Annotated in this window: 52 protein-coding genes, 1 tRNA gene, 1 other RNA gene, 4 pseudogenes and 1 other annotated feature (1 of these 59 running past the window's edge); of the genes and pseudogenes, 21 read left to right on the top strand and 37 right to left on the bottom strand. The window is 28.0% G+C overall.

Going from position 1 to position 57,671, the window contains the following annotated elements:
* Window positions 1-50: 50 nt before the first annotated feature.
* The 8 genes from whiA to ABGF48_RS04415 all read right to left on the bottom strand — a co-directional run bounded on the left by whiA (window position 51) and on the right by ABGF48_RS04415 (window position 7,053).
* The gene (whiA, locus tag ABGF48_RS04380; RefSeq protein WP_408105127.1) at window positions 51-1,025 is read right to left on the bottom strand and encodes a DNA-binding protein WhiA; all 975 of its coding nucleotides are present in this window, start codon (window positions 1,023-1,025) and stop codon (window positions 51-53) included.
* Complete coding sequence (locus ABGF48_RS04385) at window positions 1,025-1,438, bottom strand: NUDIX hydrolase (RefSeq protein WP_408105128.1); 414 nt, start codon at window positions 1,436-1,438, stop codon at window positions 1,025-1,027. The genes whiA and ABGF48_RS04385 overlap by 1 nt, the downstream gene beginning before the upstream one ends.
* 13 nt (window positions 1,439-1,451) lie before the next feature.
* Window positions 1,452-2,294, bottom strand: a complete 843-nt coding sequence (gene rapZ / locus ABGF48_RS04390) for an RNase adapter RapZ (protein ID WP_408105129.1) — start codon at window positions 2,292-2,294, stop codon at window positions 1,452-1,454.
* A gap of 15 nt (window positions 2,295-2,309) precedes the next feature.
* The gene (gene murB / locus ABGF48_RS04395; protein WP_408105130.1) at window positions 2,310-3,218 is read right to left on the bottom strand and encodes a UDP-N-acetylmuramate dehydrogenase; all 909 of its coding nucleotides are present in this window, start codon (window positions 3,216-3,218) and stop codon (window positions 2,310-2,312) included.
* A 14-nt stretch (window positions 3,219-3,232) separates the two neighbouring features.
* Window positions 3,233-4,132 carry a D-alanyl-D-alanine carboxypeptidase family protein gene (locus ABGF48_RS04400; protein ID WP_408105131.1) on the bottom strand — a complete coding sequence of 300 codons (900 nt, stop codon included), beginning with the start codon at window positions 4,130-4,132 and terminating at the stop codon, window positions 3,233-3,235.
* A 100-nt stretch (window positions 4,133-4,232) separates the two neighbouring features.
* Window positions 4,233-5,030, bottom strand: a complete 798-nt coding sequence (murI, locus tag ABGF48_RS04405; protein WP_408105132.1) for a glutamate racemase — start codon at window positions 5,028-5,030, stop codon at window positions 4,233-4,235.
* 63 nt (window positions 5,031-5,093) lie between these two features.
* Window positions 5,094-5,336 (bottom strand): Veg family protein, encoded by a 243-nt coding sequence (locus tag ABGF48_RS04410; RefSeq protein WP_134711221.1) that lies wholly within the window; start codon window positions 5,334-5,336, stop codon window positions 5,094-5,096.
* Window positions 5,337-5,454: 118 nt separating this feature from the next.
* A complete protein-coding gene (locus tag ABGF48_RS04415) occupies window positions 5,455-7,053 on the bottom strand; it encodes an alpha-amylase family glycosyl hydrolase (RefSeq protein WP_408105133.1) in 1,599 nt (532 codons plus the stop codon).
* Window positions 7,054-7,156: 103 nt separating this feature from the next.
* Here ABGF48_RS04415 and ABGF48_RS04420 point away from each other — a divergent pair, with 103 nt between their 5' ends.
* Window positions 7,157-7,360, top strand: a complete 204-nt coding sequence (locus ABGF48_RS04420; RefSeq protein ID WP_408105134.1) for a DUF1858 domain-containing protein — start codon at window positions 7,157-7,159, stop codon at window positions 7,358-7,360.
* Window positions 7,361-7,402: 42 nt separating this feature from the next.
* Window positions 7,403-8,752 carry a sulfatase-like hydrolase/transferase gene (locus ABGF48_RS04425; RefSeq protein ID WP_408105135.1) on the top strand — a complete coding sequence of 450 codons (1,350 nt, stop codon included), beginning with the start codon at window positions 7,403-7,405 and terminating at the stop codon, window positions 8,750-8,752.
* A gap of 71 nt (window positions 8,753-8,823) precedes the next feature.
* Here ABGF48_RS04425 and ABGF48_RS04430 read toward each other — a convergent pair whose 3' ends face one another.
* From ABGF48_RS04430 to tnpA, 8 genes are all read right to left on the bottom strand, one after another.
* A complete protein-coding gene (locus tag ABGF48_RS04430; protein ID WP_408105136.1) occupies window positions 8,824-9,093 on the bottom strand; it encodes a PTS sugar transporter subunit IIC in 270 nt (89 codons plus the stop codon).
* A complete protein-coding gene (locus ABGF48_RS04435) occupies window positions 9,093-9,398 on the bottom strand; it encodes a PTS sugar transporter subunit IIC (protein WP_408105137.1) in 306 nt (101 codons plus the stop codon). The genes ABGF48_RS04430 and ABGF48_RS04435 overlap by 1 nt, the downstream gene beginning before the upstream one ends.
* A gap of 163 nt (window positions 9,399-9,561) precedes the next feature.
* Window positions 9,562-9,792: a glutaredoxin family protein gene (locus ABGF48_RS04440; protein WP_408105138.1), complete on the bottom strand. Its 231-nt coding sequence runs from the start codon at window positions 9,790-9,792 to the stop codon at window positions 9,562-9,564.
* A gap of 92 nt (window positions 9,793-9,884) precedes the next feature.
* Window positions 9,885-10,748, bottom strand: a complete 864-nt coding sequence (rsmA, locus tag ABGF48_RS04445) for a 16S rRNA (adenine(1518)-N(6)/adenine(1519)-N(6))-dimethyltransferase RsmA (protein ID WP_408105139.1) — start codon at window positions 10,746-10,748, stop codon at window positions 9,885-9,887.
* Window positions 10,749-11,297 (bottom strand): ribonuclease M5, encoded by a 549-nt coding sequence (gene rnmV / locus ABGF48_RS04450; protein ID WP_408105140.1) that lies wholly within the window; start codon window positions 11,295-11,297, stop codon window positions 10,749-10,751.
* Window positions 11,284-12,087 (bottom strand): TatD family hydrolase, encoded by an 804-nt coding sequence (locus ABGF48_RS04455; RefSeq protein WP_408105141.1) that lies wholly within the window; start codon window positions 12,085-12,087, stop codon window positions 11,284-11,286. Before ABGF48_RS04455 ends, rnmV begins: the two co-directional genes overlap by 14 nt.
* Complete coding sequence (metG, locus tag ABGF48_RS04460) at window positions 12,087-14,039, bottom strand: methionine--tRNA ligase (protein WP_408105142.1); 1,953 nt, start codon at window positions 14,037-14,039, stop codon at window positions 12,087-12,089. The genes ABGF48_RS04455 and metG overlap by 1 nt, the downstream gene beginning before the upstream one ends.
* Window positions 14,040-14,285: 246 nt before the next feature.
* Entirely contained in the window at window positions 14,286-14,735 is a 450-nt protein-coding gene (tnpA, locus tag ABGF48_RS04465) for an IS200/IS605 family transposase (RefSeq protein WP_456264604.1), read from the bottom strand.
* Window positions 14,736-14,819: 84 nt separating this feature from the next.
* On the opposite strand from tnpA, the gene istA reads away from it, so the two are divergent.
* A complete protein-coding gene (gene istA, locus ABGF48_RS04470) occupies window positions 14,820-16,109 on the top strand; it encodes an IS21 family transposase (RefSeq protein ID WP_408105143.1) in 1,290 nt (429 codons plus the stop codon).
* 52 nt (window positions 16,110-16,161) lie between these two features.
* Window positions 16,162-16,842: pseudogene (gene istB / locus ABGF48_RS04475) on the top strand (IS21-like element helper ATPase IstB).
* A gap of 280 nt (window positions 16,843-17,122) precedes the next feature.
* On the opposite strand, the gene adhP reads toward istB, so the two are convergent.
* Window positions 17,123-17,887, bottom strand: a complete 765-nt coding sequence (gene adhP, locus ABGF48_RS04480) for an alcohol dehydrogenase AdhP (RefSeq protein WP_408105144.1) — start codon at window positions 17,885-17,887, stop codon at window positions 17,123-17,125.
* Entirely contained in the window at window positions 17,818-18,147 is a 330-nt protein-coding gene (locus ABGF48_RS04485; RefSeq protein WP_408105145.1) for an alcohol dehydrogenase catalytic domain-containing protein, read from the bottom strand. Before ABGF48_RS04485 ends, adhP begins: the two co-directional genes overlap by 70 nt.
* A 211-nt stretch (window positions 18,148-18,358) precedes the next feature.
* Here ABGF48_RS04485 and ABGF48_RS04490 point away from each other — a divergent pair, with 211 nt between their 5' ends.
* Window positions 18,359-19,099: an SDR family NAD(P)-dependent oxidoreductase gene (locus tag ABGF48_RS04490; protein WP_408105146.1), complete on the top strand. Its 741-nt coding sequence runs from the start codon at window positions 18,359-18,361 to the stop codon at window positions 19,097-19,099.
* A 122-nt stretch (window positions 19,100-19,221) separates the two neighbouring features.
* Here ABGF48_RS04490 and ABGF48_RS04495 read toward each other — a convergent pair whose 3' ends face one another.
* The 4 genes and pseudogenes from ABGF48_RS04495 to ABGF48_RS04510 form a co-directional block, all read right to left on the bottom strand.
* A complete protein-coding gene (locus ABGF48_RS04495) occupies window positions 19,222-20,097 on the bottom strand; it encodes a 2-keto-3-deoxygluconate permease (RefSeq protein ID WP_408105147.1) in 876 nt (291 codons plus the stop codon).
* 88 nt (window positions 20,098-20,185) lie between these two features.
* Window positions 20,186-21,148, bottom strand: a pseudogene (locus ABGF48_RS04500) (YeiH family protein).
* A gap of 55 nt (window positions 21,149-21,203) precedes the next feature.
* Window positions 21,204-22,598: an argininosuccinate lyase gene (gene argH, locus ABGF48_RS04505; protein ID WP_408105148.1), complete on the bottom strand. Its 1,395-nt coding sequence runs from the start codon at window positions 22,596-22,598 to the stop codon at window positions 21,204-21,206.
* A complete protein-coding gene (locus ABGF48_RS04510) occupies window positions 22,595-23,821 on the bottom strand; it encodes an argininosuccinate synthase (protein WP_408105149.1) in 1,227 nt (408 codons plus the stop codon). The genes argH and ABGF48_RS04510 overlap by 4 nt, the downstream gene beginning before the upstream one ends.
* 91 nt (window positions 23,822-23,912) lie before the next feature.
* Window positions 23,913-24,141 (bottom strand) — a binding site (T-box leader).
* A gap of 140 nt (window positions 24,142-24,281) precedes the next feature.
* Between ABGF48_RS04510 and ABGF48_RS04515 the strand changes: the two are divergent.
* Window positions 24,282-25,777: pseudogene (locus ABGF48_RS04515) on the top strand (carbon starvation CstA family protein).
* A gap of 201 nt (window positions 25,778-25,978) precedes the next feature.
* Here the strand turns inward: ABGF48_RS04515 and ABGF48_RS04520 are convergent.
* From ABGF48_RS04520 to ABGF48_RS04535, 4 genes are read right to left on the bottom strand one after another with little or no spacing between them, the layout of a single operon-like run.
* Window positions 25,979-28,192 carry a hypothetical protein gene (locus tag ABGF48_RS04520; protein ID WP_408105150.1) on the bottom strand — a complete coding sequence of 738 codons (2,214 nt, stop codon included), beginning with the start codon at window positions 28,190-28,192 and terminating at the stop codon, window positions 25,979-25,981.
* Between the two features lie 2 nt (window positions 28,193-28,194).
* The gene (locus tag ABGF48_RS04525) at window positions 28,195-28,995 is read right to left on the bottom strand and encodes a metal ABC transporter permease (RefSeq protein WP_408105151.1); all 801 of its coding nucleotides are present in this window, start codon (window positions 28,993-28,995) and stop codon (window positions 28,195-28,197) included.
* Window positions 28,989-29,660, bottom strand: a complete 672-nt coding sequence (locus ABGF48_RS04530; RefSeq protein WP_408105152.1) for a metal ABC transporter ATP-binding protein — start codon at window positions 29,658-29,660, stop codon at window positions 28,989-28,991. The genes ABGF48_RS04525 and ABGF48_RS04530 overlap by 7 nt, the downstream gene beginning before the upstream one ends.
* Entirely contained in the window at window positions 29,653-30,615 is a 963-nt protein-coding gene (locus ABGF48_RS04535; RefSeq protein ID WP_408105180.1) for a metal ABC transporter solute-binding protein, Zn/Mn family, read from the bottom strand. The genes ABGF48_RS04530 and ABGF48_RS04535 overlap by 8 nt, the downstream gene beginning before the upstream one ends.
* Window positions 30,616-30,997: 382 nt before the next feature.
* Here ABGF48_RS04535 and tyrS point away from each other — a divergent pair, with 382 nt between their 5' ends.
* On the top strand, window positions 30,998-32,239 hold the full coding sequence (gene tyrS / locus ABGF48_RS04540) for a tyrosine--tRNA ligase (RefSeq protein ID WP_408105153.1): 1,242 nt from the start codon (window positions 30,998-31,000) through the stop codon (window positions 32,237-32,239).
* Window positions 32,240-32,249: 10 nt separating this feature from the next.
* Entirely contained in the window at window positions 32,250-33,473 is a 1,224-nt protein-coding gene (locus ABGF48_RS04545) for an AI-2E family transporter (RefSeq protein WP_408105154.1), read from the top strand.
* Between the two features lie 115 nt (window positions 33,474-33,588).
* Here the strand turns inward: ABGF48_RS04545 and ABGF48_RS04550 are convergent, their stop codons facing one another.
* The 4 genes and pseudogenes from ABGF48_RS04550 to ABGF48_RS04565 form a co-directional block, all read right to left on the bottom strand.
* Window positions 33,589-34,194 (bottom strand): superoxide dismutase, encoded by a 606-nt coding sequence (locus tag ABGF48_RS04550; protein ID WP_408105155.1) that lies wholly within the window; start codon window positions 34,192-34,194, stop codon window positions 33,589-33,591.
* Window positions 34,195-34,452: 258 nt separating this feature from the next.
* Window positions 34,453-34,989: pseudogene (locus tag ABGF48_RS04555) on the bottom strand (S8 family serine peptidase); the annotation flags it as partial.
* A 42-nt stretch (window positions 34,990-35,031) separates the two neighbouring features.
* On the bottom strand, window positions 35,032-35,466 hold the full coding sequence (locus tag ABGF48_RS04560; protein ID WP_408105156.1) for a hypothetical protein: 435 nt from the start codon (window positions 35,464-35,466) through the stop codon (window positions 35,032-35,034).
* Window positions 35,378-35,716, bottom strand: coding sequence for a hypothetical protein (locus ABGF48_RS04565; RefSeq protein WP_408105157.1), 339 nt, complete (start codon window positions 35,714-35,716; stop codon window positions 35,378-35,380). The genes ABGF48_RS04560 and ABGF48_RS04565 overlap by 89 nt, the downstream gene beginning before the upstream one ends.
* A 230-nt stretch (window positions 35,717-35,946) precedes the next feature.
* Here ABGF48_RS04565 and ABGF48_RS04570 point away from each other — a divergent pair.
* Together ABGF48_RS04570 and ffs are read left to right on the top strand one after the other, a co-directional pair.
* A tRNA-Ser gene (locus tag ABGF48_RS04570) sits at window positions 35,947-36,039 on the top strand.
* An RNA gene (gene ffs / locus ABGF48_RS04575) (signal recognition particle sRNA large type) lies at window positions 36,038-36,305 on the top strand. Before ABGF48_RS04570 ends, ffs begins: the two co-directional genes overlap by 2 nt.
* A 126-nt stretch (window positions 36,306-36,431) precedes the next feature.
* Here ffs and ABGF48_RS04580 read toward each other — a convergent pair.
* The gene (locus ABGF48_RS04580; RefSeq protein ID WP_408105158.1) at window positions 36,432-37,358 is read right to left on the bottom strand and encodes a DNA-methyltransferase; all 927 of its coding nucleotides are present in this window, start codon (window positions 37,356-37,358) and stop codon (window positions 36,432-36,434) included.
* A gap of 200 nt (window positions 37,359-37,558) precedes the next feature.
* Between ABGF48_RS04580 and ABGF48_RS04585 the strand changes: the two genes are divergently transcribed.
* The 8 genes from ABGF48_RS04585 to ABGF48_RS04620 all read left to right on the top strand — a co-directional run bounded on the left by ABGF48_RS04585 (window position 37,559) and on the right by ABGF48_RS04620 (window position 43,535).
* Window positions 37,559-38,605 carry a phosphate/phosphite/phosphonate ABC transporter substrate-binding protein gene (locus ABGF48_RS04585; protein WP_408105159.1) on the top strand — a complete coding sequence of 349 codons (1,047 nt, stop codon included), beginning with the start codon at window positions 37,559-37,561 and terminating at the stop codon, window positions 38,603-38,605.
* A 56-nt stretch (window positions 38,606-38,661) separates the two neighbouring features.
* Window positions 38,662-39,429 carry a phosphonate ABC transporter ATP-binding protein gene (gene phnC / locus ABGF48_RS04590; RefSeq protein WP_408105160.1) on the top strand — a complete coding sequence of 256 codons (768 nt, stop codon included), beginning with the start codon at window positions 38,662-38,664 and terminating at the stop codon, window positions 39,427-39,429.
* Entirely contained in the window at window positions 39,429-40,250 is an 822-nt protein-coding gene (phnE, locus tag ABGF48_RS04595) for a phosphonate ABC transporter, permease protein PhnE (protein ID WP_408105161.1), read from the top strand. Before phnC ends, phnE (ABGF48_RS04595) begins: the two co-directional genes overlap by 1 nt.
* Before the next feature lie 8 nt (window positions 40,251-40,258).
* A complete protein-coding gene (phnE, locus tag ABGF48_RS04600; RefSeq protein WP_408105162.1) occupies window positions 40,259-41,068 on the top strand; it encodes a phosphonate ABC transporter, permease protein PhnE in 810 nt (269 codons plus the stop codon).
* A gap of 202 nt (window positions 41,069-41,270) precedes the next feature.
* The gene (locus ABGF48_RS04605; protein WP_408105163.1) at window positions 41,271-41,465 is read left to right on the top strand and encodes a hypothetical protein; all 195 of its coding nucleotides are present in this window, start codon (window positions 41,271-41,273) and stop codon (window positions 41,463-41,465) included.
* Window positions 41,466-41,483: 18 nt separating this feature from the next.
* The gene (locus ABGF48_RS04610) at window positions 41,484-42,368 is read left to right on the top strand and encodes a DUF6895 family protein (protein ID WP_408105164.1); all 885 of its coding nucleotides are present in this window, start codon (window positions 41,484-41,486) and stop codon (window positions 42,366-42,368) included.
* Window positions 42,350-43,015 carry a hypothetical protein gene (locus tag ABGF48_RS04615; RefSeq protein ID WP_408105165.1) on the top strand — a complete coding sequence of 222 codons (666 nt, stop codon included), beginning with the start codon at window positions 42,350-42,352 and terminating at the stop codon, window positions 43,013-43,015. The genes ABGF48_RS04610 and ABGF48_RS04615 overlap by 19 nt, the downstream gene beginning before the upstream one ends.
* The gene (locus ABGF48_RS04620; RefSeq protein WP_408105166.1) at window positions 43,008-43,535 is read left to right on the top strand and encodes a hypothetical protein; all 528 of its coding nucleotides are present in this window, start codon (window positions 43,008-43,010) and stop codon (window positions 43,533-43,535) included. Before ABGF48_RS04615 ends, ABGF48_RS04620 begins: the two co-directional genes overlap by 8 nt.
* Before the next feature lie 429 nt (window positions 43,536-43,964).
* Here the strand turns inward: ABGF48_RS04620 and ABGF48_RS04625 are convergent, their stop codons facing one another.
* From ABGF48_RS04625 to ABGF48_RS04645, 5 genes are all read right to left on the bottom strand, one after another.
* The gene (locus tag ABGF48_RS04625) at window positions 43,965-44,087 is read right to left on the bottom strand and encodes a transposase (RefSeq protein ID WP_408105181.1); all 123 of its coding nucleotides are present in this window, start codon (window positions 44,085-44,087) and stop codon (window positions 43,965-43,967) included.
* Window positions 44,051-44,536, bottom strand: coding sequence for a transposase (locus ABGF48_RS04630; RefSeq protein WP_408105167.1), 486 nt, complete (start codon window positions 44,534-44,536; stop codon window positions 44,051-44,053). Before ABGF48_RS04630 ends, ABGF48_RS04625 begins: the two co-directional genes overlap by 37 nt.
* A gap of 622 nt (window positions 44,537-45,158) precedes the next feature.
* On the bottom strand, window positions 45,159-45,998 hold the full coding sequence (locus ABGF48_RS04635) for an aminoglycoside phosphotransferase family protein (protein ID WP_408105168.1): 840 nt from the start codon (window positions 45,996-45,998) through the stop codon (window positions 45,159-45,161).
* Between the two features lie 143 nt (window positions 45,999-46,141).
* A complete protein-coding gene (locus ABGF48_RS04640) occupies window positions 46,142-53,005 on the bottom strand; it encodes a Rib/alpha-like domain-containing protein (protein WP_408105169.1) in 6,864 nt (2,287 codons plus the stop codon).
* A 21-nt stretch (window positions 53,006-53,026) separates the two neighbouring features.
* Complete coding sequence (locus tag ABGF48_RS04645) at window positions 53,027-53,437, bottom strand: RrF2 family transcriptional regulator (protein WP_408105170.1); 411 nt, start codon at window positions 53,435-53,437, stop codon at window positions 53,027-53,029.
* Window positions 53,438-53,648: 211 nt separating this feature from the next.
* On the opposite strand from ABGF48_RS04645, the gene ABGF48_RS04650 reads away from it, so the two are divergent.
* A complete protein-coding gene (locus ABGF48_RS04650) occupies window positions 53,649-54,500 on the top strand; it encodes a GNAT family N-acetyltransferase (RefSeq protein WP_408105171.1) in 852 nt (283 codons plus the stop codon).
* 613 nt (window positions 54,501-55,113) lie between these two features.
* On the opposite strand, the gene ABGF48_RS04655 is transcribed toward ABGF48_RS04650, so the two are convergent.
* Complete coding sequence (locus ABGF48_RS04655) at window positions 55,114-55,641, bottom strand: MurR/RpiR family transcriptional regulator (RefSeq protein WP_408105172.1); 528 nt, start codon at window positions 55,639-55,641, stop codon at window positions 55,114-55,116.
* Between the two features lie 113 nt (window positions 55,642-55,754).
* Here ABGF48_RS04655 and ABGF48_RS04660 point away from each other — a divergent pair, with 113 nt between their 5' ends.
* Window positions 55,755-56,687: a 1-phosphofructokinase gene (locus ABGF48_RS04660; protein WP_408105173.1), complete on the top strand. Its 933-nt coding sequence runs from the start codon at window positions 55,755-55,757 to the stop codon at window positions 56,685-56,687.
* Window positions 56,684-57,671 carry the 5' portion of a PTS fructose transporter subunit IIC gene (locus ABGF48_RS04665; RefSeq protein ID WP_408105174.1) on the top strand. The gene runs 407 nt beyond the window's last position, so the window shows 988 of its 1,395 coding nt (coding positions 1-988); its start codon is at window positions 56,684-56,686; the stop codon falls past the right edge of the window. The genes ABGF48_RS04660 and ABGF48_RS04665 overlap by 4 nt, the downstream gene beginning before the upstream one ends.

Here is a 57,671-nt window from a genome sequence, read left to right on the forward strand (position 1 = left end):
CTTTTGCTTTCTTAGTTACTGTTTCAGTGAACTTTATTATATTAACAAGTTTATTTTATCTTGTCAAGTTTTTTTTTATTTTTTTTATTATCACTTGAATTTATCTTATTCACAAGCTTTTTTAAGGAATTCATCTTATACGATACTGTTGATTTTGATATTGGTGGTTCAAATTTTTCAGCAAGTTGTTTTAATGAATACGCCGGATATTTTTTTCTTAATTTTACAAGTTCTTTCAAATTTTCTGGTATTTGATTTTTAGTTTCTAATATTTCAATATATTTTAATTGTTTTTGCGCTGTATTAACAGTTTTGTTTATATTAGCCATATCAAAGTTAATTCTTCGATTTATATCATTTCTTATTTCTTTTTCTACTTTTATATTTTCTAATGATAATAACGCTTTATTAGCTTTAATAATATTCAAGAAATTAGATATCATTTCTGAATCTTTTATATATAATATATATTTTTCTTTTCTTTCCTTATATAAAGCATGAATATTTACATGTTCTAACACTTTTCGTGTTAATTTAACATCATCTTCTGTAGTTAAAATTAGTTCTAAATGATAATTTTTAGATGGATTCACCATGCTTCCAGATCCAATAAATAATCCCCTTAGATATGATGACTCTCCTTTTTCTTCTAAACTTTTTATTCTAGAAAATATAATATCTATTTTTGTTGTATAATTCCCATAAAAATCAAATCCTGCATCTGATAATATTTTATTTACTATTTCTTCATTCTCTACAGATATATTGAATAAACCTTTTTTCATTATTGAATTATTTTCAAACCTGCTTATCACAGCTTCGTAACCATATATATAATCAATTAATTTATAAATTCTTTTTACAACATATTCACTTTCTGTTGAAAAGTTAATATTAATAAAAGCATTTCTTATTGAAATGCTTGCGTTAGATTTTAATATTGAAGATAATTCTATTAATGCTTCTAGTTTATTATTAATTTTAACCGTAGATAATTCTTTTTTTATTTGATTTGAAAAAGACATTATTTACCTCTAATTTTCCTATAAATTTTTATTGCATTTATAACCATTTTCTTTTCAGAATCGTGTCTTAATATATCAATAGCTGTTTTATACTCGACAAAATCTGCGAAAGAAAAACCTTCTTCTTTTTGTGGAATTAATTTTCCTCCTGTTTGCATCATAAGATAATAATCAACTCTTTTTGATACATCTTCATTTTCCTGATTTAAATAATGATATCTAGCGTAACCTATTTTTTGAATTATTTCAGCTTTTATTCCAGTCTCTTCTTCAACCTCTCTAACAGCAGTAATATCTGTGGTCTCGTTATTTTCCATCTTACCTTTAGGTAGTACCCAGTCTCCATAATATTTTTTTAATATTAAAACTTTACCATCGTTTATTACCACACCGCCAGCACTATGTTCTCTCATAAAACCACCCCCTTTACCATTTATATTTTTCCCTATGATAAACATTTGAATCATATTTTTCTTTTAATATTTCATTTAATTTTTCAGAGATAGCTACCGATCTATGTTTTCCTCCAGTACATCCTATCCCTATAACCAAATTACTTTTTGATTGGTTAAGAAAATTAGGCACCAAAAAATCTACTAAATCTTCTATTTTATTTATAAATTCTTTAGACGCTTCAAAACCTAAAACAAAATCTCTTACTTCCTTTTCTTTACCATTTTTTTCTTTTAAATTTTTAATATAAAAAGGATTTGTTATAAATCGAACATCAAACAATAAATCAGCCTCTTTCAATATTCCATATTTAAACCCAAAACTTATTATATGAATTGTAGCTTTTTCTTTAACTTCTAAAATTTCTAATAACTTATTTTTCAACGAAGAACTATTAAAACCAGTAGTGTTTAGATAAAAATCTGATAACTCTCTGATTTTTAGCATTTCTTCTCGTTCTTTTTTTATAGCACTTCCTAAACTTAAATTTTTATATGGATGTGGTCTTCTCTTTTCCTGATATCTTCTTATTAATTCATCATTATCTGCATCTAAATAGATTATTTTAACTTCATGCCCTTGAGTTCTTAACTTATTAACCTCTTCTTCAAAGTCGTTCAGAAAATGTCCAGATCTTATATCAATAACGAAAACAAATTTATTATATTCCATATTTTCATTATCAATTAATTGGAAGTATTCCGAAATTAATTTTGGCGGAATGTTATCTATACCATAATAATCATTATCTTGGCAAATATTCAAAACGGATGTTTTCCCCGCACCACTCATGCCTGTTATTATAACTACTTCCATATAACTCTCCTAATTTTATTCTTCACCTATAAGTTTTACTTCTCTTTCTAATTTCACATTATATTTTTCATAAACTTTTTCTTGTACTTGTCGGATTAATTCCAACATATTTTCACATGTTGAATTTTCAATATTGATTAAAAATCCACAATGTTTTTCAGAAACTTGAGCATCACCAACAGTAAATCCTCTCAATCCAGTATCATCTATTAATTTAGAAGCAAAATGACCTTCAGGTCTCTTAAATGTTGACCCCGCTGAATTTTTTTCTAAAGGCTGTTTTGAACTTCTTTTATAATCATATTCATTAAACTTATCTTGAATATCTTGATTTTCTCCTTTTTGAAGTAAAAATGTAGCAGATAAAACTAATAAACCTTTTTCAGATGCTAAAGAATGTCTATACGAAAAATCCATCTCTTGATTTGTATATTCTTTTATATTACCTTCATCATCCATACATCTAACTGATTTCACAATATCAATCATTTCTGTTCCATACGCACCAGCGTTCATAACTATAGCACCACCAACACTTCCTGGTATCCCACTTACAGGTTCCATACCGGTTAAATTTTGAGAAAAAGATGCTATTGCCACATCTCTTAATAAAGCTCCTGATTGAGCAGTAACTTCTAAACCGTTAACTTCTATTTTAGAAAAATTATCTTTTAACGCTATTACAACTCCTCTAACACCTTTATCTCTTACAAGTAAATTAGAACCCTTACCTATTACAGTTAATGGAATAGAATTTTTTTTACAAAACTTAACAACTTCTGAAAGTTGACTTTCAGAATCAGGTTTTATTAAAATATCAGCTGGTCCGCCAATTTTAAAAGTAGTATAGTATTTAAGATTTTCATTTTCTGTTGCTAATCCAAATTTACCTGATAGCAGTTCATTTTTTATATTTTCTAACATTTATTCCTCCAAATCTATTTAAAATACTCTTCGATAGTTAAATCAGAATCATGCATTTCTTTAGCAACTTCGGACCCAACATATCTGTAAATATATTGATTAGAAATAAATCCCGTTATATCTTGTTTATTAGCAGGATATCTTAATATAAAACCAAACTTATACGCGTTTTCCGATAACCATTTACCTTCTTTAGTTTCATAAAAATCAACTCTAGTAGCTCCATTTGGAATATTAACTTCTATAGCTTTCCCAGTTCTTAATTCATTTTGTTCAATTAATGGAAGAACATATTTTTGCTCTTCTACAGTTGGTGTTTCTGCATCAGAGCTTATATATTTTCTTGATACTCCAATTTCTAAACCTTCCCTTTTCATAGCTTCAAACATTACAAGCATTGCATTCTCTGTTTCAACATCAAATGTCGTTTCAAAATCATTTGGAATTGTATAATCCTTAGTAACCACAAGTTGACCCTTTATAACTTTTAGTTCATTTTCTTTAGTAGATTCTAAATTTGAATTTTCAACATATCCTATTTGTCCCTTATGTTTAATTTTACTCCATCCATTTTCTTCACCTAAAAATTCAACATATTCTCCCTCATTCAATGTTAATAAATTTTTTGGATTGTCTTTTGTTGAACTAAACATAAATGATGTATTCAAAACCTTTTTATATGATAAGACTACATCTGAAAATTTATCTTCCAATCTTTTAGATACATCAGATGTTATTTTAGCTGTATCAGCATTAACATTATGATTTTTTGATAATGAAAAATAAGCAATTGATAAACTTACGGATACGACTAAAACTGTCCCTATTAATAAATTTCTCATTTGCTTTCTTTTTCTATCTTTCTTATTTTTTCTATTTTCTTGTCTCTTTTTTAATTTATCATCTAATCGCATTTTTCGTTCCTAATATAATTTAAATTATTACTATTCATATTCTTATATTATACAATATATAGTAATTTAATTAAAGGCTAAATATACCTTTTTTATTGGTTTAAATTTCAATTTCTTCAACTTTTTGGATAAAAGTTTTTCCAATAAATTTTTTGGATTTTTCAAAAAACATATCCTTATTTTTAGTTACATAGAACTTAGTTTTCGATTTTTTTTCATTGTTTAACATTCTGTTTATGTTTAAGTAATTATATACTTCTAGCGCTAATTTTTGTGCCGGATCAAATACTTCTACTTCTTTATAGACTGAATTATTAAAATATTTTTTCCATATTGGATAGTGTGTACATCCCAAAATCAATTTGTTAATTTTTTCTTCTGAATATTTTTTTATATATTTATCAACTATCGATTGAATTTCTTCATCATTTAAATTTTTATTTTCAATTGATGGCACTATATCTATACAAGCTTCTTTATATAAGTTTACATTTTCAAAATTCATTTTTAAAAGCTTATCAAAATAACCAGAATTACACGTTGCTTTAGTAGCAGCTAATAAAATATTTTTATCATTTTTATCTATTCCACTAATTGCGGATTCTAACACTGTTATTATAGGAACATTATAAATTTCTCTAATACTTTCAATATTATATGATGATGCAGTATTACATGCTACAACAACAAGTTTAACACCATTTTTCAAAAAAAATTCTATATTCTTTTTAGTAAAAGATGTTATTTCATCACCACTTTTATCTCCGTATGGACTATTTTTCAAATCACCTAAATAAATATAATTTTCGTTTGGTAAAATTTTTTTCAATTCTTTTAAGACAGTTAATCCACCAAGACCTGAATCAAAAACTCCTATTGGTTTATTACTAATATTCATAATTTCCCCTTTATATGTTATTTTAAAAATAAAAAAAGCACCGATTAAACGATGCTTGTAAAATTAACTTACAACTTTAATTTTAACCGTTGATGTTAATACGTCTGAATAAGTGTATGAAAGTGTTACACTTTCATCAAAATCATTATTTACTTTTACTGTGAATAAATTGGGAAAAGCATTCTCAATATATCCAACTCTGGTAACTATCTTCTTTCTGCCTCTATCAGCTTTTAATTGTACTTTTTTACCGATATTTTCTTCCACTTCACTTCTAATTGCTGCTAATGCTTCTGATCTTTTCATTCGATATCACATCCTTTTCTATTTTTGGATGATAATATATTAGCACAAAAATAGAAAAATGTCAAATTAATCAATTATTATATCTAAAAAATATTTAATTGTAAACAATAATTTATGATTATTTTTTCTTAGTTTTTATAGATGAAAATATTATAAGAGAAACTAATAAAACATTAAAAGTTACTGCAATATATATAATGAAACTATAATCTTTTTTTATTACAAAACCCTCAGGAACATATTTTTTATCAATTAAAACTAAAGTTCCTCCTAATTCATTTTTAGGAACTTTTACTTTTATTTTTTCTCCAGATTTAATTTCTTCACGAGAATATAAATCTACTATATTTGTAAAATTAAATTTATTATCTATTTCAATATTTTGATTTTCATTACTCTTATTTAATAATGTAATTATAGATTTATCTCCTAATTTTCTTTCAAACGCATATACATTTTTATCGGAATAAATCATTTCTCTGCTACCTTTAGAGAATACATCATTTTGCATTTTTCTAATTTGAATCATCTTTTTATAGTGCTCGGTAAGTTTATTACCCTTAACTTTATCCCACTTAAAAAATTCTCTATTTTCACTATAAACCCCATTTGCAAAATCATCTTTTTTCCCAGACATTCCTATTTCTTCACCATAATAAATTACAGGTTGTCCTTTGGTAGTTAATTGTAACGAAACAATCGGCTTAAATAAATTTTCATCACCATTTAATCTCATTTTTAAAAATCCATTTTCATCATGAGATGATAAAAATTGTCCAAGAGTAATGTCTTCATTTATTTTAGAATTTCTAAATTTTAATTTTTTATTTACTTCTTCAAATTTCCCTTTAGAAAAAGAATATGCTATATTTTTAAAATCAAAATCTAGAAGAGAATCCATCATAGTTTTATCTAAATATCCTCTTGTATTTGTAATACTTGCATCAAACACTTCCCCTATAAGCTTAAATTCGGGATTTTTTTCAATTAATTTAGATTTAAAATCTATCCAAGTATCTTTTTCGGCATGTTTTACCGTATCAACTCTAAAATACGCTATTTTATTTCCTTTAGGAGAAATCTTATTCGCCCAATAAGTTTGCCATTTTATCAATTTATCTCTAACTTCTTTTTCTTCAGTTTTAAAATCAGGCAATCCTGATAATTCTTGTTTTATCTCACTTTTATCAGGATTTTTTCTAATCATATCCCTAAATTGTTCAGCATTATTCATACCATATCCCGCATGATTTAAAACAACATCAACCATAAGTTTTATATTATTTTCAGCTAAAACATCTACTAATTCCATAAGTTTTTCTTCATTTCCAAGATGAGGATCTATCTTAGTAAAATCTTCAGCCCAATATCCATGATATCCATATTGCTTATCATTTATATCTTTTCTCATGTTTGTTTCAATATTTTTAACTATTGGAGTAATCCAAAGCGTTGTAACTCCTAGTTCTTTTAAATAAGAAACTTTGTCTATTATACCTTGAAAATCCCCTCCATGATAAGCTTCTAAATGTTTTAAATCATATGAATCTTTTCCATATACCTCATTATTTGATTTATCTCCATCAAAAAATCTATCTGTAAGTATAAAGTAAATAATTTCTTCATCCCATTTAGTTTTAGATTCAGCAAAAGAAATATTTGTAAATATTAAAATTGATACAAATGTTATAGCTATAATTTTTTTTAGTATATTCATTATTCCTCCTAATAATTATTTAATATAATTATAATATAAATTTGGATAAATATTTTAAATATAAAGATATTTATATTATAATATTCTCAAATGGGAGGCGTTTATGACAGATAAGAATGATATAGTTATAACTGGTGATATGATACTAAGTGATGTTATTAAATTAAAACCTAAAACTTTAGGAACTCTTATTATGTACGGATTAGGTTGTATAGGATGTCCTGTAAGTCAATTAGAAACAGTTGAGGAAGCAGCTATGGTACATGGAATTGAACCAGATTTATTAATAGAAGAATTAAATAAATAGTACAGTCATCGACAGATGACTTTTTTTATATGGAGAATTAAAATGAAACCAAATATTTTACTTTATTTTTCTGATCAACAAAGATCAGATACAATTGGCGCTTATGGTCAACCACTAGATATAACTCCTAATCTCGATAAATTAGCATATGATGGAGTTCTTTTTGAACAGGCATATACTGCTCAACCAGTCTGCGGACCTTGTAGAGCAATATTTCAATCTGGGCAATGGCCAACAACTACTGGCTGTTTCAGAAACAATATAATGTTACCTACAAATATAAAAACTCTTGCAAATTATATGGAAGAGGCAGGATATGAAAACGCATATGTTGGTAAATGGCATTTAGCGAGTTCTGGTGATTTAGCAGGAAATCATACTATAAATAATGAAACAACTGCTATACCTAAAAAATATCGTGGTGGATATAACGGTTTTTGGAGAGTTGCAGATACATTAGAAAAAACATCTCACGGATATGATGGATATGTTTTTGATGAAAATAATAACAAAATAGAATTTAAAGGATATCGTGTAGATAAAATTGTTGATTTTGGCCTTGAATTTTTAGATAAATACAACAAAGAAAAGCCCTTCTTTTTAACGATATCTATGATAGAACCACATCATCAAAATGATCATAATCATCATGAAGGTCCAAAAGGATCAAAAGAAAGATGGAAAAATTTTGAGCTTCCTCATGATTTGAAAGTTTTAGGTGGCAATTCAAAAAAAGAATATCCTGATTATTTAGGTGCTTGCAAAAGTATTGACGATAATCTAGGAAGAATTTTAGAAAAATTAAAAGAAATTGGAGAATTAGAAAATACAGTGATAATTTTCATTTCAGATCATGGTTCTCATTTTTATACTAGAAATCAAAATAATCCTTACGGCATTGATGATTACAAAAGATCAGCTCACGCTTCAGCATCTAAAGTACCTTTGATTTTCTATGGACCAGGATTTAAAGGAGGAAAAAGGATTAGACAAATAGTTTCAACTTCTTCCTTAACAAAAACAATAATCTCAATAGCAGGAAATAATGCTGATGAATTGATTGGCGAGGATTTAACTATATTCGGAAAAGAAGATGAAGAAAATATAAAAAGAGACAATTTAGCCTTCATTCAAATTAGCGAAAGTAAAGTTGGTCGTGCTATAAGAACTCCAGAATTTTTATATGCAGTAAAATCTCCCGATACTAATTTCCAAGATAATATGGATAGTGATATTTATGTAGATGATTTTTTATATGATTTAAAACTAGATCCTTTTGAATTAAATAACATAGTTTTTAATCCTAAATATGAAAAAGATAAATTAAATTTAAGAAAATTACTAATTAAAGAAATCGAGAAGGCTGAGAATAAAACTCCTAAAATCTATTAAAATTCTAATAACAAAAAGAGAAGCTGTTGCAAAATAATGTTTTTAATTACTTTGCAGCAGCTCTTTTTTATTTATTTACCATTACTCAATTTCATATCTCCCATTTTTATATATCCTTTTTTATACATAAATGATGAAACAAAATATGAAATTAATCCAGGTAATATGAAATGTAGGAGTAAAACTCCTAAGAATGCATTTTTAACCATTACTGAATATGTTGAAAATTCTCCAACTAAACCACTCGTTCCCATTCCTGAACCAGCAGTTGTTGCTTGCATTTTAAAAATAACGGTTGAAATCGGTCCTAAAATTATTGAACTAATTATCGCTGGTAGCATTATGATTGGCTTTTTTTTACTATATTTCCTATTTGCAACATTGAAGTCCCTAAGCCTTGTGAAATTAACCCGCCAAACCCATTTTCTCTATATAAAGCAATCGCAAATCCAACCATATGAGATGCACCTCCAACTATCGCCGATCCAGCAGCTAATCCATTTAAACCCAAACTTATACCTATAGCTGGCGCCATAAGTTTTTGGGCCATATCTCCAAATTGAATTAATAAATCAAGTTTCACAAGCATTCCTACTTGTTTAAGTATCAAACCTATTAAAAGTGATGAAAATAAACCTAAAGCCATACCATTAAAAACTTTTATAAAATAATTTTTAATAATTACCTCCAATCACTTTTAATATAGCATAAATCATGTCAATTTTTTCGTATTTTAGTTTTATATATAGCTTTTTTAAATAAAATAAAATAAAAACCAGCACATGTTAAATGCACTGGCTCTATTTGAATTATAATCCTAATAAGCTTGATAATCTATTTTTATCAAATCCTACGATTTCTTCTTCACCTACTACGATAACAGGAACTCCTCTATAACCTTTTTCAATTAATTCGTTTCTTGCTGTTTCGTCAGATGTAACGTTTTTTTCTGTATATTCTACGTTATTTTCTTTTAAGAATTCCTTTGCTGCTACACAGTAAGGACATGTTTCTGATGTGTATACTACTACTTTTTCCATTTTATTTTCTCCTTAAATTTTTATTGCTAATTTAATTATATAACAAAGTCATATAATTTCAACTATATCAGTCGCAATTCTTTAATACCCTGTTATAATTTTTCTAAACATCTAGTTATATTTAAATAATCTTCTAATGATAAATCTTCAGCTCTATAGTTTTCAGGAATATTTAATTCTGCTAATATTTCCTTCATCTTAGTCTTATCAACTCCTAAAGATACATCTGTAGTTAGTGAATTTAAGATATTTTTTCTTCTCTTAGTAAATCCGCCTCTCATCAATTTGAAAAATATTTTCTTATCAACATCTGGAAGTTTATCTTTTAATTCCAAATTAATAACAACGCTGTCAACCTTAGGTTGTGGCATAAATACAGATTTTGGAGCTTTTACAACCATTGATGCATTCGCATAAAAATTTGTAAATACAGTCAATGAGCCATATACCTTATTGCCTGGTTTAGCTAAAATCCTATCTCCTACCTCTTTTTGGACCATAAATGTCAATGATTTTACATTTAGATTACTTTCTAAAAACAACTCAATTATGGGCGTTGTAATGTAATAAGGTAAATTTGCAACAACCTTAAAAGGCTCATCTCCAAATTGATCTGAAACTAATTTATTTAAATCTGCTTTAAGAATGTCAGCATTCACAAGTATAAAATTATCAAATTCTCCTAATGTTTGCATTAAAACCGGATTTAGTCTTTCATCCAACTCAACAGATACTACTTTTTTAGCATTTAATAATAGTTCTTCAGTCAAAGTCCCAAATCCGGGCCCAACCTCTAAAACATTGTCTTCTTTTGTGATTTTAGCCCCTTCAGATATCGCTCTAACCACATTTCCGTCTGTTAGAAAATTTTGACCCAATCCTTTTGAAAAATTAAATCCAAAAAAGTTTTTAATTTCTTTTATAACTTTTGGCGAGTATAATCTATCTCTTCCCATTTAATCTCCTAATTGTTTAACTGCTTTTTCAAATTCTTCTCTGGTAATTCCAAAAGCATTTAATCTTGTTAATAATTGTTTTGCGTTGCAGTAAGTTATTCCTACTATTTTACAAAACTTAATTCTTCGTTCTTTTGAATTTTGTAATCCTGAAAATCCATTATCTATAATATCTTCCATAGAAAATATTTCTTTTGATTCTTCATAAATTGGTCTAGCCTTTTCTATAGCCTTGATAATCGCTTCATCAGATGCATTTTCAACTCCAATATTATCACCTTTTGTAGCATCATTTCTTGGTATACTTGCAAATTTAGCATTTGAAACATATTCTCTAATCATGTTAGATATTCTCTTTCCAGCATAATCAGGGTCTGTTAAAACAATTATCCCCTTAGTTTCATTTAATTTTTCTAATTCTTCTAAAAAGTTTTTCTTTATTCCAAGACCATGAGTTGCAACTACATCAATATTTCCTTTGAACGCCCTTTTAACCGCAATAATATCGTCTTTTCCTTCAACTACAATAATTTCTTTAATTTTTTCCATCTGTATTTAACCCATGATTAATTAAATCAAAAAATTCTATACTATTTTGATTTGTCTTTTCTTTGATATATGAAACCTCTTCAACTCTCATTTCCGCAATTCTTTTAGCTGTTACATGCGTATATAAAGGCTCATTTCTCTTTCCTCTATGTGGAACTGGAGTCAAATACGGAGAATCCGTCTCTAAAAGAAGTCTATCTATCGGTATATTTTCAACAACTTTAATTAAATTTTTAGAATTTTTGAATGTTAGCATTCCTCCTAGAGAAATGTAAAAACCTAAATCTAAATATTTTTTACAATCTTCCCAAGTTTCGTTGAATGAATGTAGCAAAACTTTCATTCCCATTGCGTACTCCTTAAGAATGTCATAAGTATCGTCCATCGCTTCTCTTGAATGAATAATAATAGGCAAATCCAGCTCTTTCGCCAATTTTATTTGGTCGATAAAAACCACTTTTTGTTTTTCAATCGGACTAAATTCATAGTGATAATCCAGTCCAATTTCTCCAATTCCCACAACTTTGTTATTTTCTAAAGCTAATTTTCTATATTTTTCTCTTAAATTTTCATCGTAAAATTTCGCATCATGAGGATGTGTGCCAACTAAAGCAAATACTCTTTCATGCTTATTAGCCAATTCAACAGCTTGAATGCTAGACTCTTCATCTACACCAGGATTTATCATCGCTAGCACTTTATCATTTTCAAAGTTTTCAATGATTAAATCTCTATCTTCAAATTTATCATCTGTCAAATGTGCATGAGAGTCAATAATATATTCACTCATTATGCTACTCCTGAGCCATCTTCGACATCATTTAATACTGAAAGTAATGAAAGATTTCCATCCTTTTCAGCAGATAAAAGCATGCCTTGAGATTGGATTCCTCTGATTTTTCTAGGTTTTAGATTCATCAACACTACAACTTTTTTACCGATAAGTTGTTCTGGTTCGTACCATTTTTTAATACCAGAAACTATTTGTCTAATTTCTCCCCCAATTTTAACTTTGAAAACAAGTAATTTATCAGCATCTGGATGTTTTTCACATTCTAAAATCTTCCCAACTTTCATATCGATTTTTTCAAAATCTTCAAATTCAATTGTTGGCTTTGCCTCTTCCTTTGTTTCTTCTTTTTTTACAGATCCAACTCTTTGTTGGAATAACTCATCATTTGCTTTTTGAATTTTTTCTAATTCCTTTTTAACGTCTAATCTTGGAAATAAATTTTCACCTTTTGTCACTTTATTTCCAACTGGATATAGGCCAAATTCTCTTGCAGAATCCCATCCCATACTTTCAATTCCTAATTGTTCAAAAATCAATTTTGATGTATGAGGTAAAAATGGTTCTATTAATTGAGCTATTATTCTTACACTTTCAATTAAGTTGTATAAAACTGTATCTAATCTATCTTTATCTTCTTTTATTAGTACCCAAGGACTTGTTTCATCAATATACTTGTTTGTACGTCTTATAAGTGTCCAAATATCTTCTAAAGCGTATGAAAATGCTAAATCTTCCATATGTTTTTCAACATTCACTATTGCAGTTTGTGCAATATTTTGTAAGTCTTCGTCAAATTCTCCACTTGTTTTAGATTCTACAACTATACCTTCATTATATTTTTCAACCATTGCAATACTTCTAGAAACTAAGTTTCCTAAGTCATTTACTAAATCTGAATTTACTCTTGTCAAAAATTTTTCGTTTGTAAATGATCCATCTTGTCCAAATGTAAACTCTCTTAATACAAAATATTTCAAAGCATCAATTCCATATAGGTCGATAAATGGTTCTGGATAAACGACATTCCCTAGTGATTTACTCATTTTAGTATCATCAAATAGTATCCATCCATGAGCAAATACTCTCTTTGGTAAATCATAACCTAAAGCCATCAATATAGCTGGCCAAATTATAGTATGGAATCTTACAATTTCCTTGCTCATTAGATGTATTCCTGCTGGCCAATAATGATTAAATTTTTCTTCGTCTTGACCATAACCTATTCCTGTTAAATAGCATGTTAGAGCATCAATCCAAACATAAATTACGTGTTTGTCATCAAATGGAACTTCTACACCCCATTTCAATGATTCTTTAGTTCTTGTAACTGACAAATCATCAAGCCCTTTATTTAAAAAATTATTAATCATTTCTTTTTTACTTCTTTCAGGAAGAATGAATTCTGGAACATCTTCATATAATTTGATTAATTTATCTGTATATTTTGAAAGTCTAAAGAAATATGATTCCTCCGTCTTTTTAATTACAGGACGATGACATTCCGGGCAGTGTCCATTTTCATCTAATTGAGATTCTGTCCAAAAAGATTCGTCAGGAGTACAGTAGTATCCTTCATAAACACCTTTGTATATTTCACCTTTTTCATATAATTTTTGGAATATATCTTGTGCATTTTTTTCATGTTCTGGATCTGTTGATCTAACAAATTGATCGTAATCTATTTCTAATTTTTCCCACAGTTCTTTTACAGTCTTTACTATTCCCGTTGTAAATTCTAAAGGTGTAACTCCTCTTTTATCTGCTTCTTCTTGAATTTTTTGTCCATGTTCATCTGTACCAGTTACTAAATAAGCATCATATCCTTGTATTTTTTTGTATCTTTTCAACGCATCTGCAGCTATTGTTGTATATGTATGACCTATGTGTAAGTTCCCACTAGGATAATATATGGGAGTTGTAATATAATATGACTCTTTATTTTTATCCATTGTCTCCTCCAAATTTTACTATTTACAATTAATTATATCAAAAAAATATTCAAAAATATATGCTGATTAAAGTTATAACCAAGAGATTACGTTAAATCATGACCACCCGTCTAACGGGTGGTTTGCACTAGGGCTATAAGCCCTTGTTACCGGCCAGCGCCTCAAGACGCTGGCTTTCACTTTTGTTCAAGCCTTATCGCCCTTGACTCGTAGCATTCCTCTAAAGAGGATACTTACTACTTCAACCTAACCCCTAAAGGGGTCTTCATACTCTTTTACACTCAATTTGTCCATCGCTATATCAGCTTTTTCTTGCTCTTGAATATATTTTTTTATTGTTGCTTCGTTCAGTCCTACTGTACTTACATAATATCCTTCGACCCAAAAATGTCTATTTCCAAATTTGTATTTTAAATTTGCATGCTTATCAAATATCATTAGTGCACTTTTGCCTTTCAAATACCCCATGAATGTTGATACACTTATCTTTGGTGGAATACTTACTAGCATATGAACATGATCATTCATTAAATGACCTTCTATTATTTCTACTCCTTTGTAGTTACACAATCTTCTTAGTATTTCACCAATACTTCTTTTATATTGATTAAATATTATTTTTCTTCTATACTTTGGGGTGAATACTATGTGATATTTACACATCCATTTTGTGTGTGCTAAACTATTCGTGTAAATGATAATATAATAATGTACAAAAATGACAAAATAAAAATGTACAATTTGATAAAATAAATAAATATTAAATATTAGGAGACATATATGAAATATTCATTAATTCTAAATAATATAAATTTTGAAATTAAAAATTTAGAAGACTTATCAACATTAAAAACAATTATGGATGCAAACAACTTAAAAGTTAATTACTCACAATTAGCTAATGAACTAAATGTGGATAGAAGAACAATAAAAAAATATTACGAAGGATATGAAAAGAAAAAAACTAGAAATAAATCTTCAAAAATAGACAATTTTAAGAATATAATCGAAGAACTTTTAGATGAAAATTCAATTCAAAGATTTTACTCTAAATCAATACTTTACAGATATTTGAAAGATAATCATAATTTAAATGTAAGCGAATCAAGTTTTAGAAGATATATATTAAACAATGATAAATTCCAAAAATATTTTTCTAAGAAAAAATATAAAGATGGTGCAAAAATTAGATTTGAAACTTCTCTAGGTGAACAAGCTCAAATTGATTGGAAAGAAGATATGACCTTTATCACTAGTGATGGTGAAATAATTAAATTAAATATTTTTGTATTTCAACTTTCATACTCTAGATATAGAATTTTTCATGTATCTTTAGATAAAAAGCAAGATGTGGTTTTAGACTTTTTAACAAGATCTTTTGAATTAATACAAGGGGTTCCAAAAACAATTTTATCAGATAATATGAAAACAATTATGGATGAACCAAGAACTAAGGATTCTGATGGAAAAATTAATAATAAATTTAATCAATTCTTAAATGATTTTAATATAAGCTTAAAAGCATGTATGGCTAGAAGACCTCAAACTAAAGGCAAAGTTGAATCAAGTATGAAAATACTTAAAGAAATTTATGCTTATCAAACAAAAATTAATTATGAACAATTATTAAAATTAGTAGAAAAAATTAATAATAGAGTAAACTTAAATATTCATCAAGGCACAAATAATATACCATTAAGTTTGTTAGAAATTGAAAAAGATTCCTTAATGCCATTACCAAATGAATCACTAAGAAATCTTTACAAAATATCTTCAACAATTCTTAAAGTTAACTCTAGTTGTATGATTTCATACAAAAGTAATCAATATTCTCTACCACCAGAATATAAAAATAAAAGAGTTAATTTAATAGTTAAAAATAATAAACTACACATATATGATAACACAAAAGTAATAACAGTTCACAATATTTCTAAAAATAAATTAAACTATCATAAAAGCCATTATCTAGAAATTTTCAAGAATAATTTACCTAGTTATGATGATAAAAAAGTTCAAATTTTAGTAAATGAAAATTTAAGTAAAATTAGAGGAAATTATGGAAAATAGTATCAATTATGAAAGATTAGTTTCAAATTTAGAATATTTGAATTTAAAACAAATGTTAATTCATTTAGAAAATGAATTAAATCAACCAAATATATCATTAATTGATGGATTGTTAAAGTTAACTGATTATGAAGTTGAAAATAAAAAATATGTTGCAGCAAATCAAATGATAAAAGTGGCTAGTTTTCCACATATAAAAACAATAAATGACTTTGATTTTAGTTTTAATCAAGAAATAAATGAAAATCAAATAAAAATGCTTTGTTCATTAAAATTTTTAGAAAATAATGAAAATATAATATTTCTTGGAAATAGTGGAGTTGGAAAAACTCATTTAGCAACATCAATAGGAATAGAAAGTGCTAAAAAACGAATAAGCACATATTTCATTAAATGTCATGATTTAATAGAAAACTTAAAACGAGCAAAGTTAGAAAATAAGCTAGAACAACGAATAAAACATTACACAGGGTATAGATTATTAATAATTGACGAAATGGGCTATTTACCACTAAATGATGGCGATGAAAGATTGTAATTTCAACTTATTGATAAAAGATATGAAAAGAAAAGTACGATAATAACTACAAATTTAAACTTTAATGAATGGTCAAAGCTATTTTATGATAAGAAAATAGCTTCAGCAATTATAGATAGACTGTTACACCACGCAACAGTCGTATCTATAACTGGAAATTCATACAGACTTAAAGAATATATGAAGGAGGAATAAGTGTACATTTTTATATAATCAATTTTGTACATTTTTATGTTGACATTAACACTATTCGCTTTATTCGCCATTAAATTCTCCTTGTTTAGATAAAAGCTTGAACACCTTTATTCTATTACTTGGAGAATTTTTTGGAAACAAATCGTATAACTTTTCGTTTCCGCACCCGCGTAGCGGGTGGTTTATTGTTTCGCACGCTTTGCGTGCTCAACCCTCTAAAGAGGAAAAATCAAAAATATCTGTTGGAGAAATCCCCAACAGATATTTTATATTACTATATTTATTTTCTAGTTAGATCTATAACCATTCTTCCTCTTATAGTACCTGCTTCCATTTCATCAAATATATCATTTATATCTTCCATTGGTCTCATTTCACATTTAGGTACAACTAAACCTTCTGCTCCAAATTGGAAAGATTCCTTCAAATCTTCCCTTGTTCCAACAAGAGAACCCACTACCTGAATACCATCTAAAACTAATCTTGGGATACTCAAGTCCATTGATTCTGAAGGTAACCCAACAGCTACTACTCTACCTCCAGATCTAACTGATGCTACTGCATCATTAAATGCAGATTTAGCTACAGCCGTAACAACCGCTGCATGAACTCCCCCTAATTTTTCTTGACAATATTCACCTAGATTTTCTTTAATAGGGTTTATGCATACATCTGCACCATATTTTTTAGCAAATTCTAATTGCCCATCATTAACATCTACTGCCACTACTTTTAAATTAAATACATTTTTAGCATATTGTAAAGCTAGATTTCCTAATCCACCAAGCCCAGATATTACTATCCACTGTCCAGCTTTAGCATTAGTTTCTTTAATAGCCTTATAAACTGTTACCCCTGCACATGTAATTGATGATGCTTCAGCAGAGCCAAGTCCATCTGGAAACTTAACTGCGTAATCAGCTGTAACTAATACTTTTTCTGACATTCCACCATCAGCTGTATATCCAGCATTCTTTACAGTTCTACATAATGTTTCTCTACCTGTTGTACAATATTCACAGTGTCCACAACCTTCAAAAAACATGCCACAGAAGCTCGATCGCCTATTTTTAATGATGTAACTCCTTCTCCACGTTCAATAACTCTACCAATACCTTCATGACCTAATATTCTACCTGTAACATCACCAAAATCAGCATTTTTTACGTGCAAATCTGTATGACATACCCCACAACATTCCATCTCTAAAAGAGCTTCTCCATAGCCAGGTTTAGGAACTGGTCTTTCTACTACTTCCGCCTTGTGGTCCTTAGTTGCCACAATCGCTCTCATTTTTTCGCACATACTACACTCCTTTGTATATATATTTGTTTTATTATACCAGACTGTATTACAACTAGATTATATATCTTAGTCAAAAAAATGTCAATTTTTAATCGATTTATCCCAAATCAAAATAATTCTGTACTAATTGGTCTAAAAATACAAATAAATACTCTCCAATTACTTGAATTAAAGGTTTTATAGTATAGAATAAAAAGAAAAGGGGGTAAGTATGTTTAACTATAAAGACAGAGTTGTAATGATTACCGTGGCATCTTCAGGACTAGGGGTTCAAATGGCTCATGGATTTGCCGAAGTTGGTGCTAATCTAGTTATTCTTGCTAGAAGAGAAGAAAGACTTAAAGAGGTAAAAGAAGAAATTGAAAGCAAATATGGTCTTGAAGTTTTTTACCATAAATCTAATGTAACTAATACTGAAGATATAGATAAAGCAGTAACTTCTATTATAAATCATTTTGGTAAGATAGATGTTCTTGTAAATAATGCAGGTTCATCAAAAGGCGGCCCTGTAAATGAATTATCCGATGAAGATTGGCAATTTACTATGGATATAGATCTTACTTCAGTATTCAATGTAACTAGAAGGGTATCACAAGAAATGATTAAAAAAGAACATGGTAGAATAATTAATATTGCTTCTATATATGGTTTACTTGGAACAAATCAAATGCAAACTGCTTATCACGCTACAAAAGCTGGTGTAGTAAACTTTTCAAGAGCAGCTAGTGCAGAGCTTGCTCCAAAAGGCATTACTGTAAATACAATTTGTCCAGGGTATTTTACAACAGAGTTGACAGAAGATACTCTTTCAAATAATGACTTCAAAACTTATATGAACTTAACTGTACCAATGCATAGACCTAGTAAACAAGGAGAACTTAATGCTGGCGCAATATTCTTAGGTTCTGTAGAAGCGTCATATGTAACAGGTATTGCTTTACCAATTGATTGAGGTTGGTCAAGTGCAAAATAAAACTAGAGTTTTAAAAATTAAATAAATTATTGCTCTAAATTTCTATTTGGGTAGCATATTTATGCTACCCCAATATTATTAAAATAATTATACTCAAATTTCTAAGCCTTTTTAACTAATCTTTTTGATAAATAAGGTGATATTATCGCCATAATAACTCCCCCTAATGATACTATAGCTGCTGCTTTAGTGCTGTATTTAAGCATCAACGGATTGTTTTTTGCCATAATAATAGGTATGCTTGCAGATATCCCTGCTATAGTTGACACACCAATAGAAGATAATCCTTTTCCTTTAAGCAATTTTTTTTCTACAAAACCCATAGGAATAGTTGTAAAAATATAATATAACCCCGCCATTAATATACCTGACAAACCAGCTCTAACCGCTTCAATTAAATTGAGTTTTGAACCAACAGCCCAACCTAATAAGAAGATAATAAAAGGCATTCCAGATGATAAAAACTTTCCTAAATCTGCATCTAAATTACCTATTATAACTCCTAATACAAGAGGAACAACCATAGATACTAATGGCATAAAATCAATATTTATAGGTTGTGTTAAACCAAATATAAGCATTGGTATAACTGGTGTAGCAAAAAGTGATACAAATGCAAATGATGAGTTATCTATATCGTCGCCACAATCATTCATTATAGCTAAGAATAGCGCAGGATTAATAGATGTTAATGTAACAATAAATGCTATCAAACTAATTCCAAAAAAAACATCTAATCCAAATATTTTATAGAACAACAAGCTTAATAAAACACATATTATCGTCCTAAATATCAATAAAACACCATAACGTTTTACTACAATAGTAATATTATTTAATTTTAATGAACTTCCAGAAATAAATATTGTTACTCCTAGTACAAATTCTAGACTATTTCCACTAAGCAAAGCCTCTGTTACTCCTCCTATATGAAATAATGTAGGATAAACAGTATTTATAATAGCTGCAAATATCATTGGTACAAGTAAAGTTCCCCCCTAGAATTTTTTTCATGATTTTCATATACTTAACCTCCCTTTACTATTTTATTTAATAATATAGATTTTAATATAAAATGCCTATTAGTACTATAGTTAGTCCTAAAACCGAAATCCAACTTATTCCTGCCAATATTACAGGTTTAAGTCCTGCTTTTTTTATATCATTAATATGCACCCCTAATCCTATTACTACAAGTGCCAAGGTCATCATATATGAACTAATTGTTTTTATATAATAACTTATTTTCGGAGATATATTTACAAACGTGGCTAATAAAACAGCTAATATAAATAATACAACGAATCCCGGAACTAAAGATATTATCTGTTTAACACCTTTATTATTCTCTTTATTCTTTGTTTTATTATTCGAACTTGTATTCCTTATTTTATATGCAATAATCCCTAAAGTAACAGGAACTATAAACAATGTTCTTACAAGTTTTACTACTGCACCAATTTTTAACGCTTCTTCTGACCACGATGAAGATGTTGCAACTACAGAAGCTGTGTCATTTACAGCTGCTCCAGCCAATATCCCATACATTTGGTCATTGTAATTTAATAATTTACCAATGGAAGGTAAAACAAACAGAGCAACCACAGAATAAATGAACATAGTAGTTATTGAAACTGCAACTTTATCATCTTCAACTTCTAAAATTGGAGATGTAGCTACTATTGCTGAACCTCCACAAATTGATGTTCAAATTCCTAATAATAAAGCTAATTTATGATCTATCTTTAATATCTTATTTACGATAATAGCAACTAAGATTGAAACTAAAATTTCTCCAGATAAAACAATTAAAACTTCTATTCCTACTTTGCTTACTACATTTAATGAAAGAGTAAATCCTAGTAAAACAATACCCCCTTTTAACATATACCTAGTTGCAAAACTATTAATAGACTTATCCAAATAAATAAATATTGGAGTATGTCTAATGATAAATCCTATTAAAATTGCCGAAATCGCTGACCCTAAAATCGGAACCCTTTTTCCAATCTGAATAGCTAAAAACATTGAAATTATTAAAAAAAGTGATCGTTATAACTTTTTTAACCATATTTTTGTTCATTTATTCTCCCCTATTATTTAACTCATCATTAATCGCTCTTTTCACAAAATCAATCTGCCTATTTACCTCTTCTGGATTAGGTCCTCCTAAAACCTTTCTATTTCTTACACATGTTAAAAGATCTATTTTAGTATAAAGATCTTCCTCAAAAAATTCTGATTCCTTTTTATAATCCTCAAGTTTTAAATCTTCCAATCCAATATTTTCTTTTATACATTTTCCAACTATCTTCGCACAAATATGATGAGCATCTCTAAAAGCTACTCCTTTTTCAACTAAGTAATCCGCAAGGTCAGTAGCATTTATAAAACCCTTTTTAGCTTGTTTTTCTATATTTTCCTTGTTAATTTTAAGAGTTTTCAACATTCCTGTAATAATTTTTATACTTAATTTAATTATATCTATACTTTCAAAAAGACTTTGTTTGTCTTCTTGAAAATCTTTAGAATAGGCTAAAGCTAATCCCTTTACCATAATTAATGATTGATTTAAATTTCCTATTATCTTACCACTTTTCCCTTTAATTAGTTCTGCCATATCAGGATTCTTTTTTTGCGGCATAATAGAAGACCCTGTAGAATATTCATCAGACAGATTTATATACGAAAAAGGTTGACTAGTCCATAAAATTATTTCCTCACACAATCTAGATAGATGAATAGCTATTAACGATAAATTTGAATGAAACTCAATCACAAAATCTCTATCGCTTACAGCATCTATTGAATTTTGCATTATAGAATCAAATCCTAATTTTTTTGCTGTATATATTCTATCTATAGGATGTGTAGTTGTGGCTAGAGCACCAGCCCCTAGAGGTGATTGATTTAATCTTCTAAAAAAATCTTTCATCCTTTCTAAATCTCTTAAACCCATAAACGCATAGGTCAAAATATGATGTCCAAATGTTACGGGTTGAGCTGGTTGTAAATGAGTTAATCCAGCCATAATTGTATCTAAATTAGATTGTGCTAAATTCGTAATTTCTTCTATATATTCTACTAAAAGGCTTGTAATTTCTCTATATTCTTTTCTTAAAGTTAATCGGAAATCTGTAACTACCTGATCATTTCTACTTCTAGCTGTGTGCATTTTTTTTCCTACGACGCCAATTCTTTCAACTAATTTAACCTCAATAAAAGTATGAATATCTTCGTAATTTGTGTCTATTTTTAAACTTCCTTCTTGAATATCTTTAGATAAAATTTTAAGCCCATCTACGATTTTTATAACTTCTCCATTATTTAATATATTACAATTACCTAACATTTCCACATGTGCTATAGATGCTTCAATATCTTCAAATACCATTCTCTTATCAACATTAATAGATTTGTTAAATATTTCTGCAATATCATCTAGCTTTCCAGTAAGCATTCCTGACCAAAGTTTCATTGTTTGTCCCCTTGAGCATATACTTTTGTAGCAAGTCCATATAATTTAATAAATCCAGTAGCATCATATTGGTCATATACCTGATCAGCTTCAAAACTTGCCAAATCCTCCTTATATAAAGGATTTTTTGCTTCTATACCATATGGAATAATATTTCCCTTGTATAATTTAAGTTTAACTGTACCCGTTACATTTTCCTGACTAACCTCAATAAATGCATCCATTGATTCCATAATATTTGTAAAAACTTTTCCTCCATAATACAATTCAGCATAATCCAAAGCCATTTTTTGCTTATACTTTAGTGTATCTGGATATACTGTTGCTGATTCTAAAATTTCATGCCCTGCGTATAAAATACTTGCACCAGGATTTTCATATAAGCCTCTTGACTTCATACCAACCATTCTACTTTCAATTATATCACAAACTCCTATCCCATTTCGCCCACCAATTTCATTTAATTTTGTAATCAAACTAACTGAATCTAATTTAATATCATTAATAGATACTGGATTTCCTTTTTCAAATCCTATTGATATTATTTCCGCTTCATCTTTACATTCTTCGAGAGGACACACCCATTTTAATATCTTTTTATAATCAGCTGATTTACTTATATCCTCAAGATCTAGACCTTCATGAGAAATATGCCAAATATTTTCATCTTCCGAATATTTTTCTTCATTTCCAACATTCACCTCTATGCCACGAGCATTTGCATAGGCAATTTCATCACTTCTTCCCTTCATTTCCCAAAATCTCCAAGGTGCTATTACTTTTATTTCTGGTGCAAGAGCCATAATGGATACTTCAAAACGAATTTGGTCATTTCCTTTGCCAGTACATCCATGAACTATAATATCGCTATTTTCCTTTTTAGCTATTTCTACTAAGGATTTAGCTATTATTGGACGAGCTAAAGCTGTCCCAAGATAATATTGGTTTTCGTATTTCGCTCCTGCCTTTAGAGCCTTAAATGCATAATTTCTTAAAAATTCCTCAGTAAGATCTAAATTATAAAACTTGTCTGCTCCAGATTTTAAGGCTTTCTCTTCTAACTTTTTAGAATCTTTTACTTGTCCTAAGTCAGCAGAAACACATATTACTTTTTTTACTCCATGTTCTTTTAACCATGAAATCATAATTGATGTATCTAGACCTCCTGAATAAGCTAAAACGACTTTGTCAGCATTTTTTAAAATTTCATATTCTTTTTTCATTTCCTTCTCCTTTTTTTATTATATTTATAATACTTAATTAAGAAATTCCATATTAATATAGAATTTTATTAAATAAAAAAAGCCCCCACCCATAAAGGACGAAAGCTCGCGATACCACCTTTGTTTATTTATTCCTCACGAAATAAAGCTCTTTAAGTACAATCATACTCTAACTCTGTAACGGGAGTTACCGTATAAGTCTCCTTTTATCGACTTATATGCTCTGAGGCTCTCTTCAACTTACTTCAACTTATCCTCTCACACCAAATAGGACTCGCTTTAAGCATTCATAAATTTACTCTTCTCTTCAATGCATTTATTTTAATTGACAAAATTATTTTAATACCTTTTATTATAAAAGTCAAATTTCTTTTTACAATTTATATCATTAATTTTTAATAATTGCTTAAATAAAAAAAAATATGATAACATTATCATATAAAAATTATAGGAGGATTATATGATTTTATTCATATCTGGAATTATATTATTAGCATTAGGAGGATACATATACGGTAAATACTGTGAAAAAGTATTCGGTCCTGATGATAGAGAAACGCCTGCAATTAAACAAGCAGATGGAATTGACTATGTTGGTATGAAAAAATGGAGAAACCAATTGATTGAATTACTTAACATAGCAGGTACAAGACCTATTTTAGGTCCTATCCAAGGTATACTATTCGGTACTATTGCATTTATCACAATTCCTTTGGGTTGTATTTTAGCTGGTGCAATGCATGACTACTTTATAGGTATGATTTCTATGCGTAACAATGGGCTCAACTACCAAAGCTAGTTACTAAATATATCGGAAAAGGGACTAACGCTGTATACAACTTAGTTAACTGAGTATTACTATTGCTAGTAGGGGTTGTATTTATATATACACCTGGAGACCTTATTGTTAAAGATTTATTAGGCATGGATCCTAATTCCAATACAATATATATTATTTACGGTATAATTTTACTTTACTATATCGCATCAACAGTTTTTCCAATTGATAAAATAATTGGTAGAATTTACCCAATATTTGGAGCTTTATTATTAGTTTCAGCTCTTGGTATATTCTTTGGAGTTTTATTTACAGGTGGTGCAAATTTAAAAGCTATGACTGAAGGGAACTTTTTATCTAAACATCCATTAGGATCTAGATTTATTCCTGTATTCTTCATTACAGTATCATGCGGTATCTTTTCTGGATTCCATGGTTAACAAGTAACTTTAATTTCTAGAACTGTTACTAACGAAAGAGAAGGTAGAGAAACTTTCTTCAATATGATGTTAGTTGAAGGGGTTATAGCTATGGCTTGGGCTGCAGGTGCTATGGTTGTATACAACACAATAGCAAGTAAAGGAATCAATACTCCTGCTACATTAATGGTTGGAGAAATTTCTAGAAAATTCATGGGTAATGTCGGCGGTATATTTGCAGTAATAAGTGTTATTATCCTGCCAATAACTTCTGGAGATACAGCTTTTAAAGCGTTAAGACTTATGGTTTCTGAACAATTTAATATCGATCAAAAAGTTGCTCCAAAAAGAATTCTTTTATCTATATTATTGTTTATACCTGCTGTAGCGATTTTATACTATGCTAAAACTGATGCAAATGGGTTTAATAAATTATGGAGATATTTCGGATTTTCTAACCAATTAACAGGTGTATTTGCACTTTTAGTAATATCAGTATACTTAAAAATTCACAAGAAAAATTTCCTAATAGGATTAATTCCTGGTTCATTTTATACATTTATAGTAACATCATACATTATGCACGCAGATTTAGGATTCAAATTAGATGAGAGATTAGGATTTAATGGTTATCAAGCAAGTTACGCTATCGGAGCTCTCGCAGTAATATTCTTTATATGGTTCGTTCAATTTATCGCTAAGAAAAATAGCAAATTAAAAGAATTTGATGAAGATGTAACTAAGAGTATTAAGATTTAACAAATTTAATAATATTTAAATATTCTAAATTTCTGTTGGGATAACATAAATATGTTATCCCAACTTTTAAGTTTAAAATAAAAATAGTGAAGGGGAATTTTCATTCACCAACACTATTTATTTTAAACCCATTTTTGTATTTAACGATTTTTAATATTGCTTTAATTCTATTTATAAAAAATATCTTAAATTTGTATACTATTACTCATCTTTAGATTTTATAGTATAAACTCTTCCTTGATATTTTATAGAACCATCATCATTAACCTCAATATCTTTAACTGCTGGATAATGTCCTAGTTCTTCATATAGTTCATCAAATAATTCATAAAGTCTATCAAAAGCATCATTTTCATCAATACCTAAAGCTTTAGAAAGTTTTTCTAAATTTTCTTTTTCTTTTTTTTCTTCCATTTCTTTTCTTTCTTCTTGAGAAATAAAGTTTTCTGGGTATTCATCTTCTAAATTTTCTTCTTTTTCTTCTTTAGGTTTTTGATTTTCATTTTCTTGAATTTGAGGATTTAATTCATTTTCATTATCTTGATTTTCAACTATCTCATCTTTATTTGGTTCCTTAAATTCATGATCCTTGAAAAGATTAGGTGTATTATTTTCTTGTATCTCTTCATCTTTTTCTTCTTTATTTTCTTTAGGCTTTATTTCAGGTAAATCTTTTAAATATACAACTTGTCCATCTTTCATTGAAAAATCTTTCAAATGCAATGTTATTGTTTTTCCATTTTTATATACATAAAAATTATTTCCAATATTATATACTTCTAATTTTTCTTCTATACCATATTCTTTCATTAAGAACTTTTGTACAGCCGTTCTATCTATATCGTAATTTACTTCTAAACTTACCCCTTTATTTTGCACTTTATATTTTAATGTAGCAACTACATCTCGTGCAGTATTAGTCCCATATTCTCCAGCTTTTGCATTTTGTATAATTTGATCTATACTTATAGCATGATAGTGATTACCATGTAACCAATAAAATATATCATCATATACGTTATTTGAACCATAAACAGGATATTCTGCATTTCTAAGACTACCAAAATCAGTCATTGCTTGAAGATTAGGATCTAAATATGGTAACACACTTTCCACCAATTTTGCTTCTACATCGCTATATTTAAATTTTTCACTTTCATTAACTACAATATGCTTATTTTTATTTACATTTTCAACGATATATTCAGCGGTAGGATATTTTTCTCTAGGATTTTGTCTTACCACATTTACCTCAACATTACCTCTATATAAATGCCAGTGATCTCCATGGTCCACTATTCTATCAATACCTTCAGGCCACTCTATTTCATCAATATGATGCACTTCTCCATGTGAACCTTTATATTCCCCAATTTGAATTCCCTTAAATATTTCAGGAACTTTATTACTATAAGATATTATTTCTCTATCATCAGTTGTGTAGATATGATAATGATTTTCATGTAATAAAATTTTATTTACATTTAATTTTCTTAAATTTGATTCATCATTTTCAACTGAAATAAGTGCAATTTTCCCCTTAGGTGGATTTTTAATTTTATCAGTATTTTCAGAAGGTTTTTCTAATACCTTTGACACATACTCAGCATTTTCAACAGAATTTTTTATCCTTCTATTTATATTCTGATTATCTCCATGGCTTCCAACATATTGCCCAAATTTCGCATTCGGATATTCTGAACGTGGATCTACATAACTTATAAACTCTTGTCCATCTCTTGTATATATATGATAATGATCTTCATGTTGTAAAATTCTTATTACATCTGAACCTTTTTCATAAACCGAATTATCTTTTCCTGATTTATCATCAACCTTAGTAACAGGATTTGTAAGAACTATTTTCCCTTTTGATGAGCTTCCTCTACTTTGTGAATATCCATGATTATCATCGTGACTTCCTACATAAGTTCCAATTTCTATATTTCTAAAACTTGACTGAGGATTTTCATATGTTAAATATTCATTACCGTCAGATGTATATACATGCCAGTGATCTCCGTGTTTTAAAATTTTTACAACATCCATTCCTTTTAATCTTTCAACTGAAACTACACTAACCAAAGATAGTTTATTACCTGTTTCTAATTTAGCAGGATCAGTATAAGTTATATGCTCTACCCCATCCTTTGTCCAAACATGCCAGTGATCTCCGTGTTTAACTACTCTAACTATATTTTCCTTAGAAATCTCTGCATCAACAAGTACCTCAGTTGTCTTATCTACTTTGTATTTATTTTGTTTTTCCTTAAATACAGGTGATACTGTTTTTAATTCAGATTTTTTAACTTCAGGTTTTTTTTCTTCCTTTTTGTTATTAAAACATCCTGTTGATAAAAAAACAACAGCCGCTAACGATACAATAAATTTATATTTTAATTGTCTTTTATTCAAAATTACCTCCTATTTTTTGTAATAAACATTGATACTATCAAAAATACAACAGACACCAAAACTATAACCGATCCAGGTTTTAAATTATATATATAAGATATAATCAAGCCTGAATACACAAAAATTATAGAAAATATTATAGAAAATATAAGTGTATTTTTATATGTTTTAGTAAATTGCATTGAACAAATTACAGGAATTACTAAAAGAGATGACACTATTAAAGATCCTATAGTTTTTGCAGATATGGATATTGTAATAGCACTCAAAAAAGTTATCATAAAATTTATCATCTTAGTATTAACTCCCAATATATGAGCAGCTTTTGGATCAAATACACTTATATATATACGCTTATATAAAAACATATATATTATAAAAACCAATAATGATATAATCGATACCAATATATATTCTAAATCACTTATTGTTACTATAGAACCAAATAAATAAGAGCTGAGAGAATTACTGTTTCCTATTAAACTTGTGAATATACCTGCTAAACCCACTGATGCCGCTAATATAATCACTGTTGATATTTCTTGATATGCAACTAACCTATTTCTAATAAATTCTATACTCAAGCCAGCAATAATACATGCTATTATTGCACTTAACAAAGGATGTATTCCAAATGCCAATCCTATGGTTAATCCGGCTAATGAAGAATGAGATAAAGTATCACCTATCATTGATAATCTTTTTAAAACTATTGGCAATCCCATACAAGGAAGGATTATCGCTAAAAATGCTCCTACTACAAACGCCCTTCTCATGAACTCATATTCAAATATATCTAACATTTTATTAATTCCTTCCAATCATCAGTATTATGCTTATGTGCTTTTGTAGATTTCAAATGTATTATATAATCAACGTAATCCGTAATTTCAGCTAATTCATGGGTTACTATTACTATCGTCTTCCCACTTTTACTTAATTTTTTCAACAACGAAAATAACTCTCTAGAAAAGTTCTTGTCTATCGCACTTGTAGGTTCATCAAGCAAAATTAAATTTGCATCTTTAATCAATGCAAGAACCAATCCAACTCTTTGTAACTGCCCTCCAGATAACTGAGATAAAGCTTTATCTTTATGATTTTCCAATCCAACCACTTCTAAAAATTTTTCCGCATTTTCTTTTATTTTTAAGTAACTCAAATGATTACTTATAAGTTCATTAATTGTGGTCGGAAAATTTTTGTATGCATTAACCGCATTTTGTGAAATATACGCAATATCACGATAATGATTATCTTTTGAAATATAATCTCCAAAAAGCTTTATTTTACCGGAATTAGGTGTCAAATTACTCAATATTAAATTCAATAAAGTAGATTTTCCACTACCATTTTCTCCTACTATTGCAACAAATTCCCCTTTATTTACCTCAAACGAAATATTATTTAATATATTATCTTTTCCATAAGAAAAAGATAAATTGTCAATTTCTAAAACCTTAGTCATTGAATGATTCCATCAAAGCTTTCAAGTTTAATTCCATCAACTTTAAATATCCCATCTGTGCTTCTTCTTCTGTCAAATTTTCCATAGTATACATAGTCGATGTCTTAGTATTTGTATTTTTCGCTAAAGTTTCTGCAACTTTTGGAGTTGCCTTCCCTTCAAAAAATATGGTTGAAATATTATTTTTCTTTACAAAATCAGCAATAGTTTTTAATTGTTTTGCCGAAGGTTCGTCTTCTGGAGAAATACCTGTTACCGCTACTTGTTTCAAACCATAATCATTAGCTAGATAATTAAATGCTGCGTGGCTAACTACAAAATATTTATCTTTCTTATTAACTTTTGCTAATTCTGTTTCAAATTTCTTATCAAGTTCCTTAAATTTTTCTTGAGCTTTTTCTAAATTAGCCTTATAGTATGATTCATTTTCAGGGTCAATAGATGAAAGTTTCTTATATATAGTGTCTAACTGCTCTATTGCATTTTTAACACTCAACCATGTATGAGGGTTTACCATATCGTTACTTTCGTTTAATCCATCACCTTGTTTTAATAAGGTTAAACCTTGAGATAAATTTAAAAACTTATCTTTATTTCCTACCGCTTTTTCTAAATCAGGAATAAAGCTTTCCATATTTGCACCATTATATACAACTAAATCTGCAGCTATAATACTTTTCATATCATCAGTCTTTAATTCAAATGAATGTGGCTCTTCACTACCTTTTATTATAGTTTTAACTTCCATTTTATCCCCTACTATCATCTTTGTTAAATCAGTTACTGGAAAAAATGTGGTGTATATTAATTTTTTACCTTCCTTACTATTACTTTCCTTAGTAATTTCAGTTTTACTATCAGATTTTGATGTTTGATTATTTTTTTGTCCACAAGACGTCAAAATAATGCAAAATACAAGTAATAAAGCAAAAATATTTATTCTTTTATTCATTATTTGCACCTCCAAATTAATATATTATATAATTAAATGAGAATAATTCTCAATTATTATAATACATCATTTTTATATTTTTATCAATATGGAAATAAAATTTTTCTAAAATATTATCTAGGATGGTTTAAAGTTATTTCAAAAAGGCAGCATAATGCTACAAACAATGCCTATCCCTATCAAGGTACGCTTTGCTTTTCTCCTTGACAGAAACATACATTGTTTGTTAATTATAATTATGCCTTTTGAAAATATTATTAGATTGCTTTCTTGTCACATATGTTTGACAATCCTAGAAATCAATAATATCTCTTAACATCCTTTAATTGACTATATTTCAATATTGCTATACAATTAAACTATATACAATTTTGCGGAGGAAAAGATGAAATACGAGATTAAACATAAAAGTGTATATGATGAATTAGTTGAAAGAGGCTACTTAGATCATTGTACACATGAAGAAGACTTGAAAAAATTATTAATTGAAGAAAAAGTTCCATTTTATATCGGATTTGATGCTACTGCTGATTCGTTGACACTTGGTCACTGGATTCAAGTAATGGTAATGATGAGAATGCAAGCTCATGGACACATTCCTGTTGCTTTACTTGGTGGTGGTACAACTATGATTGGTGATCCATCAGGAAGATCCGATATGAGAATGGTTATGACAAAAGAAAAAATTGATTACAATGCCCAAAGATTCTATAATCAATTCCAAAAATACATTAATTTCTCAGATGGAAAAGCAATCATTGATAATAACGCAAATTGGCTATTAAACTTGAATTTCTTAAACTTCATGAGAGAAATCGGTGTGCATTTCAGCGTTAATGAAATGTTGAAAAAAGATGCATACAAAAATCGTATGGAAAAAGGGTTAACATTCTTTGAATTTTCATATATGCTTATGCAATCCTACGACTTTTTAGTTTTGAATAGAAAATATGGTTGTATGATTCAAATGGGTGGTTCTGACCAATGGTCAAACATTCTTGGTGGTGCTGAACTTGTAAAGAAACACGAAGATAAACAAGTTTATGCTATGACATTCAAGCTATTAACTAGAGCTGATGGTGTGAAAATGGGTAAATCCATGAAGGGTGCTATTTGGTTAGACGAAGAAAAAACTTCTCCATATGAATTATTCCAATACATGAGAAATTCAGATGACAGAGATGTTAAGAAATTCTTGATGTTATTAACATTCGTCCCAACAGAAGAAATTGAAGAATTAACGAAATACAACGATGAAAGAATGAATAAAGCTAAAGAAGTTTTAGCTTATGAAATTGTAAAATTAATTCACGGTGAAGAAAAGGCTAAAGAGGCTCTTGAAACATCTAAAGCATTATTTACAAAAGGTGCTATCGATGAAAACATGCCAACTACAGAAATTTCAAAAGAGGATTTTGAAAACAATAAAGGATTATTGAGTATGTTGACATTTGTTGGATTGACAAAATCAAATGGTGAAGCTAGAAGATTAATTCAACAAGGTGGAATCAAACTAAATGAAGCTAAAGTTGAAGATATTGCTTACGAATTAACAGAAAAAGATTTTGAAAATGATTTAATCATTCAAAAAGGTAAAAAAGTATTCCATAGAATAGTTTTAGCATAGTGGAGGTATTATGTTTTTAAAAAACAGTACAATAGCACCATTTTTACAATATGTATTATTTCTATTGATAATAGTTTTTGTTGGACTTAGTTCATACTATTTAATTTATATAGGAAATAAAAATGTTGAAGAACAAAGAAAAATTAATATAAACTGGAAAAATATACTTAAAATTATTTTAATAGGTATGCTTATAGTTTTTGTAAAAGCTATGTATAAAGAATACCCTATATTAGGAAGCTCCACTTTCGCCGTATTCATATCTGTATTATTAGCTTACTTACTAAATCCTATAGTTAATTATCTAGAACAAAAAGGAATTAAAAGAGGTCTGGGCACAATAATTACCTATATTTCCATCCTGTTAATTTTTGTATTTCTAGGAATAGCAATAATTCCTGATTTGATTAAACAGTCTACCAACTTTATCGTATCTCTTCCAAGTTCGATAAATAAGGCATTGATATCAATAAATGACACACTTCAAAATTGGAACATTAATCCTAAAGTTTTAGAATCACTTAGAACAAATGTAAATGACTATCTTTTACGTACAAGTAATTCTATTCCTACATGGATTTCTACATTAATTACAACTTTACAGGGAAGTATCGAAGCAATAATCATAGGTGTTCTTATTCCTATTATTACCTATTATTTTATAGTAGATAAAGATAAAATTATAAAATCAGTGTATTCGTTAATCCCGCCAAAAATTAGACCGGATGCAAAATATTTATATAAAGAAATCAATTTTGCGATGTTTGAGTTTATAAAAAGTAGAGCGTTGATGTCTGTATTTATAGGTGTTGCAACCTGGATAATGTTAGAAATATTCGGCATACCCTTCGCCTTGATAATCGGATTAATTACTATGTTTGTTGATATTATTCCATATGTTGGACCAATACTTGCAACAGTTCCAGCTCTTGCATTTGCACTTATAAAATCTCCCATACTATTCTTATGGATCGGATTTTTATCATTTGTACTTCAATGGATAGAACAAAATATAGTGGGTGCAAAATTGATGAGTGTATCTTCAGGTATACATGAAGTCGTAATTTTAATATCAATAATAATTGGAGGTGGTATATTTGGTGTATGGGGAATGATACTATCTGTACCTTTTGTTATTATTGTAAATATTCTAATTAACTTTACTTGTATGAAAATTAACGGTGTAACGCCCAAATTTAATCAAAATTCAAAAAAATATTCAAATAAAAAATAAAACAATAATATATTATTGAGGCTGTTGCAAAATAACCAAAAATGTTATTTTGCAACAGCCTCAATTTGTTTATAAATAAATGTTTTTTTATTTTTACGTTTTATAATAAAACTTGTTACATAGACTGATTATATATATCTTCAGCTTTTTTCCAGTTAACTACATAAAAAAATGCATCAATATATTCCGGTCTTCTATTTTGATACTTTAAGTAATAAGCATGTTCCCAAATATCCAACCCTATTATTGGAGTTTTCCCTTCCATTAATGGAGAATCTTGATTTGCGGTTGACATAACTTCTAATTCACCGTTATCTATTACTAACCACGCCCATCCTGAACCAAATCTTCCTACTGCAGCCTTTGAAAACTCATCCTTAAAATTATCAACTGAACCAAATTTCTTCTCAATAGCTTTTTTTAGATTACCATGCGGCTTACAACCATCATTACTTAATATTTCCCAGAAAAATGAATGATTTATATGTCCTCCACCATTATTTCTAACTGCCATTTGTATATCAGATGGAAGTTTATCAATACCACTAATTAATTCTTCTAATGTCATTTCTTGTAAATCTTTATAATTTTCAATAGATTTATTAAGATTATTTACATAAGCAGCATGATGCTTACCATGATGTATTTCCATTGTTTTTGCGTCTATATATGGTTCCAATGCATCATATGCATATGGTAATTTTGGTAATTCAAATTTCATAAATCCCTCCCTTAGAATTTAATCTTAAATATTTTATATAAAATATATACCCTTTTTAAATAAAAAAACACAAAATATTAATTACTAGTAAATTTAAAATCATAAATTTTCCTTAATGTTTTTTATACTTTTAATCCCGAATAATCCTAACACCATTATTAAAACAGGAAAATATAATATAAAATCATCTGAAGTTTTTGGATTTTCACCTACATTATAATTATTTATTTTTTGGCTGCAATTATCATTTTTCAGTATTTAAATTATATTATCATCCTTACCTTTATTGAAATCTTCTTTTATCATTTTTTTAATAGTGTTATTATTTAAATCTTTATCAAAATCTATCTCTGATAAATTTACTCTAATCATATAGCTTCCTACTTCACTCGGTTCATTCCATGCATTATTAATCATTTTATAATAATTTCCCAATCCTTTAGTATCTTCATCAATACCAAGTACAGGATCATTTGAAGTATCATCTTTCTGACTATATGCTACAAAAAATTCATCATCTGAATTACCACCCCACGAAGCATTTATAATCTTTGGTGCCATTTCTGGATGTGCATTTCCAAATTTATCAGTAGGTGCAAGAATCCATTGACCTGCATCAAGCAATTGTTTTGGAGTTGTTTCGCCATCTTTATCAAAAACTTTGGCCGCAATCCATTTTGCTTCCGGTGCTATTCCAAGAAGTGAATTTCCTTTAAGATCATTTCCCAATATCGTACCGGCAACATGATTTCCATGCCCTGTAGCATCAGTTGGTTCTCCACCTTTTATTCCGGTTGTAGCATCAAAAAAACTGTAATATCTCTTATCTTCATCATTTCATCTATATGATGACTTTAATGCAAGATGATTTACATCAACCCCTGAGTCAATTATACCAACAACTATACCTTTTCCCTTATAACCTTCTGAAAAAGTTTTATGAACAGATATACTTTTTAAGTTCCACGGAATATGTTTTTTTGAAATATCATTATTTTCAACATAATCACTTTTGAAATATTTTCCCTCAAAATTGTTTTTAGTATAATTTTGTTCTATATTTATTTTTTTATTTAAAACAACTTTTTCTACATCATTTCTTTTAGATAACAGTTGAAACGAATTTTTATTACCAATTATAAAAATACTATTTACTATAAAAAAAGATTCATAATTTTTTATATTACCATTTTTGACTTCCTTTTTTATTACCCCTATAATATCTTCCTGATCTTCTAATGCAGTATCTAAAAGTTTTTTGTACAACTTCATGAGATTTAGAATCATTTTTTATTTCAGGTTTTTTCTTAATAGTTATAATATATTCTACATAATCAGTTTTATTAAAAGCATCCTCAAACTCTTTTTCTATAATATTATTAAAAAATTTACCGCTAACCTTATTATTTTCTGGGGACTTAAATAATTTTTTTGCATAAATTTGCCCCAACCCTGTAAAAATAATAAACAACGCAAGTAAAAAGCTAATTAGCCTTATATAAATTTTCTTCGTTTTATTCATTATACCTCCTCGTTTTCATATAAAACATTATAAAATAAGTGTTCCCTTTGTAAACTTTTGTTTTAGGTTAAACTAAATTAAAAGTAAATCGCAACTTAATTTTATAATCAATTTATATATAACATATATCAAATTTAATAATTATACTCTCATTTAAATTAATAATTCTTCACAAAATATTGACTTATTTATTTTATTCTTATATAATTAATAAGTAAATTTGAATATTTGGAGAGTTGTCCGAGTGGCTTAAGGTGCATGATTGGAAATCATGTGTACGATAATTAGTCGTACCGAGGGTTCAAATCCCTCACTCTCCGCCAGCACTAAACGGGGTGGTAGCGGTACCCTGTCGCCCGCAATCCGCTATAGCGGGGTTGAATTCCCAGATTGAGACTTAATTATTTGTTGATATGCGCTTAAAAAGTGGTGTTGACAGGATGGTCTCATGCAACAAGAATCTATGAACCATGTCAGGTCCGGAAGGAAGCAGCATTAAGTAGTCCCTCTTGTGTGCCGTGAGGTAGCCTTTCTCGAGCTAACTAGTCTGAAAGCAGCAGTGGATTTTAAGCCGATACTGGGTGTGCATACATATAAAAAAAGATAGTACAGTCTCCCTTTTTATGTACTATCTTTTTTGTTTTTAAATTAAATACATATACAAGAATAATAGTGAAGGCAAATTTTATCTACCTTCACTATTTATTGTAAATCATTATTTCACATTGAAATTTCTTTCATAAAATATTCCATCTTTTATTCCCTGTATTTCTTTGTTTTCTATGGCATCTAATAATCTCTTTTCTGCCCAGGCAACGTAAAGTTCATTTTGCTCTATTCCTATAAATTTACGATTTAGTTTTTTACATACAACCGAAGTAGTGCCTGACCCCATAAATGGATCAAGAATTAAATCTCCTTCATTTGAACTGGCTAACACCAATTTAGCGATTAATTTTTCAGGCTTTTGAGTTGGATGAGCTGTATTTTCAGGCATAGACCAAAATGGAATTGTAATATCATCCCAAAAATTTGATGGATGTGTATCTCTATATTTTGTATTTTTATCGTCTTTCCAATCTTTTGGTTTTCCCTCTTCTTTATAAGGGGCTATAACCTTTTTTCTTTTCTTTACAGCATTAATATTAAATGTATATTCTTCAGAATTAGTAGCAAACCAAATATCTTCCAAAGAATTTTTCCAATTAGACTTTGCCCCTCTACCTTTTTCTCTTTCCCATGTTATTCTATTTTTAATATTAAAATATTTTGATAAAATTGGTCCAATAATCATCGAAGATTTCCAATCACAACATACATATATACTACCATTATCTTTTAGCTTAGGTTTTATTTGAGATATCCATTTTTCTGTATAATCTGAATATCCTTTCGTATTTTTTTCATTAAAAATATTACCGTGATAATTTTTTCTTAAGTTATACGGAGGATCTACAATCAAAAGATCTATCGAATTATTTTCTATATTATCTAAAACATGAAATGTATCTCCTACGATATTTTTATTAATTAAATCGGTAAAATTAAGCGAATTATCAAAAATAATAGCATTTTTAAGATACTTCTCCCCTACACTCAAATCAAAATCTATTGTCTTATTTTTTGATGATTTTTCTTTCATAATATTTTCCCTCTATCTATTAATTATGTTTAGTATATTTATAAAATATTTTTATGTCAAGAATATATTAAAAAAGATAACTTTTTTGTAACAATTAGAAGATTGATTTCATCACATTTAATACAAAATTTATAATTTTGTTCTGAATTATTTGATAATATTTGATATAATTTATATGTAATAAAATTTTAGGAGGAAAAATGAAAAAAATCATTTCTTTATTACTTGTAATGGTTATGGTGCTATCAGCATGTCAACCATCCGCAAAAAAAACAGACGACAAAGGCGCTAACGGTAAAACAATTGAAAAATTAACAGTACAATTTGTACCTTCAAGAGATCCTAAAGACATTATAAGTCAAACAAAACCACTTGAAGGATTACTACAAAAACATTTAAAAGAACAAGGTTACGATGTTAAAAAAGTAGAAATTTCAGTTGGTACATCATACGAAGCAACTGGTGAAGCACTTTCAGCTGGTTCTATTGATGTTGGTTTAATACCTGGTGGAACATATGTATTGTATGACGACAATGCAGAAGTTCTTTTAACAGCTACAAGAAAAGGATACAATAACGATTCTGAAAAAGCTAAAGACTGGAATGCTAACAAACCTACAAAACCAGTAGATGAAGAAGTAACATATTATAGAGCAATGATTTTAGCAGGTCCTTCTGAAAAAGGAAAAGAATTAGCTAAAAAAGTTAATGCTGGAGAAAAATTAACATGGGAAGATTTAAATTCTGCAAAATGGGGTGTTAGAGGAGTTTCATCTTCAGCAGGATATATTTACCCATATCTATGGTTAAAAGATAACTATGGTAAAGGCATTACAGATTTAAGTACAGTTGTTGAACAAGATTCATACAATACAGCTTTAGCTCAATTAGCAACAGGACAACTTGATGTTATAGTTGCATTTACAGATGCAAGAATTGATAATGCTGACAAATGGGTAAAACAATATAACGGTCCAAAAGATATTTGGGAAGATACAAATGTTATAGGTGTTTCAGATAAAATTTATAACGATACAGTTTCCGTTTCAAAGAATGCTCAATCTGGAAATATGACTCCAGAATTTAAAGAAGCATTAGCAAATGCATTTATTAACTTAGCTAAAACTGAAGAAGGTAAGAAAGTTATAAGCATCTACAATCATTTCGGATACAAGAAAGCAAAATCTGAAGATTACAACAAAGAAAGAGATGCTCAAAAATTAATGAAAGAATTAACTAAACACTAAAATTATGTTTTATGAAGGGCTAAGTTCGCTTAGCCCATTTTTTATGAGAGGAAAAAATGATTAAATTTGAAAATGTTAGTAAAGTATACCCTAATGGATTCAAGGCGTTAAAAAACATAAATCTTACTATTGAATCAGGAGAAATGATTGCAATAATAGGACGTTCTGGAGCTGGAAAATCAACTTTAATTAGAACTATAAATAAAATGATTCCTATTGAAGAGGGTAGACTTACAGTAAACGATAAAAATGTTTCAGAATTAAAAGGTAAAGATTTAAGAAAATTTAGAAGAAATATAGGTATGATATTTCAACAATTTAACCTAGTTGATAGAACAACTGTAATAAATAATGTTTTAGCTGGATTTGTTCCTGACTTAGATCCTGTTAGATCTATGTTTGGATTTTATCCTAAATCAATGAAAATTCAAGCTTTAGATGCATTAAGACAAGTTGATATTTTAGATAAAGCATATGTAAGAGCTGATCATCTTTCAGGTGGACAACAACAAAGAGTTGCTTTAGCTAGAACTTTAGCACAAAAACCAGAAATAATCTTAGCTGATGAACCAGTAGCAAGCTTAGATCCTGTTACAGCTAAACAAGTTATGGACTATCTACTAAAAATAAATCAAAGAAATAATATTGCTATTTTAATTAATATTCACCACGTAGATTTAGCTTTAGAATACGCTTCAAGAGTAATAGGTATAAAAGATGGAGAAATTGTTTATGATGGACCAGCTAAAAATGTTGATGATAGTGTATTAAAGACTATCTATGGTGAAAAAGCTGATGAAATTGAAATGTCTGGAGCTCTATAATGAACTTATATGATAAAATTTTTAAACCAAAAATTTATACCCTACCAGATGGGTCAATTGTAAAAGAAAAAAGAAGCAGAGCGATAGTTATAGCACCATTAGTTTTATTGATTTTAATATTATCTGCACAATTTACACAATTTTCATTTGCTAGAATTATAAAACAATTTCATCAAATGGGATTAATACTTAAAGACTTATTTAATCCAGATTTGAGATATTTACCAAAAGTAGTAGATCCTTTAATAGAAACTATAAAAATGTCTCTTTTAGGTTCATTTTTAGGAGCGGTATTTTCCATTCCTTTCGCATATATCGCTTCATCTAATATGATGAATAACAAATTTGCGAATTGGATTATGAGAACCATATTTTCTATAATGAGAACTATACCTACAATTGTAAATGCTTTGATAGCAACATTCATATTTGGTATAGGCTCAAAAGCTGGTACCGTAGCTATATTTATTTATTCATTTTCATATGTTGGGAAAATAATTTATGAACAAATAGAAAATGTTGAAATGGGTGCTTTTGAAGCATTAATTTCTATGGGTTATAAAAGATATATGGCATTTATAAAAGCTGTTTTACCTCAAGTATTACCTACTTTTTTTGCAACAGCATTGTATAATTTTGAAGGTAATGTAAGGTACGCTGCAATTTTAGGTTATGTTGGTGCCGGTGGTGTTGGTATATTAATTAAACACAATATCGGACTTAGAGAATATAGTAATCTAGGAGCTATCCTTCTTCTTGTTTTAATAACAATAGTAATTATAGAAGGTATAAGCTTATTCCTACGTAAAAAATTTGTGTGAGGTAAACTATGAATGAAGAAATATTAAAAAAATTAGAACAAGAACCAAACACAAGAATTAAAACAATTATTAATATTATAATTATTATTGGACTTTTAGTTTGGTCATTTTTAGGATTACAATCTGCCGGAGCAACTAAACAAAGTATGGGAATTGTAGGAAATATCTTTAAGGGTATATTATCTCCTGATTTGAACTTGATAAACTTAACAAAACAAGGTATTCCCTATCTACTTGTTGAAACAATGGCTATCGCCTTTTTAGGTACAGTTTTAGGAGCTATACTTGCAATACCATTTTCATTTTTAACGTCAATAAACATTGTTCCTAAATACATTGCTTATACAATAAGATTATTCTTAATATTAATAAGAACAATCCCCGCACTAGTTTATGGACTTTTATTTATCAGAATGGTAGGCCCTGGTCCATTTGCCGGAGTTTTGACTATGGCGATAACATCTATCGGGATGATAAGTAAGTTATTTGCAGAATCAATAATGGATATAAACGAAAATATATTAGAATCTCTATCAGCTATGGGATTAACAACATTCCAAAAAATAAGATATGGTATATTTCCTCAACTTTATGCAATGTTCATGTCAACAATCATTTATAGATTTGACATAAATCTTAGAGATGCAACTGTTTTAGGACTTGTAGGAGCTGGAGGTATTGGTGCTCCGCTAATATTTGCAATCAACGCATATAAATGGAATCAAGCAGGATCCATTCTAATTTGCCTTGTTGCATTAGTTTTAGTGATTGAATTCTTCTCAGTAAGAATTAGAGCTAAATTGATTAAAGGATTTTAAAATTGAATAATTTACAAAACAATTAAATTTAAATAATATTTTCATTACCCCCCTTTAACTCTGATATTTCAGTTAAAGGGGGGTGTTATTTCAGGAGAATTAATTAAATTATTTATACTTTTAAATGAAATAAAATAATTGACACGAAAAATAATAAATGCTATAATTATAAAAAATATTTATTAAAAAAAAGGAATATATTATGAAATTTATAAATAAAATAAAAAAGACTGATATAAACGGGAAAAATTTTTTAGGTATATCCTTAAGCAACAATATTGTAAATAATACATTTGCAAAATCTAGTTCCTATGTTGTTGCATGGCAAGGATACGCAGTAATTGTTAAAGTAGAAAAAGAAAATATAAATAAAAAAATTGAATACTCCTTAGCATAATTATATGTGGAATATTGTATGAAAAATGTAAAAAAATATTTAAATACAATAGATAAAAATATTAGTAAATGGTTAGAAAACAATTTGGATTATTTTGATTTTGATAATGTCATATATAAAGAAAAAAGTATCGATGATAAATTTAAGCCTTTTTGCGAACTATGTTTTTTGAGTAATTTTTTAATAAAAAATAGTGAATTCTATATAAAAATAAATAAATTAATAGATAATAAGATAAAATCCTATAGTTGGGATGATTTATTAATCAGAAATAGTAGTTTATTTCCAGCTTTAATCTATATAGATTCATTCAATATAGATATGCATAAAAAATCCGTATTTGATGAATCATTGCCAAGTTTTTTTAGTTATTTAAATCTAAGAGCTCCATACAGAATGTTGGAAATTTACACATATATCTACTTGTATTATAAATCAAAATCAAATAATAACATAGAAGAGATATTAAAAAAAACTATTTTAGGTAAAAAGAAAAATATTAATTTACTAAATTATATGGATATATACAGTATAACCCATGAGCTTTTTTATATACATCTACTAATAAAAAATAATAATTTAATATCTATTTACTTTGATAAAGAAAAAAAATTTATAAAATCTTACTTACTTGGGATAATCACATTTATAAATTTAGAAGGACATTTTGATCTACTAATAGAATTAATATTATGTTTGGCATTATTTGATTTTAAATTTTCTTATGATGAAATTTTTGTAATAGAAAAATCTCTTGAAAATATATTACAAAACACTAAAAAATCCGGCGGAATTATCCCTCATAAAAAATATAACAAAAAAATTGATATAGATTTTTTTGATCTATATCACACTACTTCAGTTGCAAAAGGCATGGTAGATGCATGGAAGAAAAAACTCTAAAACCTTTAATTGAAAATAAAATAATAAAAATATTGAAAAAAAAACTTACCATAGAGCAATATATTGACCAATTATTTAATATATCACTAGGTATTTTTTTTAAACTATTTAAATATGATGATGTTATTATAAAAATTTATAATAAATTTTATGAAACATTTGATGTATGCGAGTTAATAATAACAAACGAAATTTATTATACGAAATTAGTATACATTAATTATGTATTTAACAAATCTGATTTCAACACTTCCACAAAAAGTGAATTAGATTTAATAAATGAATATTATATAAATGTTTATAATGATATATCAGAAAAAAATTTTATCAAAAATAATATTACTAAACTTATAGAAAAAAATATAGAAAAAATGATTGAAAATATAAATTATACTCCAATAGAATATTATGAAATTATTAACTTATATTTATTTTATAACATGAAAAGTATCAGCGTTGAAAAAAAGGATAAAATTATTTCTTTTTTTTACTTTAGATATATAAAATATAAGGACTATAACTATCTAATTTTAGCATTATTTTTTGAAAATAAAAAAGATATATTAAAAAAAAATTTAGAAGAAATACTAAAAAAAGATATAAATCTTTTTTCATTAGAATTGATAAAATGGAGCATTTATGATTGATAAAATTTTAGATAATTATATACAGGCACTTAAAAATCAACAGATCTATAAAGATATAATTATAAACAAAGAGGATAGTTATAGTATATTACTACATATTGTATACTATGATATTTTTATTCAAAACAAAAAAAATTTTTTAGAACAAGAAAATTTAATATTTTTTGAATCAGATGATGAAAAAATTGTTGATTTAATAAGAAATAGAATACTTTATTATTCAAAAAAAAGTAATGAAAAATTTTGTGAAATGAATAGACTATTTTTATTAGGAAATGTAACATATTATTTTCAAGAATATAATTTATTCTTAGGTAGCCTTATATTAGCTTTTTTAATTAAATTTATTAAAAAAAATGATTTATTGATAACTCAAAATATTGAATTTTTAATGATGCAGAAGAAAAAAGATGGAAAAATAGGATATATTAATCCATTGAACGATAATAGTCTATTAGATTTTGAAGAATTTTATAAGTTAAATTATTTTAGCTATAATGTAATTAAAAAATTAATTTAGGAGTAATTATGAAAAAATATTAAATATTGGAACGATTTTGATCATTTTAACCGATCTGATTGGTGCATCAATTCCTTTTGTTGTAAGTAAAGTAATAGATGGTTCAAATAATTTATTTGTTTTTTTAGACAATAAAATTTTAAATTTATCAAATTTAATTTTCCTAATTTTAGGTATACAAAACCAAAGACACAGTCAAGGGCGCATTTTCAGCGAAGTAACCCCTTGACTTTGCATTTGGTTTTTTTTATTCTTCAACAAATAAAATTAAATTCTACCTTCAAAATAAATAGATAATTGAGATATTATATTAATCTTCTTATATCTTTGTGGATATTTAAAATATGTTGAGAGTTAAGCCCAGTTATTCTTCCAACTTTTTACACATCCATGATATTTCCTTAAAACCATTTATGTTATATCCTAAAGCTATGTATACAGCTTTTTTACTATTATACCATTTTCTCTTACATAATAGTGTATTGAATCTATGAATACAAAAGGATAAACCTTATCTAAAGGTCTATTTTGTCCCTCATCAATAGTTGGAATATTTTATTTGTAATGCTGCTTACAAGTCCTGCTGATACTATAAAACCATATATATCTTTAATGTGTGATGAAATATCTCTTGTTATCATACCTTTAGAATACATTGATATTATTTGTGCTTCAATATTTGAAATATCTTTATCGTATTTTTTCAATATTTGTGGCTCAAAACTTGCATCTCTATCTCTTGGTATATTTATTTCTAGTTCTCCAATTCTGGATCTAACTGTTTTTTTACTACTTCCATTTCTTGTATTTATTAAAAGTGGTGTTTGTCCATATTCATAATCCAAATGCTCATCAAGTTCTGCTTTTAACATGCTTTCTATCTTTTCTCCTAGCAAGTCTTTTAATGCTTCTTGTATATCTTGAGCAGTTTTTATATCATATGACTCTATTAATTGTTTTGCTAATCTACTTTTTGCTATTTCTGTTTTTTTTCTTCCCATAAAAAAGGGAATGTTGCAAAATAATTAAAAATATCATTTTGTAATAGTTTTTTACATTGGAATTTTAGATATACCATTCAATTTAACACTAATAAAAAAAGAATGGATTAGAAAAATATGATAATACCATTCCAAACCAAATAATAGAAAAAGGAATTGATAAGAAAATAAGATTTATACCATTCAATTTAACACTAATAAAAAAAGAATGGATTAGAAAAAAATGATAGTACCATTCCAAACTAAATAATAGAAAAAGGAATTGATAAGAAAATAAGATTTATACCGTTCAATTTAACACTAATAAAAAAAGAATGGATTAGAATAAGAGCTTTTATACCATTCAAAAGAACTAAACTTACAATGGAATTGGTTGAGTAATAAATTTTACACCATTCTAAAAGTGAAAACCATAAAAAGAAATGAAAAAGAAATGTAATCACACCAATTCTTATTAATAAAACATAAATATGAATTGAAAATATAAATTTAAGAGACTGTTGCAAATAACTAATTTATTTTGCAACAGCCTCTTTCATACATAAAATTTATTACAGTCTCTTTTAAGTAAATATAAATGATACCCACCAGATCCATAAATATTGATGGGTACCCTTTTATTCTATATCTTATCAAGCCATTCTAATACATATTTAGCTTTATTTTTCATAACATTAATCTGTTGTTCACCATAACTTATCGCCCATGGCAAAGATCCCAGCTCATTTGATGAAATATATAATTTCATCAAATTCCAAAATTCTTCCGGGATTTCATTATTAAAGTATCCGTCTATCATTCCTCGTGAAAAATGTTCAAAGTCCTTTATAGACCAAACTATACGATTAAACTCTTCCCACGGATCACCTTTATCAATTTTTTCAAAATCAATTATATAAAGCTTTTCATCATTTCCTATCATCATATTTCCAATGTGAAAATCCCCATGATGTATTGAAATTGGTCTATTTTTAAGCAATTTTTTATTTTCATTTATATATTGAATGAATCTATCCCCATTTTCATATTTTTCAGAACACTCCAAATAACTATTTATCTTTCTTTCCATCTTTTTACTAAAATATTCTTCCCAATCAAACGTATTTTCTACAGGTATTGAATGAATTTTTTGTAGAGTTTTCCCTGCTTCAACTCCATATTCATACTGTTTTTCATTTGATAATTTCGCCATTTTTTCTTCAGCATCAACGCCATCAATCCAAGAAATAATCGTATAAACAAAGTTTTCATCTTTACTTATTTCAATAGGTTTACACATATCTATTCCTGTTTCTTCTATTTTTTTCATACAATTAAATTCCTTAATCTTATCTTCAAGATTTTCAATAGAGGAAACTCGCAACAAATATTTTATAGAATCTTCTGATGTAACTTCATATTTTTCATCATATGACCAACCTTTATCGATCAATTTTTTGTTAATTATTTTAATATTTTCCATTCAACACCCCCTTTTAAATTTAATTATGCTTTATTTGATGCATTTATAGACAAAAATTGCTCAAGCAATTTTCTTTAATATTTTAATATATAAAGAAATGCCTGAGCAAATTTTTTATAATTTATACTTTTTACATTTATAAATTACATATTTTCTTTTCTTTTTTTTCTTACTGCAAAAAGTGCTACCATTGACATTGCAAACGCTAAAACACTAACCTTTACACCACTATCTGATGTATTTGGATTTTGTCCATTAGGTTTATTATCAACTTGTGGTTTTTCATCTTTCATTTCACATACTGCAGGTTTTGGTGCTTTATAGCTCCATTCTGTTACAGCATCTGCTGAGAATTTATAACCATCTTTTGCAATAGCTTTTACTTTTACAATTTGTCCGTATTCATAACGATATACGCCATCTTTATCTGGTTTTACTTCTGTACCATCTTCAAGAGTAACAATATAAGTAATACCTTTATCCTTTTTAACTACTAACCATGGTTTAACAGCACAGTTTGAAGGATCTAAGACTTCAGGTGTTATAAATTCAACTCCAGGTGTTACAGTAATTATAATTGGATCAGTTGGTGTAACTTTTTCTTTTACAGTTACCGGTACTTTCACATGATCTTCACTTCCATCTGGATATTTTACTGTTACGTCGATGTTAAATGTTCCTGCTGTTTTTCCATCTGGTAATTTTTGTCCTGGATCTACTGAAATTTCTGGTTGTTTTTCAGCATCTTTTGGATATCCTGGTACTTCTACCGCTTTCTTAACATCGTCATTTGTTGTTGGTTCTCCATTTGGTTTAACTATTGGTGTTACCTTTGGTTCGTAAATTTCATTTTCTTTCTTAGTAGGATCATTTACAATTACAGGTACTTCAACATGATCTTCTGTTCCATCTGGATATTTTACTGTTACATTAATATTAAATGTTCCTGCTGTTTTTCCATCTGGTAATTTTTGATCTGGATCAATTAAGATTTTTGGTTGTTCTTCAGAATCCTTTGGATAATTTGGGACTTCAACAGCTTTCTTAACTTCATCTTCTGTTGTTGGTTCTCCATTTGGTTTAACTATTGGTGTTACCTTTGGTTCGTATTTATCCATATCTTTTTGTTCAATTACTAATGGATTTGTATTTGCACTCTTATCTGATACTGAAACTTTTACAGGTTTATCATTATCATCTTTATGTGATAATGATTCTCCATCAACTTTATCTGTTGTAATTTCATATTCTTTGAAATCTTTAAATGGTACATATACTTCCATACCATTTTTATCTTTTAATGTAACAACTAAATCTGTTAAATCAAGATTTTCTCCATCTTTATATGTTAATTTAGGTTGTTCTTTAATTGATATTTCAGAGATGCTGTCTTTATCAAATCCTACTATATCTGTCCAATCCTGTTTTTGAATCTTATCAGCTTTTGCAATATATTCTAAATCAGCTGGAGACATAGGTATTGCTTTAATTTCATCAAGACTATTGAATCTTGTATCATCTTTATCAGTCCATCGTGGGTTTCTGTATTCTTTTTCATCTGAAACTTTTATTTCAGGGAAAATATTTTCCGGTAATTTATCATTTGCTTTTACTGCATAAACTTTACCAAATTTAGCATCATCAGCAATTCCTTCACCTTTGTTGATGCTTAATTTATAGAAGTTTTCTGGTAATTTTCTATCTTTATCTGCTGGTGTTATTTCATCACCACTATTGATAAATCTAGCTGTTCTTACTTCTTTGTCAGCTACAGTTTCACCTTTAGCATCTGACCAGTACCAGAATGCATAACCTTCAGCAGCCTTTGTTTCTGGTAATTTTACATCACTCCATTTTGTATCCTTCTTTACTAGAGCAGAAATTACTGATTGTTCTTTTACATCTCCTAATGTTAATGTTCCACTATTTTCTGGTGTTACATTAAATGCTACAACAATATATTCGCTTCTTACAATATTTTTTCCATCTTTATCAACTTTTGGAATGTTATTATCATTGTCATCTGTTGGATTCTTTGGATCTATTGGATTATATGGTATAACATTTTCTGTTGAATTTGGTTTTACTGCTAAGTTTTCTGTATTTGCTGTTTTATTACTATTAGAATGTGTAACAACTACTGGTTTATTATTATGATCTTGTACTGTTAAATCTGCTTTATCAACTGGATTTGTTGTCAAACCATAATCATTAAATTTATCAAATGGTACATCTTGTGTATTACCATTTTTATCTTTTAATGTAACAACTAATTTGCTCAAATCTAATTTATTACCTTCATTGTATGATAATGTAGGTTGTTCTTTAATCACAACTTCTACAACGTTATTATTATCAAATTTAGCATTTGTTGCTGATGCCTTAAATTCTATTTCAGAAGTTATTACTTTATCCCAAGGATTTTCTTCATTCCATTTTGGATCTTTAAATCCATCATTTGCTTCTAATGCTGGGAATTTATCTTGTGATAATTTTGTATCCTTAAATACTGCATAAGTTTTTCCAAATAGATCATTATCTTTAATAGAAGCTTGATCTTTACTTACTGTAACTTTGAATACTCCATCTGGTAATGTAGCATCTTTTTCAACTTCTTGTCCATTTGTCAAGAATTTTGCTTCATATACATTTCCATTTTCAACATTTGCAGTTTTTTCTGGAATTAATGGTGACCACATCCAAAATACATTGTTTTCTTTTGCCTTTGGTGTTGGTACTGTTACTTTTTCCCATGTTAAACCTTTTTTAACTAATACAGATATTGATTCTTTATCAATTAATTCAGCTAAAGTTAATGTTCCCTTAGCTCTATCTTCTGTCTTGAATCCAATAATATTATATAATCCTTTTTCAACAATCTTTCCATTTTCATCTTGATTTGGAATCTTTGGATCATTGTCATCTGTTGGATTTTTTGGATCAGAAGGTTCATATGGAATTACTTCTTTATCTGTTAAATGTGATTCAACAGTTTTTGGATCAGCATTTGTTGGATTTTTACCATCTTCTGTAAATGTAGCGTCTACTTTATCTCCAGTTTTTAATGTTTTACCTGCTGGTACTTGACCATCATAATGAACATTATCTGTTGTATTAAGATCAATTGTATATGCTTCACTTCCATCTTTTGGAGTAACTGTTACAGTCATTTTACCTTTTGAAGTACCTGCTGGAACATTTACAAATATTGTCTTATCATTTGCAGCTGGCTGTTTTATTTCTGGTTTTGCAGATTGTTCCATTTTGTATACATCTGCATTTACATCTAAGTCATTTGTTATTTTTGTATTAGCATCTAATTCTGGATTCCATTTTACAAACTTAAATCCTTCATTTGGTTTTACTGTTGGAGCTGAATCTTTAATGTCTGCTAATGTTTTATTAGCTGATTTTAATACATAGAAAGTTCCATTTCCTTCTAATGAAGCATTGTCTCCTGGCTTAAATGTAACTGTTGCATATAATTCTTTATTTGGATTTGGAGTTGTATTTGGATCAACTGGTCCTACAATTTCCTTTTCCATTTTTGCATGAAATTCAGTACGTGTTTCTAATGGTGTTGTAAAGTTTGATAAATCAACTTTATATTCTTTATCACTATTTTTCCATGCAATATGCTCATATCCCTGATCTGGATCTACTTTAGGAATTGTTAAAGCTGGATTTGCTTTTTGCGCTTCTTGGATTGTCTTACCTTTTAATACATCGAATACTTTATTCTCTGTACTCTTAATAGAGCCTTTATCTGTAGCTTCAAAGATAACTCTTACATATCCTTCTTTAGCATCTCCTTGAGGATTTACAATTACAATAGGTTTATCACTATATCTAGCAGTAAATATTGTGTTTTCACTTATAGGATCTTTTAAATCACTTAATTCTGTATTAAATCTTCCACCTTTATCATTATCCCATCCATCAAATGATTTTCCTTCATTTGGAATTATTGAAGGAATTTCTAATGCAGGATCTGTTTTTTTAGCTTCTTCAATCGTTTTACCTTTAAGGATGAAGAATACTGTTTTTGCATCAGTAGCAAATTTACCATCTATTCCATCATTGAATGAAACTTTTGCATATCCTTCAGGAACTTTATTTTCATCTCCTGGATTTGGAATTACAACTACTGGTAATTTATCATATTGTGCTGTAATAGTTGTTTCTTCAGTAAATCTTGATTTTAATGATTTATCCCAAGCTTGATCTGCAGCTTTTTGCTTAAATCCATCATTTGGTGTAACTGCTGGAGCTGTCAATGTAACTTCAACTTTTGGATTTACCCAAAATACTTTAGTTTCTGTCTCAGCAATTTTACCATCTTGCCCAGCTGAAAATTCTACTTTTACATAATTATCCGGAACTACTGGTTTTTCTTCACCAGGTTTTTGAGGTACTACATCATCAATTTTACCCCAAACAGCATAAAGTGTTATTTCTTTTGAAATAGGTGATTTAGAATCAAATTTATGATTTGTTTCTTCTTCTACTTCTTTATCTGTTTTAGCTAAAGTTAATGTATTCCATTCTTTATATGCTTCTTCTGGTGTTTTATCTATTTTCTTTGTTGACCATCCTAAGAATGTTAAACCATCTTTAACTGGATTTTCTGGGAATTGACGTTTTGCTAATTCTTCACCTGTCAATGCTAATCCATTATGATCTGCTACAACTCCATCAACTAATTTTCTGTTGTCACCTTCAAATCCATTTGGTTTATATTGATCATTCTTTTCATTAGTTGGTAGATTAGTTGTATTGTCTACCTTGTATAGATAGTTTTGATTTAATGGAGCTATTTTTTCAATAGTTTCTGTTTTTCCACCTATACTACCACCATTAAGGTCAAACTTTACTTTTGCTTGAACTTGTTCAATAACTGGTGGCTTTGATTTCATTGCCAATTTCTTAATATCTGTGTTATTTACAGCTATTGGCATATCTTTTTCTAGTCTAGGCATTGTAAATGTACTATATGCTTCACTTGTAACTATGCTCTTACCAACTAAAGTAGTATCAAATACATATCCTTTTTCAGTTTTTCCTGTATGCATATTTACATCTGTTTGAGTATCTGCTACACCTATTTTTTGTTCTTTTACTTCTCCATTCACTAATGAGTTAATTGCAATTTCTGCATTACTAAAGAATGAAGCACCTGTAATCTTTTTACTATCTGTGAAAATTTCATCTACATTTGGTGCAAGGTGTGTTCTTGCAACAACCCCCCCTAATAAAATGTCTGATCTATCAACATATGTTGCTGATATAACTTCTTTTGGAGTTGTTAATTCAAATCTATCATTATTATCAAATTCAAATGTAACCTTTGATACATTTGTACCTTCAGCTTGACCTACATATAACTTGATATCGTCATTTGCCTTTAATTTAATATTTAGAGGTACTGTCCATGTCCATTCTTTATTTTTTCCTGCCCCAATTTTAGATCCTGTAAACTTAATTGACCCTACATATCCAGCACCTACTTTTCTACTTACAAAGTCTAAATTATGAACTTGATTACCTACAACTAGTTTTAAATCAGAAGTTTTATTCATACTTTGATCGAAAGTTAATTTTACTTTTGTTCCAGATTTAAGATTTCTTTCTTTGTCAATCTTACCCTCAAATTTATAAGCTTTATGCTCAAAATCACTAGGATTAATTAAAAACGATTCATAGAATCTAAATGTATTAATTCCATCTGCTCCTACTAACTTATCTAGAGCAACTTTATCAACATAGTATCTAACTACTGTACCAAATCCTTGGTATGAAGCTGCAGATGCGTTAAAAAGATTATCATTTCTATTTCCATTTAATGAAACCGTTTTTATTTTATCATCATTTGGCATATTACCACTAGCAACTTGTACATATCCTAATTTTCCATCATAATTCAAGTTTGATTTTAATATAGGTGTTAATCTATCAGATGTTACATTTCCTTCACTATCTAGTTTATAAGGTTTTAGATTTTCATTAGTAATAAATACTTCTGCTACTGTATCTTGATCTGTAGTTTCTGATACTGTAGTTTTATTTTTACCTCTTAACACTTGATAGAATGGTGAATCTACAATTTGTCTAAATGCTATTGTGAAATTATTTGTCAGTGTATTAACTTTGTTATGTACATGATAAACATCAACATAGCCTTTTTCTTCATTATATGAGATAAAACCATTAGATTGATTTATAACATTTGCATTTTTTTGTATGTCTTCCACAGTTTCTAAATCATAGTTAGTATCTGTTGGGACAAAAGTTGTTGCAGTGTATGAACCATAACTATATGCTGGTAAATTACTTATAGAATAAATTTTTGAATTATCTGAATTTGTTAATCTTGTTTGAATTATTGGATTATTTAATCCATCTAATGTTTGTCCATCTTTTAATACGAAATCAACAGGAATTTCGTTATTACTTACAGCACCGTATAAATTACCATTTTGTTTAATATCTACTGTTTTAACTCTATATGCCCCAGCTACGTCAACATCTAAATCTGAAAATTTTTTTAAATTATCATTAACTGTATAACCATCATGTACCCAGTCTTTACTTGTTATACCTTTAGATTCAATTATACCTGTTCCATTATTATTCCAGTCAATTATTTCAAATAAATCTTTTTCTACTTTAACTTGTAAGTTTTTCCATACAGCGGTTATAGCAGTAGGACGATATGCTATAGCTGTTCTAACAACTGTTCTTCCTTGAGTATTTGTATAAGTTCCTATATATTTTAACTTAAAGTTTCTTATTGGTTCAGCATTACCAACCTCTTCTACTTTAGCTTGTTTTGGAACCGGCCAAAATTCTTCTTTAGAAGCTAATATTTCTTTTTCATTCCAGTTTGCTTTTTCAACTTCAGCGAATGTTCTAACAGGAACAAATCCTATCACCATCATAAAAGCAAGCATAAAAGCTATAATTTTATTGGCTCTTACTTGAACTTTAATATGTTTCTTTTCTTTCAATTTTTCCTCCCTTTCTTTCCTCTAATGTGCCATATTGTCGATTAACTTTTGAATAGTTTGCTCTTTAAATTTACTTTCCATTTCTTCTTGAAAGCTTAAATAAAAGGCTCTAACGGGACAAGTCTTCGTTGCACACATGCTACAATTTGCCTCATCATCTAAGCACTGATTGATATTTATAGTATTTTCCATAATGCTAATTATGTCATATAAAGATATATCACTAGGTTTTTTATTTATCTCAAAACCACCTTTTACACCTTTTGTAGTCTTAACTATATTAGCTTCTACTAACTTTTTCATAATTTTAAGTATGTAATTACTAGAAATATTTATCGCTCTAGAGATTTCCCCTGCTGTTGAAATACTTCTGTGAGTACTTAGATATATAACAGTCCTTATTGCGTAATCCGTTGTAGCATTTATTTGCATATTGTTCCCTTTCCATTCAATGTAAACCAAACAAGTACGGTTTGGTTTATAATATATCCAAACCAAGTTTAAATATACTATTTTGTTAACATATTTTCAAATAAAAATTCTTTTTTTTTTTTTTTTACTCATTTTTAATCAAAAATAATACAAAAAAGTAACAAATGAAATTTTTCATAAATTTATATATAATATATTTAAGGAGGAATTTATGGAAACTATTTATTTTAACACCTTAAATCACATTCAATTAGAGCAAGCAAAAGAACTTATAACAATCTGCCAAACCTATGATAAAACTTTCAAATATCCATATCTTTCAAATATGTTAAATTTCGATAAATCAATGCCTGCATTTTTCATGACATATAATGAAAATATTTTAATAGGAATATTGACGGTTTATGCAGACTCTACAGAAGTTAAAATTAGCATTAATATTCATCCTGAGTTTAGAATGAATGGAATTGCAAAAACTTTATACAATTTATTCTTAGAAAAAACTAAAGATTATGGTATTTCTTCAATAGAATTTATAAGCGAAAGAAAATTTTTAGATAAAAATCCCGATTTGTTAAAACATTGGAATATATCGGAAACTGATGATACTGAATCATGGTTAAAAAAAGAAAGAACGCCTTATGAAATAGATAAAATATCTGAATTGTCAATTTCCATAGCAAACGAAAGTGATATAGATAAAATTGCAAAAATAAATGCAGAAGCATTTGATTCACCATTAAATATCAGCTCGACTTATGCAAAAGAAGCTATGAATGATAAAAATAGCATTTTATATATAATTAAGAAAAATGACATTATTTTGGGTTCCTGTACAGTTGATATAAGCTCAAACTCAAATTATTTATATGGATTAGCAATTTCTAAAGAATATAGAGGTCAAGGAATTGGAAGCTATTTTGTAAAAAATATTGTAAATAAATTAATTTCTAAAAATAATAAAGATTTTCAAATAGCAGTCGATGACACAAATATCGGTGCAAAAAAACTATATGAAAATCTTGGTTTTGAATATATTACGCAGGTGGTGTATTTATCATAAAATAATAATTTCTTAATATTACAGGTAAATTCTTTTGAAAATCATGTATTATAGTGATTTTTTTATATTACAGGTAAAAAAGGTTAAAAATAATCATGTATTACAAATATTTTAACAATTTACATGAAAAATTTTACAAATCACTGTTTTACATACATGTAATTATTACATTATTCAAATATACAGGTAGTTGTCCTAAAAAATTTACCTGTATATTTGAATAAACTCTTATTTACATGATTTATCTTCTTAAACTACTACCTATAAGCTGGACACATAAAATTACATTTTGACAATATATTAAATGGTTATACCAAAAATTATACAGTCAAATATAATAAATTTTATAAGAAATTATTGGTAATACCTTTTTATAGACCAATTAATTTTCTAATGATATATTAAATTTATAAGAATAGCAATCAAGTAAAATTCTACTTATAACGTTTAGTGAAAGTCTGGATCGTACTTCATAATCAGGAAAATAGGAAGAAGTTGATTTATATCCTTCTATAATTATATTGCAATTTTTTGCCAATGAAGAGTTTATATTTGTAGTTATCAATATTGAAGGAATTTCATTTTGAAGTGATGATATAGAAGCATCTACAAGTTATTTTGTTTCTCCTTCTAATGAAATATATAAAATACAGTCTTCTTTTTTTGCTTTTTTTGAAATTTTTCTTATAATATTTGGATCCGTATAAACGTCACATCTTTTATCTAATAATTGGAATTTCACCTGAATTTCTTGAGCTACAAGTTCAGATAATCCCCTAGCAAATATAAGTATAGTGTTAGCCCTTCTTAAATAATTTATTGAATCATAAATTGATTTAATATTTAATTTATTTATTGTACTATTTACTTCTTGTTGATTTTTAGAGATAATATTTTTAATTTCACTTCTATCTTTTTCCTCAATAATATCAAAGTATTCTTTATTTTCAATATTAGATATTAAATTAAATTTATATTCTGAAAAGCCATTAAATCCTAATTTTTTAACTGTTCTAAAAATTGTTGTAGTAGAAACATTAGCCAAAGCACTTAACTCCGTTATTGAAAGTTCACATATTCTATGTGTGTTTTTATCTATAAAATCTATTAAATATTTTTCTGTTTCTGTAAATTTTTTCATAATCATTTCCTTAAAATAGTAAAAAATTTCTATATTTAACAATATTATATATCAAATTAGAAAATATTTACATCGTGCAATCGTATATAATTATATTAAAGCTAGGAGGTACGATGATTTATACATTTACAGCAAATTTAGCAATTGATTTATTTATTGAAACTGAAAAATTATTGCCGAATAAAGTTAATAGAACAAATTATTTTAAGTGTAGTGCCAATGGGAAAGGTGTAAATGTTTCGATTATTTTAGAAAATCTAGGAATCTCAAGTACTGTAACAGGATTTAAAGGTGGATTTACAGGACAACATATAGAGGACGATTTAAAAAAACGAAATATTAAAATTTTTATGCCCGAAATACAAGGATTAACACGCATAAATGTTTTTACAAATGTTCTTGATGAAAAAAAAGAATATACACAGGTGAACCCCGGGCCGATTATAGAAGAAGCTAAAGAATTTTTAAAAGCTTATTTTGAAAAAAAATTTCAGAAAAATGACATTCTTACTATAAATGGGAGTTTTCCAAAAGGTATTGATGAAAACTATATTTTTGAAATATGTAAAATCGCAAAAGATAGAAATGTTGAAATAGTTATTGATAATTCTTCAAAATTTGTTATTAATCTCTGCAAATTTGAACCGTTTATATTAAAACCAAATGAATTTGAGTTATGCTCTTGGTTTGATGAAAATGTTAAAGATGAAAAACAATTTATAAGATTAAGTAAAAAATTGATAAAAATGGGAACAAAGAATATTTTATTATCATTGGGAGAAAATGGAGCAATGTTAATAAACGAAAATTTAATTTTGAAATGTTCAGCTCCTGAAGGAAAAATAGTAAATACAGCTATGGCTGGAGATACTCTTTTAGCAACATATATTGCAGAAATTTATTTAGGAAAAGATAAAGAATATGCATTAAAAAAGGCAGTTTGTGCTGGTAGCTCAACAGCATTTAGAGATGGGCTTACGGATTTTTCTGATGTAAAAGATTTAATGAAACAAGTAAAAGTAGAAAAAATATGGGAGGAAATATGAAATATAAAATTTTAGCAGCTACAGGATGTACAACAGGCATAGCTCATACATATATGGCACAAGAAAAATTAGAACAAGCAGCAAAAAATAAGGGAGTTTCCATAAAGGTTGAAACTCACGGACAAATAGGTGTTGAAAATGAGTTTACCACAGAAGAAATAAAAGAGGCAGAAGCTATAATTATTGCGTCTGATAAAGATGTACAAGATGAAAGATTTGTAGGAAAAAGAATAATAGATGTTTCAGTATTACAAGGCATAAAAAACGCTGATAAACTTATTGAAGATGCATTAAATGGAAAAGGCGTTGTGAAATATCCTATTAATAACTCAGAAAATATAAATATAAATTCTTCTCAAATCAATAATGAAAATTTAAATTTTGGTAGACAAATCTACAGACATTTGATGAATGGCGTTTCTCATATGTTACCATTTGTGGTAAGTGGTGGTGTGTTAATTGCTATTTCATTTTTATGGGGGATTTTTTCATCAGATCCAAATCATGCATCATATAATCAATTTGCCGCAATATTAAAAAATATAGGAGGTATTGCTTTAGGATTAATGACCCCTATATTAGCAACTTATATCGCTCAAAGTATAGGTAAAAGGCCGGCTATTGTTCCGGGGTTTATCGCAGGATTTATTGCACATAATGGTGGAGCTGGCTTTTTAGGAGGCATAATTGCTGGCTTTATAGCTGGTTACAGTATAATTCTATTGGAAAAATTATTAAAAAATGCACCAAAACAATTAGATGGACTAAAAGCTATATTTTTATATCCATTATTTAGTGTTTTAATTACAGGTTTATTGATGACTATAATTGTTGGACCAATGGTAACTATAAATGAAGCAATGATGAAATTTTTAGCACAATTTGAAAATTCTAATCCTATACTTTTAGGTTTTATAGTAGGAATAATGTGTGCGACAGACTTTGGTGGGCCAGTAAATAAAGCTGCATATGTAACAGGCACAG

Origin of the sequence: Helcococcus bovis, from assembly GCF_046035835.1 — a bacterium.
GTDB classification, from domain to species: domain Bacteria; phylum Bacillota; class Clostridia; order Tissierellales; family Peptoniphilaceae; genus Helcococcus; species Helcococcus bovis.

Excerpts from the sequence above, each read along its gene's own strand:
- ABGF48_RS04630 (WP_408105167.1), bottom strand. The coding sequence starts at position 44,536 with ATGGGAAGAAAAAAAACAGAAATAGCAAAAAGTAGATTAGCAAAACAA.
- ABGF48_RS04650 (WP_408105171.1), top strand. The coding sequence starts at position 53,649 with ATGGAAACTATTTATTTTAACACCTTAAATCACATTCAATTAGAGCAA.
- ABGF48_RS04385 (WP_408105128.1), bottom strand. The coding sequence starts at position 1,438 with ATGAGAGAACATAGTGCTGGCGGTGTGGTAATAAACGATGGTAAAGTT.
- ABGF48_RS04645 (WP_408105170.1), bottom strand. The coding sequence starts at position 53,437 with ATGCAAATAAATGCTACAACGGATTACGCAATAAGGACTGTTATATAT.
- ABGF48_RS04580 (WP_408105158.1), bottom strand. The coding sequence starts at position 37,358 with ATGAAAGAAAAATCATCAAAAAATAAGACAATAGATTTTGATTTGAGT.
- istA (WP_408105143.1), top strand. The coding sequence starts at position 14,820 with ATGAAATATTCATTAATTCTAAATAATATAAATTTTGAAATTAAAAAT.
- metG (WP_408105142.1), bottom strand. The coding sequence starts at position 14,039 with ATGGATAAAAATAAAGAGTCATATTATATTACAACTCCCATATATTAT.
- phnE (WP_408105162.1), top strand. The coding sequence starts at position 40,259 with ATGAATGAAGAAATATTAAAAAAATTAGAACAAGAACCAAACACAAGA.
- ABGF48_RS04620 (WP_408105166.1), top strand. The coding sequence starts at position 43,008 with ATGATTGATAAAATTTTAGATAATTATATACAGGCACTTAAAAATCAA.
- ABGF48_RS04565 (WP_408105157.1), bottom strand. The coding sequence starts at position 35,716 with ATGAATAAAACGAAGAAAATTTATATAAGGCTAATTAGCTTTTTACTT.
- rapZ (WP_408105129.1), bottom strand. The coding sequence starts at position 2,294 with ATGGAAGTAGTTATAATAACAGGCATGAGTGGTGCGGGGAAAACATCC.
- argH (WP_408105148.1), bottom strand. The coding sequence starts at position 22,598 with ATGAAACTTTGGTCAGGAATGCTTACTGGAAAGCTAGATGATATTGCA.
- ABGF48_RS04435 (WP_408105137.1), bottom strand. The coding sequence starts at position 9,398 with ATGGCTTTAGGTTTATTTTCATCACTTTTAATAGGTTTGATACTTAAA.
- murB (WP_408105130.1), bottom strand. The coding sequence starts at position 3,218 with ATGTTAGAAAATATAAAAAATGAACTGCTATCAGGTAAATTTGGATTA.
- ABGF48_RS04430 (WP_408105136.1), bottom strand. The coding sequence starts at position 9,093 with ATGCTACCAGCGATAATTAGTTCAATAATTTTAGGACCGATTTCAACC.
- ABGF48_RS04655 (WP_408105172.1), bottom strand. The coding sequence starts at position 55,641 with ATGAAAAAATTTACAGAAACAGAAAAATATTTAATAGATTTTATAGAT.
- ABGF48_RS04495 (WP_408105147.1), bottom strand. The coding sequence starts at position 20,097 with ATGATATTTGCAGCTATTATAAATACTGTTTATCCTACATTATTTCAT.
- ABGF48_RS04605 (WP_408105163.1), top strand. The coding sequence starts at position 41,271 with ATGAAATTTATAAATAAAATAAAAAAGACTGATATAAACGGGAAAAAT.
- ABGF48_RS04425 (WP_408105135.1), top strand. The coding sequence starts at position 7,403 with ATGAAACCAAATATTTTACTTTATTTTTCTGATCAACAAAGATCAGAT.
- ABGF48_RS04530 (WP_408105152.1), bottom strand. The coding sequence starts at position 29,660 with ATGACTAAGGTTTTAGAAATTGACAATTTATCTTTTTCTTATGGAAAA.
- ABGF48_RS04560 (WP_408105156.1), bottom strand. The coding sequence starts at position 35,466 with ATGAAGTTGTACAAAAAACTTTTAGATACTGCATTAGAAGATCAGGAA.
- rnmV (WP_408105140.1), bottom strand. The coding sequence starts at position 11,297 with ATGGAAAAAATTAAAGAAATTATTGTAGTTGAAGGAAAAGACGATATT.
- whiA (WP_408105127.1), bottom strand. The coding sequence starts at position 1,025 with ATGTCTTTTTCAAATCAAATAAAAAAAGAATTATCTACGGTTAAAATT.
- ABGF48_RS04610 (WP_408105164.1), top strand. The coding sequence starts at position 41,484 with ATGAAAAATGTAAAAAAATATTTAAATACAATAGATAAAAATATTAGT.
- ABGF48_RS04510 (WP_408105149.1), bottom strand. The coding sequence starts at position 23,821 with ATGAAAAAAGAATATGAAATTTTAAAAAATGCTGACAAAGTCGTTTTA.
- ABGF48_RS04550 (WP_408105155.1), bottom strand. The coding sequence starts at position 34,194 with ATGAAATTTGAATTACCAAAATTACCATATGCATATGATGCATTGGAA.
- phnE (WP_408105161.1), top strand. The coding sequence starts at position 39,429 with ATGAACTTATATGATAAAATTTTTAAACCAAAAATTTATACCCTACCA.
- ABGF48_RS04525 (WP_408105151.1), bottom strand. The coding sequence starts at position 28,995 with ATGTTAGATATATTTGAATATGAGTTCATGAGAAGGGCGTTTGTAGTA.
- ABGF48_RS04615 (WP_408105165.1), top strand. The coding sequence starts at position 42,350 with ATGGAAGAAAAAACTCTAAAACCTTTAATTGAAAATAAAATAATAAAA.
- ABGF48_RS04455 (WP_408105141.1), bottom strand. The coding sequence starts at position 12,087 with ATGAGTGAATATATTATTGACTCTCATGCACATTTGACAGATGATAAA.
- phnC (WP_408105160.1), top strand. The coding sequence starts at position 38,662 with ATGATTAAATTTGAAAATGTTAGTAAAGTATACCCTAATGGATTCAAG.
- adhP (WP_408105144.1), bottom strand. The coding sequence starts at position 17,887 with ATGTTTTTTGAAGGTTGTGGACACTGTGAATATTGTACAACAGGTAGA.
- ABGF48_RS04585 (WP_408105159.1), top strand. The coding sequence starts at position 37,559 with ATGAAAAAAATCATTTCTTTATTACTTGTAATGGTTATGGTGCTATCA.
- ABGF48_RS04420 (WP_408105134.1), top strand. The coding sequence starts at position 7,157 with ATGACAGATAAGAATGATATAGTTATAACTGGTGATATGATACTAAGT.
- ABGF48_RS04485 (WP_408105145.1), bottom strand. The coding sequence starts at position 18,147 with ATGTGCGAAAAAATGAGAGCGATTGTGGCAACTAAGGACCACAAGGCG.
- ABGF48_RS04400 (WP_408105131.1), bottom strand. The coding sequence starts at position 4,132 with ATGCGATTAGATGATAAATTAAAAAAGAGACAAGAAAATAGAAAAAAT.
- ABGF48_RS04635 (WP_408105168.1), bottom strand. The coding sequence starts at position 45,998 with ATGGAAAATATTAAAATAATTAACAAAAAATTGATCGATAAAGGTTGG.
- tyrS (WP_408105153.1), top strand. The coding sequence starts at position 30,998 with ATGAAATACGAGATTAAACATAAAAGTGTATATGATGAATTAGTTGAA.
- ABGF48_RS04490 (WP_408105146.1), top strand. The coding sequence starts at position 18,359 with ATGTTTAACTATAAAGACAGAGTTGTAATGATTACCGTGGCATCTTCA.
- ABGF48_RS04415 (WP_408105133.1), bottom strand. The coding sequence starts at position 7,053 with ATGAATATACTAAAAAAAATTATAGCTATAACATTTGTATCAATTTTA.
- ABGF48_RS04545 (WP_408105154.1), top strand. The coding sequence starts at position 32,250 with ATGTTTTTAAAAAACAGTACAATAGCACCATTTTTACAATATGTATTA.
- rsmA (WP_408105139.1), bottom strand. The coding sequence starts at position 10,748 with ATGGGAAGAGATAGATTATACTCGCCAAAAGTTATAAAAGAAATTAAA.
- ABGF48_RS04440 (WP_408105138.1), bottom strand. The coding sequence starts at position 9,792 with ATGGAAAAAGTAGTAGTATACACATCAGAAACATGTCCTTACTGTGTA.
- ABGF48_RS04660 (WP_408105173.1), top strand. The coding sequence starts at position 55,755 with ATGATTTATACATTTACAGCAAATTTAGCAATTGATTTATTTATTGAA.
- murI (WP_408105132.1), bottom strand. The coding sequence starts at position 5,030 with ATGAATATTAGTAATAAACCAATAGGAGTTTTTGATTCAGGTCTTGGT.
- ABGF48_RS04410 (WP_134711221.1), bottom strand. The coding sequence starts at position 5,336 with ATGAAAAGATCAGAAGCATTAGCAGCAATTAGAAGTGAAGTGGAAGAA.